This window comes from Levilactobacillus sp. (assembly GCF_022646225.1).
Lineage (GTDB): Bacteria > Bacillota > Bacilli > Lactobacillales > Lactobacillaceae > Levilactobacillus > Levilactobacillus suantsaiihabitans.
The window spans coordinates 172,316-229,986 of record NZ_JALCJA010000004.1; the positions used below are offsets into that span (position 1 = coordinate 172,316).

The window sequence follows — 57,671 nt, forward strand, 5'->3', positions numbered from 1 at the left end:
TCAGACACCAAGATGAAGAGCATCGTCACCACGATTCAAAAGGAACAAAACCAGATCATCAGAGATACCGCCTCGGACCTCCTGTTTGTCCAGGGGGCCGCGGGATCCGGGAAGACGGCGGCCATTTTACAACGGGTTGCATTCCTGTTGTACCGGTACCGTGGGCATTTGAACGCGGGGCAGGTCATGCTCTTTTCACCGAACCAATTATTTAACGACTACATCGACCAGGTGCTCCCGGAATTGGGCGAGCACAACATGGTCCAGATGACCTATTACCAATACGCCGGGCGCCGCTTGCCGAAGATTGAAGTGGAAACGTTGGCGCAGCGCTTTGGCGAGACCAACACCCCGGCCCAAAAGAAGATCAACCAAATGAAGGGGAGCCTGGCCTTTTTCGACGCGGTCACGGGTTACGCGGATCATTTGGAAAGCAACGACATGGTCTTTCGCAACATCAAGTTTCAGGGTGAGGTCTTCATTCCTAAAGAAAAAATTCAAGAGATCTATTACAGCTTCAACCGCAACTACCACCTGGGCAACCGCCTGCAGGCCACCAAAGAGGCGTTGATTCGCATTTTGAACCGCCGTATCAGCAGTGAAATGAAGACGCGTTGGGTGGAAGACGCCATTCAGGACCTGAGCAAAGAGGAGTTGGATTCACTCTACGGAGATGACCCGCGGGAATTCGACTCGTCCGAAAAGGAAACGCAATTTCTGGCGCGGAAAATCGTCATGAAGGCCTTTGAGCCGATTCGAAAAGCCATCGTGCGGGCCCGGTTCTTGAGCATCAACAACCAATACGTTCACATGCTGCGCGACATGCCTAACCGCATCGACCTCAACGACTACCACATCACGGTGGCCGACTGGAACGCCAGTGTGGAGGAGACCGTGGCCAAATTACGCGACCATCACATGCAACTGGTCGACACCACGCCGTACCTGTATTTGTACGATAAAATGACCGGCAAGTCCGGCGAACGCGACATGCGCTACGTCTTCATGGATGAAATCCAAGACTACAACGCCTTTCAATTGGCCTTCCTGAAGTTCAGCTTCCCGCGCGCCCGGTTCACGATGTTGGGAGACCTGAACCAGGCCATCTTCACCAAGGAAAATAGCCGCACGCTCTTGCAGGAATTGAGCACGATGTTTGACCCCGACAAGACGCGCGTCGTGCAGTTGACGCAGTCGTACCGTTCGACGCAACAGGTCACCGATTTCACCAAGCACATCTTGAAAAACGGTGAGGCGGTCACGGCCTTTGCGCGTGAGGGTGAACTGCCAACCATGGCGGTCGCGGAAAATGAAGAGGCGGCCTTACAAAAGGTTATCGCCCAGATCAAGCAAAATGAAGCAGAGGACGAAACGACGGCCATCATCGGCAAGGACCTGGCCGATTGTCGCGAGCTGACCGACCGGCTCAAGGCTGCCGGTGTGGCCGTGACGCTGATCCAATCCGAAAACCAACGACTGGCACCGGGAACCATCGTGGTGCCATCCTTCCTGGCCAAGGGATTGGAATTCGACGGCGTCATCGTCTGGCACGCCTCGGCCAGCCGCTATCACGCCGAAGACGAACGTCAGCTGCTTTACACCATCTGTTCCCGGGCCATGCATCGCCTGAGCGTGATCGGTGTGGGCGAGCTGTCGCCCCTGTTGCGCGACGTGCCAGCGGATGAGTATGAGATGGTTTAACTGGGTGGTGTAAACTGGGTGTCCGCAACGTAGCGGAGGCTGGCCGCCTTGCCGTTCGCTAAAGTTTGTCAGTGAGGCTGTTGTGATCAGTCGACTGAACGACTGTGCTTGGTCGTCATCTGGTGTGACGATTGCCGAAGTTACGGTGACGTTTGAAGTACTGACAGTCGTGCCGGAGGGGGTCAGGAGTGAAACTATTTTCAGATTGACCCTGGCAAGAGGTGGCTTTACCCTGATCCAGTCCGCTTAAAAATTAATCATTTCCAAGGAGTAGCTTGTGGTCACAATTACCAGTGACCGGGCTACTCCTTTTTGTGTCATTGACCATTGGTGCGCAAAGCTGATGCTTTTTTGGCTATCGAGGTTAGCTAGACTAGCTGTTTCAGGGGAGGGCAGTCATTGACTAAATAACGGGGGACTATCTCAGTATCACTTGCAGCGATAGGGCTAAGCCAATTAGTTTGCCAACCACCAGTCGTAGCCGAGAGTTCGTCAACTATGGGCTCAGCTGTGGGAGTTCCCTTAGCGGCACGGTCCATGGCGCTTAGGGAACTGGCGTCTTTGAGACGTGACTTTCGGCTCAAAGCGAGGGCGAGACCGTACTTTGGCTCGAACGGTCCGCCCACCGCGTTCCAGTCCCATAGTTGACGAACGGCAGGCGGCCAGTCCCCACAATCCCACGTCGTTGAAAACTTATTTGGCCATAGCCCTATCTGCGGTATAATAGGACTTAATTGTGTCAGAGGTTGTGGACCGCAAGTATTCCCGGAGCCGTGAGTTTGCCGGCGCGGGCGGGGGCCACAACGCTGCGTAGTTAGAAATCAAAGTAGAGGTGTCTCCATGAGTGATCCCATTAATTACAATGCATTCACGCGCGCGCAGTGGCGGGCATTTTCCGACGACGCCACGTTGCCGTTGACCCAGGAGAGTCTGCGGCAGATCAAGGCGTTCAACGACCGCATTTCCCTGCAAGACGTTCAGGATGTGTACATTCCGCTGGTGCATTTATTACACTTAGAATTCGACCACTATCGGCAGTTGCAGCGTGACAAGGCCAGCTTTTTGCAGCAACAGCCGCGGCGGGTGCCCTTCATCATCGGCATCGCTGGTAGTGTGGCGGTCGGCAAGAGTACCGTCGCTCGGCTATTAGAAGTCCTGTTGAACCACTATTTCGAGGGCAAACGCATCCAGCTGATCACGACTGATGGGTTCTTGTACAGCAATGAGGAGTTGAAAAAACGCAATCTCATGACGCGTAAGGGCTTCCCGGAGAGTTATGACATGTCGGCGTTGATTCAGTTTCTAAACGACGTCAAGGCCGGTCAGGAGCTGATTAAGGCCCCGGTATACTCCCACAAGGTCTACGACATCGTGCCCGACCAGTTCGAATACATCGTGCACCCGGACGTCTTGATCGTTGAGGGCATCAACACCCTGCAATTGCCGACCAATGAACAAATTTATGTCAGTGATTTCACGGACTTCTCGTTGTACGTCGATGCCGACCCAACGCTGATTGAAAGCTGGTTTTTGGAACGCTTCGAGCTGTTGTTAGAGACGGCTTTTCAAGACCCGACCAACTACTATTATCCGTATACCATCGTCAGTCACGCCGAGGCTATCGCCAAGGGCAAGCAGGTGTGGCGCGACATTGATCTGAAGAATCTGGAAGAGTACATTTTGCCGACGCGCAACCGGGCGGATATGATCTTACACAAGACGTTCCACCACCGGATCGACCGGCTACTGTTGCGGAAATACTAGGGGGGTGAGCCGGTGCTGCGAGATGCAACGCTCGTGGATGCGGACGCCGTGGCGCTGTTGGTGCTCCACGAATTGGAACGCCGCCAGCTCCGGCGACTGCGCCGCGTCAGTAAGGAGCAATTATCACAAATGTTATTCGTGGGGGTGCGCCAGCCTCAATTTCGCTACGGCTATCCCCAGGCGCGCGTTTACCAAAATCAGGGCGTAGCAGTCGGGGTGGCGTATGGCTATCCGGCCGCCGTCGAGCCCACGCTGGACAATCGCTGGACCAATCTGTTTGCCCGCCAACAACTCACGCCGCCCCAACAAGACGTGGTGACGCCGCGGGCTTTGCCGGACGAATGGTACCTCGACTTACTGACGGTGCGCAACCGCTCCAAGGGCAAGACCTACCAGCAGAAATGGTTCGATGAGTGGCTGCTGGGTGACGCGATTCACCGCGCCCGGTTAACCGGTGCCCCCGTCATCGCCATGGACGTCCGCCCGGGCAGCGCGCTGGCCAAGTTGGCGGCGGGATTTGGCTTCGTGGCCACGGCCCGGCGCCGCTTGGACCGGCAGACCTATTACCATTTGCGCCTAAAGCTCACGCCCCAAATTGACTAACCGGGTAAACTGATTCTGGTGCGATTTGGGCCAAATAACATTGACCCGCGTGGCAGAAATCTGTATGATATAACCAATGTTGAAAAGAAAAGAAAGGGTGAATGGCTTGGCAAACGTTGATATGTCCAAATTCGATAAAATCATCGTCTTGGACTTCGGAAGTCAATACAATCAATTGATTACGCGCCGGATTCGTGACATGGGCGTTTACTCTGAATTAAAGGCGCACACCATGAGTGCCGCCGAAATCAAGGCTTGGGGCCCCAAGGGGATCATCTTCTCTGGGGGACCAAACAGTGTGTACGATAGCTCGGCCTTTAACGTCGACCCTGAGATCTATCAGTTAGGGATTCCAATCTTGGGTATCTGTTATGGTATGCAACTGATGGCTCACGACCTGACTGGCGGGAAAGTTGAAGCCGCCAACAACCGCGAATACGGGCGAGCAGAAATCACCGTCTTAAGTGATGATGCCAAGCTCTTTGCGGGCACACCGAAGCAACAAACGGTGTGGATGAGCCACGGCGACTTGGTCACCCAAGTGCCGGACGGCTTTGAACGCGTGGCGACGAGCGAAAACTGTCCAATCTCCGCCATGCAAGACGTTGACCGGAACTTCTACGGCATCCAGTTACACGCGGAAGTCCGCAATACGGAATACGGCAACGACATTTTAAAGCACTTTGCCTTTGACGTCTGCCACGCGGCAGCCAACTGGTCAATGGACGACTTCATTGACCTGCAAATTGCCCACATCCGCGAAACGGTTGGGGACAAACGCGTGCTCCTCGGCTTGTCCGGTGGGGTTGACTCCTCCGTGGTGGGTGTGCTCTTGCACAAGGCCATCGGGACGCAACTGACCAGCATCTTCGTGGATCACGGTCTGTTACGTAAGGGTGAAGCCAAACAAGTTATGGACAGCCTGGAAGGCAAGTTCGGCTTGAACATCGTCAAGGTCGACGCCCAGGACCGCTTCTTAAGCAAGCTGGCCGGCGTCACCGAACCCGAAAAGAAACGGAAGATCATCGGTAACGAGTTCATCCAAGTCTTTAACGACGAGGCCCAAAAGCTTGACGGCATCGACTTCTTGGCCCAAGGGACCTTGTACACCGACGTCATCGAAAGCGGGACCGACACGGCTCAGACCATCAAGTCTCACCATAACGTGGGTGGTCTGCCCGAAGACATGCACTTCCAATTGATCGAACCATTACGCTCTTTGTTCAAGGATGAAGCCCGTGAATTGGGTGAAAAGCTGGGGATGCCAAGCGACTTGGTTTGGCGCCAACCGTTCCCAGGTCCTGGCTTAGGGATTCGGGTCTTAGGTGAAATCACCCCAGAAAAGTTACAAATCGTCCGCGATAGTGACTTGATCCTGCGCGAAGAAATCAAAAAGGCCGGCCTCGACCGCGATATTTGGCAATACTTCACGGTCTTACCAAACATCAAGAGTGTCGGTGTCATGGGGGATGGCCGGACCTACGACTACGCCGTGGGTATCCGCGCCGTGACCTCCATCGACGGCATGACCGCTGACTTCGCCCGCATTCCGTGGGATGTCTTACAGGAGATTTCCGTTCGGATCGTTAACGAAGTGGATCACGTAAACCGCATCCTCTATGATGTGACGAGTAAGCCGCCTTCGACGATTGAGTGGGAATAGGATTTATATCCCACATAGATAGAGAGTGTTGAGAATCAAGGACTCTATTGAGTGTTAATACACCGAAAAGATAGATAAAACGACATAGTTGTTTGCCAAAGACCAACCGATGTCGACGTAAAAATGCTTCGTATCGTTTATTTTGATACGAAGCATTTTTTATATTTACATTTTTTGATATGCCTTTCAGTATGTAGACAGGCGAAAATCAAAAGTAGAAATGAAACTAAATCTGGAATTAGCCGAATATTAACGAAAATGGGCAAAATAAAACCGCCAAGCCGAGAGGGCTGAGCGGTTTATTGAGGATGTTCATCACAAATCTTCGGTTTCATCGTTGGATGACGATTCTAGTGCTATTCGGCGGTCTTTACGCAATGAGGATCAGCAGACTAATCAACAGATTTAAGCGCTTCTAGCATATCCACGCTTTGAATCTTGCGGTTCATCATGAACATCACGACCAGAGAAAATACGATTGTTAAACCGACAGAAATGATAATGTTGATCCAAGTTAGGCCAGGCGCGACCATTGCTGTTGCGGGAGGGAGAAGTGCCATAATGTAGGCGTGAAAAGCGTATCCCACCCCAATGCCGACGATGATTCCCGCACCGGTTAAGATATTGGTTTCACGGTAGATATACATCAGCACCTCCTTAGGGTAGAAGCCGAGCACTTTGAGTGTGGACAATTCGCGCACCCGCTCTGACACATTGATATTGGTTAGCGTGTATAACACGACCAGCGAGAGCAGCGAAGCACTAAGCACCAGGACAAGGATCAGGTTGTTCAGATTACTTAAGATGTTAGTGATTGTCTTCTTGGTTTCCTTAGACTGGACGGTTTGAACGGCCGCGGCTGTTCGGTTGAATTTGGCAGCAAAAGCATTCACAGATTTAGCAGTGGCATGTTTCAGCGTCACTAGATAGGCATTAGCGGTGACGTTAGTGTCGTAAACCTGATTATAATAGGCTTTGCTCATGTAGATGGCGTGCCCAGCATACATCTTGGTAATGCCGGCGACCTTTATTTTGTGACTGGTTCCATCAGTGTCTTTGATTGTGAATGTGTCACCAACATTCACATTTTGAAGCTTGGCAAGTTTTTGTGATACGATTGCCCCATTCTTGCTGAGGGTCATCTTCTTATTGGTCTTGTAGTCTCGCAATTTGATATATTGATCAAGTTGTGAGGCTGAACTTGGGACAATTAAAGAGATGTTTTCACGCGAGTTAGAGTCGCTACTTGTTGCGTAAACATTGGCAAAGTAAGCCGAGCTGTACCGCTTGACGGTGTTGGCTTTGGTAATGCTCTCTTGAGCAGAGGTAACCTCACTTTTTTTAGCATTAGGATTGTACACGGCTACAAGATCGTACTGGCTAATTTGACTGAACTGGCGGTCAATAATTGTATTGAGCGAGTCGCGAATGCCAAAGCCGGTGATCATCAGCGCAGTGGCCCCTGCAACCCCAATGATGGTCATGAGCATGCGCCCCTTGTAGCGGAATAGGTTACGAGCAGTGACTTTGTGGGAAAAACTCATTCTCTTCCAGATTGGCGTGATGTGTTCCAACAAAATTCGTGAACCACTGACGGGGGGCTTGGGCAACATGAGCTCGGCGGTGATTGTTTTTAGAGAATTGTGTGCGGCCAGCCAAGAGGCCAGGACCGTCGAGAATAAGGCAAGGGCGAAACCGGCAGCAATGAATCCCGGATGCAATGCGAGCTGGAGACTCGAGAAATTAAAGTTGGCGGTGTACGCGCGGAAGATGATCTTTGGCAACACGAGTAGGCCGAGAATACTGCCAAATACCGTCCCCGTAACTGCCGTGGTGATACTGTAAACGAGGAATTCGCGCATGACTTCGCCTTTGGTGTACCCTAGCGCGCGCAAGGTCCCCATTTCAATGCGCTTTTCCTCAACCATTCGCCGCATCGTGGTGAAGCTGACTAGAATAGCAATCAGGAAAAAGAATGCAGGGAAAGATTTGCCTAGTGCGTCAATGCGCTCTGCGTCCTCGCCGTAGTTGTTGTAGCCATCGTTGTAGTCGTTACGACTGGCGATGGTTAGGGACACATCATTGAGTTGACGCTTGGTCGCCTTCGCGTCGGCTACTTTCGCCTTTGCGGCCTTGAGTGCTTGCTTTTGCTTCTTTAATGCCGCTTGCTGTTGATCCAGCGCTTTTTGTTTGGCCGTTAGGGTCGTAATGGCGCTTGAAGACTGAGCAGCCTTTGCTTGGGCCATTTGGGTGTTTAATTGCTTTTGGGCGGTAGCTAGCGTTGTGTCTGCGTTGGCGATTGTCGTTGTGTTCTTAGCAATGCGCGTCTTGGCATCGTTAATTTGTTGGGTGAGATCTTTGCGCAGACTGGCTACTCGCGCGCGATTGCGTTGATTAAGCTTTCGTTGCAGTTTTGCCACTTGCTGGGTGGCATAGTGTTCATAGGCATTGGAATAGGCGGCACCCTTGACATTCGTAAATGCTAAACGGGCAACGTTGGGCTTGCTGCTAGAAAAAGCCCCAGTGGTGGTATAGGCAAAACCGTATAAGGTACCGCTACCAAGACTTGTCGAACCGAGGTTGTCCTTTTTTAGATACTCTGTTGAGGTCGCAAAGCCAACGATGGTAAATGTTTTGTGTGTCAGCCCAGTACTCCCATTAGACTTACCGGCGGCGACAGTAATATGATCACCGAGCTGGTATTGACCGCGGAGCTTGTCACTTAACACAATTTGTTTAGCAGTGGTTGCCTGGTGTCCTTTAGTGAGGGTCATTTTAGATAACGTTTTAGGATTGCTTTGAACACGTAGCACGTGCTTGGTGTTTTTAATGACGATGTCCGTTGTATGGCCAAATTCGGTCTTTTTGATGCCCGCAAGGTTTTCGATCGCCGTTCGATCTTTTGCGTTCAAGCTCACGGTTGATGTGACCTTAGCATCTGCCAGCTGCTCGGCATTGTAGGCGGTTTGCGCGGTTTTGCGCATATTTGGTCCGGTGACGTTCAACCCAATTAAGACGAAGACGCCCAGCATCAAAAGCGCTGATACCGAGACATACCTTGCGAGAGACATTTTGAACTCGCGCGCAATATTTTTGTTTAGCATTTTCATCAGTCATCACCTACCATTCTAGTTCGGCAACCGGAGTTGGATTCTCGTTGCGGGTATCTGCTTTTACTTGACCGTCAGCTATTTCGATGACATGATCAGCCATTGGTCGAATCATTGAATTATGGGTAACAATAATCACATTCTTACCGGACTTGCGCGTGAAATCTTGAAATAATTGCAAAATCTTTTTGCCCGTGTGATAATCCAGCGCACCAGTTGGTTCATCAGCCAATAATAAATCAGGATTCTTCGCAATCGCGCGGGCAATCGCGACGCGTTGTTGTTCACCGCCTGAAAGTTGGGCGGGGAAGTTTTGGATACGCTTCTCTAGGCCGACAGCAGCCAAGGCTTCTTCGGCTGGCATGGCTTGATCTGCAATTTCGGCTGCTAATTCAACATTTTCAATCGTCGTTAAGTTTTGCACCAGGTTGTAGAACTGGAAGACAAAGCCGACCTGTTTGCGGCGATAAGTTGTTAAGCCACGTGAATCGAGTTCGCTAAGCTCAACGCCATTCACATTAACCGTGCCACTGGTCAGATGATCCATGCCACCTAGTACGTTGAGTAACGTTGACTTGCCGGCGCCAGACGCACCGAGAATGATCGTTAGCTCACCAGGGGCAATTTCAAAGCTGATATTTTTGTTTGCGGTAACAGCGTGATCGCCACTACCATAGGTTTTGGTTTCATTTTGTACTGAGATGAAAGATGTCATTGATTTTTTCCTCCAGTCGATTATAATGGACAACGTGTTAATCAAACTACACGATTATTAAAACACATAGATTGCTGAATTCTATGCCCATTTATTTGAAAAGTGTCAATTAAATAAAGGAGGTTGACATGCCAACCCATCAAGAACAAATTGCGCAGACTGATGCAGCTATCTTGAATGCATTGGTTACCGCGGGGAAAACGAAATCACTAAACCAAATTACGGTGAGTGATTTAACCCGTCTTAGTGGTATTAGTCGCGGAACCTTCTATTTACACTACCTGGATAAGGATGATTTGGTAACAACTGTTGAAAATAGTCTTTCTTCCAAGTTTCAGTTGATGTTAGATACTGGCATTGACGGGACGATGAACTATCAAGATTTGAGTGCCGGTCAACCGTACCCTGTGATAGAAGATATTGTTGCTTTTGCGGCTGAGAACAAAGCAATGCTTAGCTTTCTTTTTGGCCCCAATGGTGATCCGGCTTTCGCAAACGCAATTACAGCCTTGCTTCAGAAATCAATTTTAAGCGAACTAAAGCGCGTTAAAGGGACTGCAAAATTTAGAAATGACTTGCCGCAAAAATATGCGTTGTGTATCGTCACTAATGCCATCATGTCAGTCATTCTTACCTGGCTGTCCAATGAGGATTCATTGTCGCAAAGTGAACTTTCAAAAGTAATCATGCGAACCTTGTATCTGTCACCGTATGATGTGCTAGGCATCAAAGGGCAGTAACTGCCATCGTGAAATCGTTGCGGTGTGCCAGCAGCATTGCGATTGGGTACAGTTAGTTGGTTATTGAATAACCTTGTTCTCAACTTAATTTGCGACTAGTTTATGCCTTGAAGAAAATCAACTAACACCAAGCGTGTTATTATCCATGGTTTCACGAAGAAGACTCAGAAGACGCCGGTGGCTGAACTTAATCATGCCAAAGAACTCAGGACAGAATATGACGATAATTTGGGAGGTAAATAACGTGGCAAAGAACATTCTTTTTTGATGATTATCTTGCTGAACAACTTGAAGACCCTGAATTCAAGGCAGGTTTTGATGCCGAATCTGCCAAACTTGAGCGTGTGGTTGCCTGATGAACGCGCGTGAACGCGCTGGTTTGACCCAACGGGAACTAGCAGAGCGGACAGATGTGCCGCAGTCGACGATTGCACGGATCGAGCAGGGCCAGAATACTAGTTTTGGCACCATGAGTAAGATTGCCTTTGCGCTGGGGAAAAAGCTCAAAGTTGAATTCGTTTAAGATGTAAAGATGTCCCAATGTTTGTTAGCGTCAGCTATCGGAACTTTCGAGACTGGCGCTTTTCTTTATATGATTGATACGTGATACTTGAAACATAATACTGACGAATCGAGGCTGTTTCATGAAGGAAGTAGATCAAAAAAGAGCTGCTACGGCTTTTGCCAAGCGTTGGCAAAAGCGTGGTAATGAACGACAGGATAGCCAGACCTTCTGGTTGGACTTGCTGGAGACTGTCTATGATATTCCTAATCCTGGTGAGTACATCAGTTTTGAAGACCGAGTAATGCTGGATCACACCAGCTTTATTGACGGTTTCATTGACACAACCAAAGTGTTGATTGAACAGAAAGGCCGAAACAAAAGCTTGTTTGCCGGCATACGGCAATCTGACGGCAGTTTGCTGTCTCCATTTGAGCAAGCAAAACGATACTCCGCTAATCTACCGTACTCCAAGCGACCGCGCTGGATTATCACGAGTAACTTCACCCAGTTCTTTGTATACGACATGGAGCAACCTAATGGCGAGCCGGCGGTGATCCAGCTTAAGGACTTACCGACTGAGTATTACCGTTTGGACTTTATAGTCGATCAGTTGAATCCGCATCTTGATAAAGAGATGGAAGTTTCAATGCAAGCTGGTGAGTTGGTCGGTAAGATTTACGATGAACTGTTCACGCAGTATCGTGATCCTACTAATGCCAGTAGTCAGCGTAGTATTAACGAGTTGTCTGTGCGGCTAGTGTTTTGCTTGTACGCTGAAGATGCTGGTATTTTTGGCCGTCACGGGATGTTTCATGATTATCTTAATGAGTTTGAGACGCGGCATCTGCGCACGGCTTTGATAGACCTGTTTCGTGTATTGGACACACCGATCGATGAACGCGACCCGTACTTGGAAGAACAACTGGCAGAGTTCCCGTATGTCAATGGCGGTATGTTTGCCAATGAAGAGGTTGAAATTCCCCAATTTACTGATTCGCTGCGCGCTTTGATTCTAGATCAGTCTAGTAAGGAGTTTGATTGGTCAGAAATCAGCCCAACAATCTTTGGTGCGGTGTTTGAGAGTACTTTAAACCCCGATACGCGGCGTGAAGGTGGTATGCATTATACCTCGATTGCCAATATTCACAGGGTTATCGACCCAATGTTCCTAGATGGTCTCCGAGATGAGCTGACTGAGATCAAGCAGATTAAGCAACGCAAGACCATGATTCAACGCGCAACAGATTTTCAAAACCGGCTTGGTAAGTTGCATTTCTTTGATCCGGCGTGTGGTTCAGGTAACTTTCTGACTGAGACATACTTGTCATTACGGAAGCTAGAAAATCAGGCTATCAGCTTAATTTATGGGAACGAAAGCATGCTGGCAATCGATGATGATTTGATTAAGGTGTCCATTCAACAATTCTATGGTATTGAAATCAATGACTTTGCTGTGTCCGTCGGTAAGACGGCGCTTTGGATTGCTGAATCGCAGATGATGGAAGAAACAGCGGCGATTGTCTACGCGAATATGGACTTCTTACCATTGAAGACGTATACCAACATCACAGAAGGCAACGCCATCCGTCTTGATTGGGAAAAGGTAGTCGGCGGCGACAGAATTACGTATATTATTGGCAATCCACCATTTTACGGTCACGAGAAGCGGACACGAGCGCAAGCTGCGGATATGGATATTGCTTTCCATGATTTTACCAAGTATGGCAAGCTGGATTATGTGGCGGCGTGGTACAACAAAGCGGCAGATTTCATTCAAGGTAAAACGACTGAAGTCGCCTTTGTTTCGACTAACTCGATCACGCAAGGTGAACAAGCACCAACGCTTTGGCCAAAACTATTTGAGAAAGGCATTGAGATTCAATTTGCGTACCGGACATTTCGATGGAGTAGTGAGGCTAAGGAAAAGGCACAAGTCCATGTGGTTATCATTGGATTCACCAGTTACTCACGCAAGGAGAGAAAGCGCTTGTATGAAGGCGGTCAGATGAAGCTGGTCGACCACATCAATGCGTACCTTACCGCGGGAGCGAATGTTTACCCACAGCCTCGGCGAAAGATTAGCGTGTCTGGTTCTCAATTTCCAGTGATGTCGCAGGGGAGTAAACCAGTTGATGGGGGTAACTTGATTCTTTCTCCAGCGGAACGAGTGGCGTTAATTAAGCAGTATCCGCAAACAGAAAGTTATATCCGCCGTTATGTTGGCTCCAGAGACTTCATCAACAACTTGGAGCGGTATTGCTTATGGCTGAAGGATGTAGCACCAAACAAGTTCCGATCCGTTCCGCCAATTATGACCCGTTTGTCGGCCGTGGCGGATATGCGGCGGAAAAGTCCGACGAAATCAGTACAGGCATTGGCGGAGACTCCGGCACTGTTTACCCAAATTAGACAACCGGATTCTAATTATCTGGTTGTGCCTGAAGTTTCCAGTGAAAACCGACGTTACGTGCCGATTGACTGGATGACGCCGGATATTATTGCTAGTAACACAGTTTATCTAGTGCCAAACGCAGATTTATTTATGTTTGGCGTGATGACCTCAAATGTGCATATGGCATGGATGAGGACAGTTACTGGGCGTATGAAGAGTGATTACCGCTATACCCCGTCGACGTACGCCAATTTCCCGTGGCCAGAAGTTGATGATAAGCAAAAGTCGAAGATTGAACAAACAGCCCAAGGGATTCTGGATGCCCGTAAGCTTTACCCGGATAGTAGCTTAGCTGACCTCTATGATCCGTTGGCGACGGTTCCAGAACTACGCAAGGCCCACCAAGATAATGATCGCGCCGTTATGCGGGCATATGGGCTGACAATTAAAGGCACTACCGAGAGCGACACCGTCGCCATGTTGTTTGAGCGCTACCGACAATTGACCGAATAGACTTGCGAGAAAAAGGACTACCTGCTTAGATTGGGACTGCTGAAAAAAACTAAACTAAATTGTTGTTTGGAGAAGCACCATTCAAGTCTAAAAATAGCCAGCAAAGTGGATAGTTTTCCTCCACTTTGCTGGCTATTTGACTATGTTTTTGGAAATTCAAGTTTATAAATCTCAGATTTCTGACTTCTTCAGCAGCGACCTTAGATTGGGTTGCCAACTAACTATGTTTGGTTCTAAACCGGCATTTCACGCTGTCATGTTTCATGATTTTAGGCATTCGAGACTGGTCGCGGTGATTTGAGTGGATTTAGTGCGGTACTCATCTTCAGGAATAGTGAGGGAATACTTATAGCCGACAACTTCATCGGTGTTAAATTTGCGGGGTGTGTCATCATTGTCCATGGCTTTGTTATCAGGATCATCGATATGTTCTTCTGTTGCTGGCTTTGGGGTGACTTCATCTAGTTCAAATATGTTGCCAACCTTGGAGCAGTCAAAGTCGCGCATGATTAGCATTTTATCCATAGTGTAATTTTCTTTCGCAGTTGAGTATACTTGTCTTTGGATATCTGCCTAAGCCGTTCACTGTTCAAGAGTGAGTGGTTTTTGCGAGTGCAACTTACTTGTCACTCAGACGAGTTATTTAGCTTGTCGTTGAATAGCGGCCAGCTGACGGTACTGTCCCTGCATCCAGGTCAGGTAAGTTTTTCCTTGTGGTAGGGTCTCAGTCACGTTTAGAACGGGGACTTGTTCCTGCTTGGCGAGGTGGACCATTGCCTTAACGGTCTTATTGCTGGCCTGCTGATTGTTGACGAGAAAGGCGATGCGGTGGTGGCGGAGATCCGCCTGCAGGCGCTTAATGGCTGCGGGGGCAGGGTCGGTGCCGTTCTCAATGGCCAGAGCGAACTGCTGATTGTTGCGCCGGTAACCGAGTGCCGTGAGGGCGTAGTCGAAGACGGGTTCGCTGACGTCCACGCGTTGTTGGTGGCTGTGTTGCTTTAAGGATTTGATTTGCGCCTGCAGCGGTGCGAGGCGGCGGATATAGGCCGCGGCGTTGCGTTGATAAGTCGCTCGATAGCGGGGCGCACGTTTGCCAAATTGCCGCGCCAGATAAGTTGCCGTCCGCGCCATCGTTTCGGGGTCATACCAAATGTGTTCGTTGGCCCCTAGCTTTTTATCCATGACGTCTTCACCCACGCGAATCAGCTGTGCCTGATGGTGATGACTCTTGACGAGCTTAGAAAGCCACGCGTCATACCCCAGGCCGTTGCCGAGAACCACATTGGCGCGAGCGACTGCGGTGGCATCTTTGGGGGTGGGTTCAAAATCGTGGGGGTCAATGCCTGAACTCTTGATAATGGTGGTCACAGTCCCGTGGTCACCGAGAACAGTGCGGGCGACTTCGCCATAGAAATCCAGACTGGCTACCACGTGAATCGGTTTAGTTTTGCTGGTTGTTGGCTGCGACTTGGTAGGGCTACAGGCCGTGGCTCCTAGTAATAACAAGCCCAGGGCCAAGGGGGTTAACAGAAATCGTTTAAAATGGGACATCATCAATTCTCCTCTAATATCTAAATAGTAATGATTACTATTTAGATATTACAGAAGTTATTTTCATTTGGCAAGGATAATTTGCAATGATAATAGTCAGCTCCAATCGCATCTGCCTGAAAAGCCACTCCGGCCTTAGTCGTAAAAAAAGGACAGTGACTAGCGAATTTTTACGGCTAGTAGCTGTCCTTTTATCCAAACTTTTGGGGGACTTGACAGGCATGTTAAAATTAATTTATAAGCACCATTAATTAGATATCCAAAATTAATTTCATCCTGAATACAAGTCTTTTTTTAATTAAAAAACGGCGGTAAGCTAGCTTTAACCAATTTGGTTGGGGCTAGCTTATTTTTTTGGGAGTGATGAGCACATGGAAGAGTTGGATAATCCATTGTTGAGCCGCCTGCAACGCTTGCAGGATCTGAAATTTCTGATTGACCGGGGGACGGACCACCGGCTGGATTATCACCGATTTCGGATCTTTGAGATTCAGTTGCCAACCCAGACGATTGACTTGGTGGCCGAGTATCAGGCCTATGCGCAGGACCGGACACTCAGTGAAGTCGCTGAGCTGATTGTTCAGAAGTATCGGCTATAGCTTGAGAATCTTCAAGATACTTTCGGCGATGACCTCGCGTTGCGCCTCTGGTAGGGATTTGAGATAGGCGATGAGCTCCAAGGTGTGCGCACCAGTCAACGGGTCATCGGCAAAAAAGTCGCCGAGGGTGAGGTGCAAAGCGGTGGCAATCGCCTGCAGCTTGTTGACGCTGATATTGGCCAGTTCCCCACGTTCGATTCGTGAGATTAAACTGACGGAAACGCCGGCTCGTTCAGCTAGTTGTTCAATGGTTAAGTCCAAAGCTTGTCGTTTCTGATGGACCAGTTTACTAATAACATTTTGCATGGTTGGCTATCTCCTATTGTGGTCTTAAAGCTAACCATAATGGAGGAATCTTATCTTTGACAGAGATTAAAAGACGTCTTTTTGTCTATAATAAGGAAAATAATCATTGTTTGCGGTATACTTTAGATTAGCATCACTTATATTAACGTAAGTGAAAAATGATAAGGAGGATTTTTGATGATTCAAAAAATACTGGATATCTTTAAGCAGCTATACTTTGGCTTAAATGCCCGCTTCTGGGTGACCCGGTACGCCATTTCAATATTTGGGGCCGTGGCCTTTGCCTACCTGAGCAAGGAAATGTTTGTGGGCGGTCAAATGCCATTTTACTGGTACCTGATTATCATTCAAGCGGCCATCTTTTACCCCATGGCTAACGGTTTTTTGGTCATCCGCGAGTGGGAGCATGGGCGGCAGGCCAAGGGAATCTTCGACAACGTTGCGGAAATGCAGGCTGCTGATTTCCGCAAGGCCCAGTTCCGGGCAGTCCGCATGATTAACGCGAACATGAGAGAACAATCTTTTGGCGAAACCAAAAATGCCATCAAGAGTGACGCGGCTGGCATGAAGATTATGTTCAAAATTATGGGGCACGTATTTTTATGGGCCTTCGCCATTTGGTTTGTCATTCTGGGGGGTGTCCGGTACTTGATGATTCTGGGACCAGAGGGCTATACGTTTAATTATCGTGAGGATGGCACGTTTATTGCTGATTCAGATTCGCAAGATCAATCATTATAGGAGGAATTAAATTATGAAGAAAAAGTTTTTTGCAATTGTGATCGCTATCACCTTAGTCATGATGGGCGGCGGCTTTCTGAACGCACCAGTGACGGCTAATGCCGCAGTCAAGTGGCAAAAGAAGATGCCCAAGCAGATTAGAGGGACTTATCGCACCAAAAAGGTCAACAACCATTTGCATGAACTGGGGATTGCCCAAAATTACATGGCTGATGAATACTTTACATACCACGCGAACAAGAAAGTTACGAAGAAGCTGCCAATTCTACTGATGTGGCGGGTGCCAGCACGCAAACTAAGTGCGCACCTCTATGAAGTTAAGAGCATTACCCGTTCCGGCAAGCATGTGCACTATTATCTCAAGACATTCAGCCATCACCGGTTAAAGCTATCGAAGACCCAATCCTTCGCACACAAAGCCTATTACCACAGAATTAAGAAGTAACATAGACCATTTCAGTTTAGGAGGAAACAAGTATGTCATTTAACTGGATCAGCAAAGCTACGACCGTCCTACTGAGTAGCGTCTTACTCGGCGGGGTCGTCACCACGACCATGCCCGCGTTGACCACCACTGCCCAGGCCGAATATCTGGCGGACGCGCCGATTAGCTACCAAATGTTTAAGGCTGATGAAAAGGCCGCTAAGCAGGCAGTCAAGCAGGCCAGTCCGGCAGTCAAACTACAGATTAATGGGGCATTTTTCAAGCGGATGGCAGCAAAACCGGTGAACGCGTATGGCGGGACCATGTCAGCGTATTTCACCCAGATCATGCAGTCGCTGTCATCCCATGCTATCAGTGAACTGGGCCGTAAAGGACAGGCCACCGTGGCATTTAAGAAAGACTATCACGCGATGCTGATGCTTTATGATCAATTTAAAGGGCGCTTAGAGCCCATCTATCAAAGTGAGATTAGTGACTATCTTGATGACGCTGATCAGCAAATCAGTAAAAACAAGGTGGACTCTGGGGTTATTAGTAATTTTGGCGATTACTTTGAGCAATACTTTAGAGCCGACATCCGGCCAGATAAGGTGACGGGGGTCCCCCGAGCAAAGAGTAAAATCACGAAGCTGACCGCCAAGAAGACGGCCTCGAAGAAGTACGTGAAAGTGAAGGGGACAGTCAAGCTAAGCAAGAAGGCCAACTACGCCAAAATCAAGACCTACAAGGGGACGCGTTACGTCAAGCTGAAGGCCCACAAGTTCAGCAAGAAGATCTACGCGCCCAAGGCCAAGCGAGTGAGCGCCACCGTTGGTCACTATGCGCACGGGCATTTTTCCCGGGTGACGGCTACTAAGTCGGTGCATGTGAAGTAGTTTAGAAGGCCATGAACAACAATAAAAAACACGACCGCCATCAAGGTAGTCGTGTTTTTGGGCTGCAATGAATGAATCATCACTGTTCATGGGTAATCTCGTTAGCCCGTTCGATCAGTGAAACAAATTGCAGGATGCTTTCGACTTGTGAGTCGGTCAGTCCGCCCATCTTGAAGGGAAGATTGTCGGAGACCCCCAGTAAATAATCAGCAGAAGTGTCTAAGATTGCACAGATTTTAACGAATGTCTCCAACGAGGGGTAGGACAGTCCTTGTTCATAGGCGGAAACTGTGCCCTTACTTACTTCTAATCGTTGGGACAAGTCTAACTGTGTCAGGCGTTTTGATTTACGGACAGCTTTTAGCCGTTCGCCGAAGAAATCAATGCTCATATGTTCACCCTCGATACAGAATAGCAGAGAAGCGTGCCTAAAATACTGGTACTAAGTAAACGTTATATTGACACTTAAGAAAAACTTTACTAATATTATCAGTATAGAATACCAGTATTAATTGTACTTTAACGTCAAGGACAAGTGGGTGAATCTTTCTTCTTAAAAAAGGTTACAGCCGTCTTAATCACTGAGTGTGAATACTGGTTTTCAGTAACGAAAGCGAGGGTGAGCAGTCGTACATTTAAGCAATAGATTGGTGAAATATATAGTGACAGTGTAAATGGTCAGTTTAGTCGGTGACAGAACGAGTGGTGTGGTATCACGAAAGGCGTCATCGCTGGCCGCTTTTTTTAACTGACTAATGCGGCCAAATTTGAGGTGACCATAGCAAGTAATTAGGAGATGACAAATTGGATGGCTTAAAAGATAAGAATGGTAAGTTAAAGAAGAGCTGGTTGATTGGCGGTATCGTTGTTCTGGTGATTATTGTAGGATTGATTGTTTTGATGCCGCGACATTTAAGCGGCAAATACTCGCACACGACGAACCTCCTATTGTCTAAGTCGACCGATACCCTGGAATTCAAGGGAAGTAAGGTCACAGAATTTTCTGGCAATAAAAAGGTTAATGAAGGTACATATCAGTTAAAGGGTGATCAGCTCACCATGAAGATCAACGAAACCAATATGACCGCAACGTTGGCTAAGGACAAAAAGTCTTTTGTCGTTGACTCTGCGGATGGTCTGGCAGACTTGGCTAAGGGATTCAAGTACACGAAGAGCGCAGATTAATTGAAGGAATGGAGATTGGTTAAATGACAAAGGAAGAAATCATCAGTTACCTGACGGATAAGCAGCAGTTAACGGCTAAGGTTCAGGACTTGCGCCATGACATCTATGTTTTACAGACACAGTCAGATGGGGTATTTAACAAGTATAAGAAGCATCGGAACATTTTCGTGGTGGTCATGTTGTTTATCTTATTTATGGTGGATAACGTTGTGGCTGCGGGGATTATTTTGGCAATCTTGTTAGGTGGTTACATTTGGCTACGGATGCAGCGTTCGGCGGCTCAAGGAAAGCTCAATACGCAAATCGATCAAGTCAATCAACAAATCGCAAATGAACAAGCGCAGCCAGACTACCTGGCGGGATTGCAAGATTTTCCGCGGGAATTTTACAGTTACTGGACGATTGACCGCTTAATTCATTTAGTCCAAGAAAATCGAGCAACGACATTGCAGGAAGCCTTTAACGTCGCAGAAAATCAGAATTTCCAAAACGATCAATTGGCCTTGCAACAACAGAATCTGGCTGTTGCCGAATCAACGAATTCAGCTGCCAAAGTTTCTGCGGCTGCCAACGTCTTTACGGCAATGAATACGCGGAAATAGGAAAAGACTGAATCACTGAGGAGACAATCATGATGCGTAAATTAAGCAAGGGGTTACTACTCATGTTCGTCACGTTCGGCGCGTTGGTGCTGGCAACGGGCACCACGGCCGACGCTAGTACCTGGCATCAAGGGCTACCCAAGTTGGTGCGGCAACATAAGTTGTGGGCTGGCAAGAAGGGCGCCAAGTTTGGGTCCGCTAAGCAGCTCTACTCCCGGAATTACATTGAAATTGGGAAGCTCACCAAGGGCAAGTGGAAGAACAAATACTACTTCGCCGACGTTTTACGTTCATACTACAAGAACGGTAAGTATGAGGACACATTCGACGAGGTCTTGATCAACAACAGTCGTTACGAAAGCGACCCGGCGACAGCCTACAAGAAGATGGGCAAGCATACCTACCAAATCAAGTCGACCTTGAAGCGTTCGGGCTATCCCGACCAACGCTACAAGGTGAAGTTCTCCAAGAAGAACAAGCGGATGACCGTTTGGCAAAAGCGGTTGTGGAACCACATTGACCCGAATAAGGGCATGAACCGAAGTCAAAAACGCTGGCACAAGCTGGGGCAGTACCATGGAATTAAGACGGTATCTGATGATAGTTTGTGGAAGAGAGATCCGGTCCGGAAGTAAGTAGTTGAGCGGGTTTGTTTGGAGGATGATTTAAATGAAAACAAAGTTAGTCACAATAACGGTTGCGCTGGCGGCCGGATTGGTGTTGGGCGGATTGGCGTTGCCTAGTAGTACCGCGGAAGCCAAGATTCACCATACCACGATGCCCAAGGCACTCAGAGGGACTTGGGTCCACCGAGAAAAGGATAATATTGGCGGTGATATATACAAGTATCGTACAACGATTAAGGCTACGAAATATGTTTACAACTATAAGTATGTGGTGAATGGAAAGACTATCACTAAGATCAGGTGGTCTGGTAAAAAGAAGTCGCCTTTCTACAATCACAGTGATTTGAATGTGAAGAAGCTGAAGAAGGGTCGTTGGCGGATTAGCTGGTACAAGATGAACAGTGATATGGCAAGGACTTACAAGCGGGTTAAGCATAACGGTAAACCAGCAATAGTCATGCTTGATCACTATTTAGATGGGCGACCGATGAAAATTTACTACTACAAGCAATAGAAAAATGACAAAGGGGTATTAGCGATGAAGATGAAATGGTTGGTTTCAATGATGGCAGTTACCGCTGGATTGGCGCTGGGTGGAAGTGTCGCTCCGGAGACCACGGCGCAAGCACGGATTCACTACACGACGATGCCAAAGTCGTTGAGAGGAACGTGGATAAGTGCTGACAACGAGGATCCCCAAATGAAGAATACGTTAAAGATTACCAAGTACGTTTACCACTATAAGTTTAATAATCATGGTAAGAAAGGAACTTTGGTAAAGTGGTCTGGAAAAAAGAAATCGGATTACTATAATCATAGTGACCTTAGCGTCAAAAAAGGAAAGAAAAAGGGCACTTGGCGCGTTGGCTGGTATGGCATGAATAGTATCTTTAATGAGACCATCAAGCGAGTGAAGTATCATGGCAAAACCGCACTGGTCTTTCTTGATCATTTTGGAGATGGCACACCGCAAAGGACTTACTTCTATAAGAAGTAACCATATCGACGTTGAATGGTGGTTGCTAGACCGAAATAGCAGATTACCGTATGGCAGTGCCAAGGCCAAACATTAGCGGGTTGGACGTTAAGTGAAAGCATATGCTTCGGTTGCGCGCGGACAACACGCCAGACGCTGGCATGTGGTATCGCGCACTGATGCCCAAAACAGCGAAATGATTATTCTGCCGACACACAAGACGGAGGAGCCAGCGGTGGTTTTGGCAACCCCGAAGTAGATTGGTTTGAGCGAAAAAATCTCGTGGCCATCGCTTTGAAGAAAGCGGCCGCGGGATTTTTTTCGGTTAAAAAAGGCCGGCCCGAGGTAATGTGAGCCAGTTACGGGACGTCCTAACAGTCTAATATTCTTGTCACCGCTCTTAAAACGGTTGGCGTTGGTTGGTGCGCAAACGCCGTTGCCCTCACGCGTAGTAGCAGGACACCGGCAGTTGGGCCAGGTGAACACCAATAGGGTAAAACGCTAAAAAGTCAGCATATGACGTTTACCACCACCCAACCTGATTAATTGAAAGATGCGGGCCGCTCATCTGAGAACAATCGCCGGTACCGTGGTAATCTAAGGATGTATCAAATACATAATCCGAGGAGCGGTTCAGATGAAGTTGAAACAAATCGCAACGATTTTACTGACAGTAGTTACGTTAGGACCAGTCATGACAGTGCCGGCTAATGCCAGTACTAAAGTATTGCCCAAGAAAATGCGGGGTACGTGGGTCATCAAGCCACAATACAATAGCCCACACCACGTCAAAAAGAATATGTGGTGTCCCAAGTTGAAAATGCATGTTTACAAGAAGTCCGCGACGTGGCAGATGAAGGGATATTTACCCGATAAAATGTACGATCACAAAACGCATAAGGTTCATGTGGTTAGTTACAGTCATGGGTCAGCACTCTTAGGCGGAGACACGCTTTTTACCAAGCGGAACTTTTTCTCGATTCGTGGCAAGACATTGGACTTGGGTTGGGAACATGGTGGCGATATGTTTTTGCATCGCGCTAAGTAATTTTCAAGGGACTGTGAGCGCACAGTCCTTTTTCTTTACGACAACTGACTACGCTTTTACTATAAGAATCCCCCACCCAAGGTGTAAACTTGACCTAGAGAGAAAAATCCAAGCACAGGGGGATTTTATATGGCAAAACAACTGATTTTATACTTTTCGAATACCGGACACACGCAGGCGGTCGCGCAGAAGATTGCGGCCGTGACCGGGGCCCAGCTGGTGGCGCTGCAGGCCGAACAGCCGTATACGGCAGCTGACCTGGACTGGCATGACGCGACGAGTCGGACGTCGCTGGAGACCAACGACAGCACGTCGCGTCCCGGCATCGTGGTGCCAGACAAGCGCTTGATTGCCCAGGCGGACACCATTTTTCTGGGCTCGCCGCTTTGGTGGGGCCAGGTGCCGCGCGTGATCAACACTCTGTTGGAGACCGGACTGTTTCGCTGCAAGGACGTTCGGCAGTTCTGCACCTCGGGGTCGACGCCCATCGCCAAATCCACGGCGACGCTGAAGACGGCTTATCCGGCCATCAATTGGGGGCCCAGCCGCCGCTTTACGACCGCGATTACCGGCCAAGAGGTGGAGGCCTGGCTCAAAGCCGGGAATCAGTAATTTCCCGCGTCATTCGTGGCGTTGCAGAATTAATTGTCGTATAATGGGTTTATTCTAAGAATTTAAGGAGAAAACTATGGCAGAATCCACACATTTTTATGAATTATTCCAACCATCACATTACAACGTGTTTCTCGATATCAATCGGGCAACCAAGCAAATTTCGGGGACGTCGACCATCACCGGTGACGCTAAGGAAACGGGGATTGCCATTCACCAAAAATACATGACGATCAGTGCCGTCACCGCTGACGGGCAGGCCGTGCCATTTACCTTTGACGACGAGACCGAAGCCATTCACATCGAACTGACCAAGACCGGTGAGACCACGCTGGCCATTGACTTCAGCGCACCGTTGACCGATAGCATGATGGGCATTTACCCGTCTTACTACGAACTGAACGGCGAAAAGAAGCAGTTAATCGGGACCCAATTTGAAACGACCGCCGCGCGGCAAGCCTTCCCGTGTGTCGATGAACCTGAGGCCAAGGCCACGTTTGACCTGGCCATCAAATTCGACGAACAGCCGGGCGAGACCATCATTAGCAACATGCCCGAGGTGAAGACGGAAAATGGCGTCCACTACTTCGATACCACGGTGCGGATGTCCTCTTACCTGATTGCCTTTGCCTTTGGCGACCTGCAAAGCAAGCTGACCACGACCAAGAGTGGCGTGCAGGTCGGCGTGTTTGCCACCAAGGCTCACCAGGCCAAGGAACTCGACTTTGCCTTAGACATTGCCAAGCGTTCGATTGAATTTTATGAAGACTTTTATCAAACGCCATACCCGCTGCCACATTCTTGGCAACTGGCCTTACCGGACTTTTCTGCCGGGGCCATGGAAAACTGGGGGCTGGTCACTTACCGGGAAGCCTACTTACTGTTAGATCCCGACAACACCGCCTTTGAAACCAAGCAACGTGTGGCCACGGTCATTGCCCACGAACTGGCTCACCAATGGTTCGGTGACCTGGTCACCATGAAGTGGTGGGACGACCTCTGGTTGAACGAAAGCTTCGCCAACATGATGGAATACGTGGCCATCGACGCCATCGAACCGGATTGGCACATCTGGGAAGCCTTCCAGACGGGCGAAGCTCCCATGGCGCTCCAACGGGATGCCACGGATGGCGTGCAATCCGTCCACGTGCAAGTGGAAGACCCGGCTGAAATTGATGCGCTCTTTGACAGTGCCATCGTCTACGCCAAGGGTGCCCGGATGTTAGTCATGGTCCGGGCCTTGATCGGCGACGACGCCTTACGGGCGGGGCTGAAGAACTATTTCGCCACCCACCACTATGGCAACGCCACCGGGGCCGACCTGTGGGCCGCCCTCGGTGCCGCTTCTGGCATGGACGTCGGGGCCATCATGACGTCTTGGCTGGAACAACCGGGCTACCCCGTGGTTTCGGCTCAAGTCGTGGACGGCAAATTGACCATTCACCAACAACAATTCTTTATTGGGGATGGCAAGGATGCCGGCCGGCAATGGCAAGTGCCGTTGAACAGTAACTACGACGCCGCACCGGCCATTTTCGCGGATACTGACGCCACGTTAGGCGACTACGCTGAGCTGCGCCAGGCTAGCGGCGAACCGTTCCGTCTGAACGTCGGCAACAACTCGCATTTCATCGTGAAATACGACGATACCCTGCTGCAAGACATCTTGGCGCACTTAGATGACCTCGACGCCATCGCCCAATTACAGTTGCTCCAAGACCTGCGGCTGTTAGCGGAAGGCCAACAAATTTCCTACGCGGACATCGTGCCGTTGTTACCACGGTTTGCGGCCAGCCATTCGGCCATCGTCAACGACGTGCTTTACGGCGTCGCGGCCAACCTGAAGAAATTCGTCAAGGAAGGCTCCGCCGAAGAACAACAATTGCGCGCCTTGTTTGGCCAATTAAGTGGCGACCAAATCGCCCGGTTGGGCTGGTTACCGCGGGCTGGGGAAAGCAACGACGACCAGTTGACCCGGCCAACGATCTTAAGCGCCGCCCTGTATGCCAAGGATGACGCGACTTTGCAAGCGGCACACGACATCTTCACGGCCAACCAGGACAACTTAGCTGGTTTACCGGCGGCGGTGCGGGTCTACATTTTGGCCAACGAAGTCGAAAACTTCGGGTCCGCTGCGCTGTTTGACCAATTGCTAAATGACTACCGCAAGTCCAGCGATGCCAGCTACAAGGCTGACATTGCCGCGGCATTGCCAACCACGCCAGATAGTGACCTGGTGGCCAAGCTGATTGGAGTCTTCGAGGATGCTGATACCATCAAGCCCCAAGACTTACGGGCTTGGTACCGCGGTGTGCTGGCACACAAGGGGCAACAAGCCGCTTGGGACTGGATCCGCAACGACTGGCAATGGCTCGAGGACACGGTCGGTGGCGATATGGAATTCACCACGTACATCACCGTGACGACCGGAGTCTTCCACACGCCAGAACGGTTGGCTGAGTTCAAGGCCTTCTTTGAACCGAAGATCAACACGCCGGGCTTAACCCGGGAAATCAACATGGACACCAAGGTCATTGCGACCCGCGTGGCCCTGGTCGAAGCCGAAAAGGACGCTGTCAACGCGGCAGTGGCCCAAACGGTGAAGGACTAAATCACTTCGCATAAGTCTATTGAGAGCTTGGAATAATTTCTGAGCTCTCTTTTTGTACTGTAAAATCGTTGCAATGGTAGACTAGTAGCGGCTTAAAACGATTTTGCTATACAACGATGGGGTGAAGCGGGTATACTGACTAGACCAGAGGCGATAGTTCATACTAGCGAAAAATGGCCCATCAGGAGAGATCCTCCCAATGGGCCATTGACTAAGCAAACGATTAGTCGTTTAAGTTGTAGCGTAACTTCATGTGTTCGGAACCAAAGGTCACCATGTCGCCCAGTAACTTGGTTTGACGCGTGAAGGATTCGTTGGATAATTTTTCGTTGGCATCCTTCAAGATCTTCACGTCGGCACCGTTTTCGATTGCGGCATCGGTGTCGTTTTGAATCTTGCGGTAAGCGCCCATGGCTTCCAGAGCGAAGGTGTTGCGGAAGTCGACGTACAGGTCGTAGTCCGTGTCACCCAGCAGTGCCGTGGTGCAGCTCAACCAGTACATGTGGTTCAAGTTGAAGGTACCGTCCGCATCCTTGTAAGCGGCTGGCGTGTCGTCCACGTTGGCGTAGAATGGTACGACCGTGTTGAAGGTGTTGGCGCCAAAGGCTAACCAGTGAATGCCGGCGATGCTGTCAGGAACGTTGTTACGGATTTGCAAGATGTGCACATCGTGGTTCCGGTTGATACCGATTGGCCGGAACTTGGTCTTGTCAGCTTCGGAGCCGTCACCGTAAACGTCGTACTTGGTGTTCTCAAAGTGTGAGCTCAAGACGTATTTCACGTCTTCGATGGTAATCTTGCGGTTAGCATGGCAAATGAATGGCAGGTCTTGATCTTGAGGGTCGTGTTCTACGTCTGGAGTGAAGTACTTTTGACCGAACCAAGCCCGGGGGTTGTTGTAGACCGTGTCCTTATCGGTGGCACTCCCGAAGATGTGGCGCAGGTTGACGCCTTCAAAGTCGGGGTTCAGGTTGTATTTGGCAATCAGGTCCTCGAGGTCGTCTGAAGCCAGCGTGTCATCGGCGTTGAAATCAAAGTCGTCGATGTTCATCCGGTTGGGCGCGACAACGTAGGCGTCGTCGGGGATCCGCTTGGCTGCCCAGTGGTGACCGCCGATGGTTTCTAACCACCAAATTTCGTTGTTGTCAGAAAAGGCGATCCCGTTAGGTTCGTAAGTCCCGTATTGGGCGAGCAAACTGCCTAGGCGTTGGACCCCTTCCTTGGCGCTGTGGATGTAAGGCAGCACCAAGGTAACTAGGTCTTCTTCACCCAAGCCGCCAGCCACGTAGGGGTCAATGCCCATGACGCGCGAATTGGTCGTGATGGTTTCGGTCGCAGACATGGCGACGTTGTCACTGTTGATCCCCGCAGCCGGCCAGATCCCGTTGGTTAAGATTGAATTGGGGATGGACGTGTAGCGTAGGGGATTGTCCGGCAACTCGACCTTGACGCCACTGATGACGGATTGATAATGCCGTGGTTGGTCAGCCGGATTGATGACGACAAACTTTTCAGGGTCGAGGGCTTCGTGACCATCGTCGTTCCGCGAAATAATCGTGGAGCCATCGATGGAGGCCTTTTTCCCCACTAAAATAGTGGTACATGAACCTTTAATGCGTTTTTCCATAAGTACAGCAACTCCTTTTAACCCGTATTATATCATTGCCGGCTAGGAGAAGAGAAGTAGTTCAGCAAGAAGTGGTGATTTCGGGCAAAACGCCGGCACGTTTCGGCTATGTGGCGGATATAGACGTGCTCCTCGGCTCAAAGCGAGGCGGCGAGACCGTCCCTTGGCTCGGCCCGTTCGCCCCAGCGTTTCAACCCATGTTGGGCGAATGGTAGGCGGCCGGTTCGCATTGTGAGGCTGAAAACGACTATTTTTGACGCCATTAGTTACTTATTTTTGACCTGATCTTGGAGCGTTTCCACTAGCTGGCGGAGTTCTTGATTTTGCTGCTCGATGTTTTCCAGATGTTGTTCTAGCCGGTGGTAGTCGGTGGCGGATTCGCGATTGGCGAAGTAGGTGGTGATGGTACTGGTCAGTGCGCCGATGAAGCCGATGCCGACCAGCATCAACACCGTGGCCGCCACCTTGCCGACGACCGTGTGCGGGGCCACGTCGCCGTAACCCACGGTCGTGGTCGTCGCAATCGCCCACCACAGCGCCTCGCCCCAGGAGACGTGTTCGGCGTAGGCGTAGAGGGTGGCCGCCAGAATCAAGATGGCCATGCACGCCCAGAGCAAATAGATGAAGCCGTTGGTCTTAAGAAATCGCTTGAGCACGTGCCGCAATTTGCCCAGAAAGCCCACTAGCCGCACGAATCGAAAGAGCTGCGTCAGGCGGAAAAGTTGGGTGAGCCGGGCCAGCCGAAAGAAGTTGAAGAGGCTGCTGAGGGGGATGATGGCCAGCAAGTCGAAGATATTTTGCCGAAAAAAGCGGCGTTTGTCAGGCGCGCGTCCCAGTCGAATCAGGTAGTCGAGAGTGAAGAAAAGCAGGATGCCTTGGTCGTAAAAGAGCCATGGCCGGTGGGTCAGGTCGATCAGCCGCGAAAAGTCCAAAATCGTCAGGACAATGGAAGTCAGGGCCAGCCCCACGACGCTGATAGTATAAAATTTGTGTAGGCGAGACATCGTTGCACCCCCAGTCAATCACCAGTCTTTAACACTAGTATGCCAGGTTGCGGCGGTAAGTGAGTGGCAAAGGCGTCGGTATTGGCGGTGGCTGAATTAACGGCGGATACATAGATGGCTGACGATGCTGATCGTACTGGTCGCCTTACCGTTCGCTAGGGATGCGTTGGAACGCTGAGGACGCCGGTCCAAGCCAAAGAGCGGTCTTGGACCTCAACTTTGAGCCGGTAGCCCACGTCTCAAAGTTGCCAGTTTCCTAAGCGCCATGAACCGCGCCGCTAAGGGAACTCCCACAGCTGAACGCATCTCTAGCGAACTCTCGGCTACGGTGGTGATTGTCAACCACTCTTGCTTAGACGAATACTAGCGATAACGTCTTCTGTGGTGTTAGTTAGGCAGTGCACAGCTGCCTGAACTGGTCAATCTTGTCGGAGGCAGGTAGGGGTGGAGCCAGCTGTGTCGACGGTGTTGGCTGAGGTTTTGTCTCAGCCTACAGCGTGGGGCGACTTTGAAGACTTGCGGGGTTGGCAAGGCTTCAAAGCGAACTGGAAGCCCGCTCCTCAGGCTGGAGGTGTCCCCCATAGCAAGCGGAACCCCTGGCTGACGTAGGCAGCTGGTTTAGCCAAGAACGGTAAGGCGACCAGCACCAACCGTGTGGTCAGACCAACGAAAAAAGGCCCGGACCAGCGTCCAAGCCTTGAAGTGAATTTTGATTTAGTCAGCAGGCGTATCGGCCGCTTGCGGTGCCAGCATGGCGGGTAATAGTGCGTCGATGATGCCTTGCGTGGGGGTGGGAAAGGCCATGATCAGTCGACTCAGTGCCGTGCCGGTCAGCTGTTGGTCGATGATCAGTGTCAAGACGTTGATCAGGTCAGGCGCATCCAAGCCATAAATGGCCGCACCCACCAATTGGTTATGGGTATTGAGCACAGCCGTCAGTTCGGCCGTCGTTTCGTTTTGGTATTCGAACGCGAGCAATTGGCCGAACGGAATGGTTTGGGTGTGGTAGTCGCTGGGGTGAGCGGCCGCCTGGTCCGTGGTTACGCCGACCTGGGCTAAGCGGGGCAGGGCGAACAGCACGCTCGGGATGGCCGGGTAGCTGATGGGCGCTGTGTCACCGAGGATTTGGCCAGCGATGTAGTTGGATTCAAAGGTGGCCGTCGGGGTCAATTTAGGTTGGAGCTTGGCCACCACGTCGCCACTGGCGTAGATGTTAGCGCCGTTGGCTCGTAAATGGTCGTCGACCACGATACCGAAGTGGTTGGTGTGGATGCCGGCATTTTCCAGGCCCAGGTGGGTCACGTTGGCTTCGCGACCGGTGGCGTCGACCACGTAATTGGTGTCAACGCAAAGGCCGCTGGTCGTGGTGACCTGGTAGCCGTCCGTGGTCACATCCACGGCCAGGGCGGTCTCGCCGAAGTAGAAGGTGGCGCCGTCGTTTTCCATTTGGGTGATCAATTTACCGACATGTTGGGCGTCAAAGCCGCGCGCGGCCCGGTCGCCGTGTTCCAGAATCGTGACCTGGCTGCCCAGTGCCATGACTAATGAAGCAAACTCCAGCGTGATGATGCCGGCGCCGATGAAGGTGATGTGCTGCGGCAGTTCGGGCAGGTCCAAGAACTCACGGCTGTCGTGGAGAAATTCCTTGCCGACGATACCTAAGCGTTTGGACCGTTGGCCGGTGCCTAAGACAATGTTAGTCGCTTGAATGACCTGCTTGCCCACCTGAATCAAATGGTCGCCCATCAAAATGGCGCTACCTTGAATGACGTCGATGCCCAGTTGGTCGAACATGCCGGCCATTTGGGTCGGTAACGGATCGATGACCTGGTGCTTGTAGGCCATGAATTGTTGCCAATCCACGTGGGCCGTGGTGTCGACGCCGACCGTGCTGTAACGGCGTAAGCGGGCCAGCAGTTCGGCCGGGCCGTCCAACAGGATCTTGGCGTCACAGCCGTAGTTGGTGCAGGTGCCACCGAGCAGGTCCTTTTCGATGATAACGACGGACTTGCCGGCTTGTTTCAAAGTGACAGCGGCGTGCCAGTTGGCGTGACCACTCCCGATAAAAGCAACATCATATTCTTGAGTCATATAAGTTAGAGAACCTCTTTCTAAAATTAAGTCGTGAACGATTGGTTTAACGAACGCAAAATGACTAGGGTAACAAACGTTGGAGTTGGGTGATGAGCTGTTGGTTGAGCTGCAGGGCCGTTTGATAGTCGTGCCGATTGAACGGTTGGCGCGCCACGTAGGCTTTCACGGCCGTAAAAATCTCAGGCTTTTGTTGCAGGGCCCGGGGGGCCAGGCAAATGATCAACTGCCGCCGGTCACTCAGGAGCGCTTCACGCGTCAACCACCCGTTGAGTTCCATGCGTTTCAGCAAAGGCGTCAGGGTGTTGCTCCCAAAGTCCAACCGATCACCCAACTCATGCAGGGGCAATCGATCATTTTCCCACAGAACTAGCAAAACGAGGTACTGGGGATACGTGAGCGAAAACGGCTGAAGTGCTTGCTGATACAGTTTGATCAACAAGCGGCTGGCGTGGTAAGTTGAGAAGCAAAGTTGATTTGCCAAGGTTAAGTCGTCTTCTGTCAAAATGTCATGCCTCCAATTGAATTGTGTACGATGGAATTTACTATAGTCGAATTTATCCCACCTGTCAACTATATTCGGGCGAGATTGTGAAAATTAATTATCACGTTGTTCGGTTGTAACCGAACCCGAATGCCAGTAGAATAGACTTATTGAGATTTTTAAATTGGCTCAAAAAATGATTAAAAAATTTTTTCGAGTGGGGGAGTAATCCCCGAAATAACTCGGATTTTTGCCACTTCGGGGTGGCGGTGACACGTGCTTACCGGCGTGGTAAATGGCAAGCAAGTGTGGCGGTATGCTGACCAAGGTCGGCACACGAACAACCCGAAAAAAGTTAGTGAAAAAATGACTAAGGAGCGACTCGATGGATCTGACGGCAGCGCAACACGTTTTAAAACAGGTCTTTGGCTATGATGCATTTCGACCAGGGCAACAGGCAGTAATCGAACACGTCTTGGCCGGGGAGAACAGTCTGGCCATCATGCCCACGGGTGGCGGTAAGTCCCTGTGTTACCAAATCCCCGCGATGCTCTTTGACGGCATTACGGTGGTCGTGTCGCCTCTGATTTCCTTAATGAAGGATCAGGTCGACGCGTTAAACGATAGTGGGATTCCCGCGACCTTCATCAATAGTTCGCTGGAATGGCCGGACATTCAAGAACGGCTGGCCGCCCTGCACAACGGTGAATATAAATTACTCTATATTGCGCCTGAGCGGTTGGATTCGGCTGCCTTTATCCAGTCCTTGGCAAGCCTGCCCATCGACTTGCTGGCGGTCGACGAGGCCCACTGTATTTCGCAATGGGGCCACGACTTTCGGCCCAGCTACCTGGCGTTGAGTACCGCCATTGAGCAGTTGCCGACGCACCCCCAGGTGTTGGCGTTGACGGCGACGGCCACTGAACAGGTGGCGACCGATATTCGCCAACAGCTGCGAATCGACGCGGCCAACGAGGTCAATACCGGCTTTGCGCGCGACAATTTGAACTTAACGGTGGTCAAGGATCAGGATACTGACCGCTACATTTTGGATTACCTCAAGGTCAATGCGGGTGAGGCGGGCATCATTTACGCCAGTACCCGCAAGGAAGTCGACCGGGTCACCAAATTGCTGCAGCGCCACCACATCGACGTGGCGCCGTACCACGCGGGATTGGCGGAAGAGGTGCGGCGGCAAAATCAAGAAGATTTCTTATATGATCGGGTCCAGGTCATGGTGGCGACCAACGCGTTTGGGATGGGCATCGACAAGAGCAACGTGCGCTTCGTGATCCACGCCCAAGTGCCCGGTACACTGGAAGCATACTACCAAGAAGCCGGTCGGGCGGGGCGGGACGGCCTACCTAGTGAGGCCATTTTGCTTTACCGCGCGTCTGACTTGCAAATTCAGCGGTTCTTTATCGACCAATCGGAAATGGATGAGGAACACCGCCAGCGCGCCTACCGGAAATTGCAGGTCATGAACCGCTACGCCAATACGCAGGGGTGCCTGCAGCAATTTATCCTCCATTACTTTGGGGAGGAGTCGGCGCCGTGTGGCCGTTGTAGCAACTGCCTGGATGACCGTGAAGCTCAAGACGTGACCACCGATGCGCAGAAAATTTTGTCTTGCGTGATTCGCTTGCGGTCGCGGTACGGCAAGGCCGTGGTCGCCCAAGTGCTGACGGGCGCGCACAACCAACGTGTCTTGGAACAACATCTCGACGACGTGGCGACCTACGGCATCATGCGTGGCCAGCGCCAAAAGGCCGTGGGTGAGCTGATCGATTTCTTGACGGCGGCTGGTTACCTGGCGAGCGTGGGCGGCCAATACCCCACGCTCAAGGTCACGGCGGCTGGCGGGTCAGTCCTGAAGGGCGAGACCCAGGTCTTCCGCAAGATGGCCCGCCAAGTGAAACGCCTGGCCCCCGAAGACGACGAACTCTTCGAACAGCTGCGCGCATTGCGGCGTAGCCTGGCCGAAGCTATCGGCAAGCCGCCGTTCGTTATTTTCTCGGACAGAACCCTGCACGCCATTTGTGAGGCCCTCCCCGTTGATGATCAAGCTTTCCTTGACGTGAAGGGCGTCGGCCAGAGCAAATTGGACAAGTACGGCGAAGACTTCATGGCCATTATTCGGGAGTTTGTGGCGAATAAGGGGCAGGATGCGGACGAGTCGGCGAGTTAATAGCTATAAAACAAAAGGGCTTCAACGCCTAACCGCTCAGTGCGGTAGGACGTTGAAGCCCTTTTATTCAGAATTGCTTACTTAACCTTGATCCGGAACATATTCCAGGACAAGGGTTGTAACGTGGTCTTGAGAACATTGTCGTCCAATGTGACCTGTTTGTTGGGTTGAATTGCCATTTGTTGATCTTCGTTGGTCTGCTTGATGTCGTAGCCATAGAATTGTGTGGCTTCGATGATGCTATCAGCCTGTAAATCGCGTAGATCAGTGGTGAAGTCCATGGCATCTTCGCCTTTGTTTTCGGCAAAGACCACGACTTCAGAGGCATCTTGGTTGTAAACGGCCAGGCTGTCGAGGTAAGGTACATCCTTGAAGTCCTTGCTGTCGTAAGTGTCAGCCGTCTGCTTTGGTGTCAGCGCAATGCCCCGACCGTACTTGGAGACCTGCATGAACGGGAAGAAGATGGATTGTAGCCAGATACCTTGATCATCGGTCATGATTGGCGCGATGACGTTGACCAATTGTGCCAAGCAGGCAATCTTAACACGGTCGGCGTGCTTGAGCAGGGTGATCAGCATGGTCCCAACCATCAAGGCGTCTTCAAAGTTGTAGTGGTCTTCCAGCAAGTGGGGGGCGTTTTGCCATGGGGCGGTTTCGTCGTCTTGCTGATTAGAGTGGTACCAGACATTCCATTCGTCTAGCGCAAGATTGATGGTCTTTTCACTGTGTTTACGTGCTTTAACAGCGTCACAGACCGCAACAATACCACTAATAAATTCATCAAAATCAATGGACTTTGCTAAGAAATTGTGAAGGTCATTTTCCTTATTATCGTAGTAACGGTGAAGAGAGAGATAATCGACATCATCATAAGTATGGTCGAGAACGGTTTCTTCCCAGCTACCGAATGTTGCCATTTCACGGGTTGAGCTACCACTAACAACTAAATCGATATCGGGATCGACTAGACGCATGACTTTAGCAGTTTCATGGGCTAAACGACCATACTCTTCAGCAGTTTTGTGACCAATTTGCCAGTCGCCGTCCATTTCGTTGCCCAGGCACCAGGTTTTGATATTGAATGGCTTTTCGGCGCCGTTCTTTTTCCGCAGGTCACTCCAGTAAGTGCCGCCGGGAAAGTTGCAGTATTCAATTAAGTTGCGAGCGGCATCAATGCCTCGGCTACCTAAATTGACTGCCATATCGGGACGAGTACCCGTCTGATCAGCCCATTTCATAAATTCATGCAGGCCAAATTGGTTGGTCTCAATGCTGCGCCAAGCCAAGTCTAGACGAGTTGGACGGTCTTCCTTTGGGCCGACGCTATCTTCCCAGTTGAAGCCGGAAACGAAATTACCACCAGGGTAGCGAATCAAATCAATATTTAAGTCCTTGACGGCTTTGACAACATCCTGACGGAAGCCATTTTTATCTGACTTAGGATTACCAGGATTGTAAAGGCCGTCATAGACAGCACGGCCTAAATGTTCAATTAGAGCACTATAAACACGGTCATCAATTTTAGAAATTTGATTATCGAGATCAACAGTTAAGTTTCCTTGCATGAAATAACCTCCTGATTGTATGTAAGTTGCTAACACTAATATTATTCGTAATTATATGGCACTGGCTTGCCGAAGTTTGGCGTTCCGTCATCATTCCAAGTGAATGGTTGAACCATGGTGTGACGGTTTGGATCGTACAATGGGTCACCCTTGATGTCGGTGTAGTTCCGGCAGTGGTAAACTAATATATCGGTCTTGTCATCTTCGGCGACGGTGAATGAGTTGTGACCGGGACCGTATTGGTGAATTGGCATGTTGCTTTGGAAGACAGGGGTCTTGGACTTGGACCAGTTAGAAGCATCCAAGAGATCGGCGTCTTCTGGTACGGTCAACATTCCCATGGCGTAGTTTTCGTCGGTAGCGCTTGCAGAATAGGTCAAGAAGAAACGACCGTTGCGGTGAAGCACTGCGGGACCTTCGTTGACCCAGAAGATCTTGGTTTCCCAATCGTATTCCGGCTTCGTTAACATCACTGGCTTGGTCTTCAACGTCCATGGATTTTCCATTTCAGCGATGTAGATGTTGGAATTACCCTTGATGGCAGGATCTTTTTGGGCCCAGACGTAGTACAACTTGTTTTGGGCTTCGAAGACCGTAGCATCTAAGGCGAAGGTATCCAGTGGTGTTTCGATTTGACCATGTTCGATCCAGTCGGCTTCGTCGCGCATTGGGTCTGGGTTGTCACATTCGATGCAGTACATCCGGTGTTGGAACATGCCGTTGTGATCGAATTCCTTGGTGTGAGAAGCAGCGAAGTAGATGAACCATTTGCCGTCGATGTAGTGTAATTCAGGAGCCCAAATCAATTGGCTCATGGCACCGCTACCATCTGGGTGTTTACGCCAGATAGTCCGGGGTGCGGCGTTGGCTAAACCGTTCAAAGTTTTGGCCCGGCGAATTTCGATTAAGTTGTAAGCTGGAACAGAAGCAGTGAAGTAGTAGTAACCATCCGTGTGCTTGTAAATGTATGGGTCGGCCCGTTGGACAATCAATGGGTTGACGTAATCTTGTGCTTGTACCATAGGATCGATATGCTCCTTTTTAATATTTGTAAGTACCTTAAGAAAATACATTTCAAATAAGTGCTAATAAATACGTACAATTGAAATATACAACCGTATGAAAACGCTGTCAACCCTTTTGAGGGTCCCTAGTATATTTCTAGAAGTGATGTAAAAAGTTTGTCTGATCAAAAGCCATTCGAGTAGAATCCTAGATAGACCGGCAAGTTAGAAATCCGGCACGATACATCCTAATAAATTTTAAAAATATTGAATTTATCAATGTTTTTGTGCAGGTTTGACAAAGTTCATATCAGTTTTTGGTCACTATTTGCTTTAAATGAATGCGCTTTCACAATATACTAAATACAGATAAACTTGAAAGGAATGTTATACATAATGGCAGAAGTTAACCTAGAGCATATCTACAAGCAATATGATGGGGCAGAAAATTATTCTGTTACTGATTTTAATTTGGATGTTAAAGATAAAGAATTTATGGTTTTCGTTGGACCATCTGGTTGTGGGAAGTCGACGACCTTGCGAATGATTGCCGGTTTGGAAGATATTACTAAGGGTAAGCTGGTCATCAATGGTAAAGTTGCTAATAATCTGGCACCAAAAGACCGGGATATTGCTATGGTCTTCCAAAACTACGCTTTGTATCCTCATATGACCGTGTACGGAAACATGGCCTTCGGGTTAAAGATTCAAAAGAAAGCAAAGGAAGATATTGATAAGCGCGTTAAACATGCTGCGGATATCTTAGGCTTGACGGAATACTTGGACCGTAAGCCAGCTGCGCTTTCTGGTGGTCAACGTCAACGTGTTGCGTTAGGTCGAGCTATTGTCCGTGATGCACCCGTATTTTTGATGGATGAACCTTTGTCAAACTTGGATGCTAAGTTACGGATTTCAATGCGGGCACAAATCGCTAAGCTGCATCAGGATCTTGGGACGACTACGATTTATGTCACTCATGATCAAACGGAAGCAATGACTATGGCAGATCGGATTGTTGTTATGCGTGATGGGAAAGTTCAACAAGTTGGTACACCATCCGAAGTATACGACAAGCCTGTAAATGCGTTTGTTGCTGGATTCATTGGTGCTCCAGCCATGAACTTCTTTAACGTCACGTTGCATGATGGTATCGTGACTGATGAAAAGGATGAATTACATCTTCGTGTTCCAGAAGGTCGTCTGAAGAATTTGGTTAAGCATGGTTACAATGGGAAAAAGTTAATTTTAGGTGTTCGTCCCGAAGATATCCATACAGAAAATGCGTTCTTGGAGGCATTCCCTGAAAATGAGGTTGATGCTGAAATTATCGTTTCTGAATTATTAGGAGCTGACTCACAACTTTACAGTAAGGTTGGGAATACTGAATTTGTTTCTAAAGTAAATGCACGTGACTTTGAAAAGCCAGGTGCTAGCGTCAAGATGGGCTTTGATTTGAACAAGGCACATTACTTCGATCCTGAGACTGAAGTTTCTGTAGATTACATGGAATAGATAATAAGGTTAACTAAAAATAGGACTCCTTAGCGGGAGTCCTATTTTTAGTCATTGAAAGGTCAACAAGTAACAAAAGAGTAAGTCGTCCATATTTCTTAGATTAAACCCAGTTGTCTCTTGAAATTTCTTAATGCGGTATTGGAGTGTATTTCGGTGTAGAAACATTTTTTTAGCTGTGATACTGATATTTCCACCATTTTGATAAAGGATGGTGACCGTCTTTTTAGCATCAGGCATGTTGAAAAGTTCCGAATGACTCTTTAGAATAAGTGGATCCTGGCTCAGTTGCTTCTCGAAGTAATACTTTAAGATGCTATTTGAGATGGAGAAGATGCGTTCACTGGTGTTTTGCTGTAACTGGAACTTGAATAGTTTCCGTTCATGAGAAAATAGTTGCTCAATGGTGTCATCGTTTTGCCAGTACTGACCAATATATAACTTGGATGTGCAGTAGAAATCACTGTCTAGAGCCTGGCTAACACCCAAAAAATTTTCGTTATCATACATTTTGTCCTTTAAGGCTTCAATAACAATGGCCTCGTGGTTGTTAACCAGAAAGGTATCGACGAAAGGTTGCTTAAACATAGTCCTAAATGCACGTAACCAGTTATTAACAGGCATTGTGCTGTCATGACTAATTAAATTGATTTGGATAATTCGGACTCTTGATTCTGTTGCTTGTTTTTGAGAGCATTTCTCGCCTAAAAATAGCCGTCTGAACCAAGTATGATCATTTGCAGAATTCACGTTCTGCAGAGGCGTTTCATCAATTATGAGATTTAAAAGGGCTCTTTCTCGAGAAGAAAGGCTTTTCCGAGGGAGAGTTAACCATTTTGAGTCAATGGGAAAACTTAAGGAATTTTCGTCAGATGTAGGTGTATCTTTAAGCTCGGCATTCGGGAAAATACTGAGCAACTTATTAATTTCCATGCTATGCTTATTCCCCTTAGTATGATGATCCATTTATTTTAAGTACAATTAAATATTAACGCAAAGGGTTCTTGCAAAACTAGTCGGAATGACAAATTTTGCAAGAACCCATTTGGTGTCTTACGGTGTGGTAGATCACTTATTCGTGTTTACCTGTAGAGTAACAACGCTCATTGGTGGAATTTGAGCCTTCAACTGGTGGGGTTGGAAACTCGTCGTGGAGAATTCTTCTGATTTGACTTCGTCTGGATGCTCGAAGTCATTGTGATCATCCATTCGTAATCCACGAAGCACGGTACCACTCACAGATTTAATCGCTGTATCTACGTCTACGGTGATGTCGTCGGGAGCACTTAATCCAAAATTACACAGTGAAATGAAATAGCCATCAGCGTTTTTGGAGACTGAAGCACTGGTTGTATCTGAAAGGTTATCAAAAGTGTCCATGGCGATTGCCTCTTGGTGTTTGGTAAACATTTTGAACACATAGTAGGTTGGCGTTTTAACCAACTTAGTACCATTCGTGAGTAACATAGCTTGTAGAACATTTACCATTTGGGCAATATTTGCCATTTGTACGCGGTCAACATGTTTTTGGAAAATGTGTAACGTGATTGCCGCAATCATTGCATCACGAATCGTATTTTGTTGATATAGAAAGGCAGGATTCGTATCTTTTTCGGCACGTAACCAAGAACCCCACTCGTCGACGATTAAGCCAATCCGTTTTTGAGGATCATACTTATCCATGATGGTACTGTGCTTGGTAATAAGTTCATCCATCTTTTGAGCACTCTTAATTAATGAGAACCATTCACTTTCAGGGAAGTCCAGCGCAGGGCGCTTATCCTCCCAAGCAGAGGCTAGTGCATAATGGTGAAGGCTAATACCGTCCATATATGGTGCAGCATTCTTCATCAGGACATCCATCCAGTGATAGTCATCCACGTTAGGACCAGAAGCAATCTTATAGATAGGCGTATCAGCGTCGTAGGAGTTAATGAAGGTCTGATACTGGCGGTAGAGATCAGCGTAGTATTCGGGGCGCATATTACCGCCACCTCCCCAGCTTTCATTACCTACACCAAAGAATTTAACTTGCCAAGGATCCTTGTGCCCATTAGCAGTACGTAAGTCAGCCATTGGAGACGTGCCATTAAAAGTCATGTATTCAACCCACTCCGACATCTCCTGAACAGTTCCACTGCCAAGATTACCGTTGATATAGGCATCCGCACCAAGTTGCTTTAGGAGTTCAAAGTATTCGTGAGTTCCAAAATGATTATTTTCAACGACACTTCCCCAACTAGTGTTTACGATTCTTTTTCGCGTACTGGCAGGTCCAATGCCATCTGTCCAGTGATAGGTATCAGCAAAACATCCACCAGGCCAACGAAGGACAGGGACGTTAATTGCACGTAAAGCACTGACCACATCGTTGCGAATGCCATTTGTATTGGGAATATCAGAGTCTGGACCCACCCAAAGGCCATCGTAAATCCCGTGACCGAGGTGTTCAGAAAATTGACCGTAAATGTATTTGCTGATTTTGCCGCGTTCTCTTTGCGAATCGATTGAAATATAAGACAAACTATTACCTCCATGAAAAAATATAGAAGAAACATGAATGTGTCTCGGCGAAATGTTTTTTGTTCGGATAACATTATTTACTTGAACAATACATCTGAACAAATATTACCCTATAAAACGCTTTCAATCAAGCGGCAATGTTATCTGAAATATTTAAGTCTAGGTAGTACGATTGAGCGTGCCTAAGAGGTGGGGGATCGGCTAAGCCTAGCTGGTGACGCAGTTGGGATTAATAATGCATGCGGAGCAATTGCTAATGATTGTATCAAAAAAGCATTAAACAAGAATAGAGCCAGTTGATTTTTTTAAGATTGAGAATTTTATAGTACAATGTGAGTCGCTTTTAGTCATAATGAAGAATATGTCTTCTTTCTTACGAAAGAAAAGAGATGATATTCAGATGATAAATTAAAGAAAAAAAGGGAAAAAATCAAAATTGTTCCGTATAACTATTGTAATCGCTTACAATTTATGCTAAATTTGTACGTGGATAAGGCAAGGGAGTTAGATAGAGAATTAGGAATATGAAAGTATTGCTAGTTGTTCTAAACCCAGGAGTTGCTGGGGCTAACTTATTGCTGAATCGTTTGTTCATTGAACAGACTAGTGAGGATAATTGCAGTTAATCTATTGAACGTTAATGCGCAGGCGATCACTGGATTAGGTGTGATGACTATCATACCTTGTGATTTTATTCTCAATGAGTTGACTAGTGTTCAATGGCTGTATAGATGAAAGGGGGTCCTTCAATCGAGTATAGCAGTTCAAAAGTTCTAATATGGTAGTGGCATTGCGTAAAGTACGGTCATTATTCTAAGTACATAATAAAGAGTTGGAGTATCTCATATCATTTAGGGGTTAGTAGATACTTGGATTCGAGAGCGAAACCACTATCATTAAGTACGGTATTGGAATTAACTACTAATCATAGAGGTGTAAATCATGAAACATGGCTTAATTAAAAAGCTTGGTGTTGTCGCTGCGATTGCTGCAGCCGGACTTAGTTTAGCTGCATGTGGGAGTAACAGTAAGTCGAGTAGTAGTTCTTCAGGGAAGACAACGACTATTACTTTCTGGAATGGGTTCACATCAACCGATGGTGACGTCCTAAAGCAGATTGTTAAAGATTATAACAAGACAAATAAGGATCACGTTAAGGTTAAGATGGACATCATGACTTGGGATAACTTCAATCAGAAGTTACCAACGGCCATCACAGCTAAAAAGGCACCTGACTTTGTCGCTATGAATTATGGTGACATGGCTTCCTACGTTTCTAACGGAACAATGAAGGAAATGGGTGACTTCTACAACCAAAGTGGCGTTGACAAGTCAAACTTCCAGTCAACTGCACGGAACTTAGGGGTTATCAATGGTAAGACTTACTTCATTCCTATGCAAGTGCAAGGTATGTATCTCTACTGGAACAAGAAACTCTTCAAGAAGGCCGGTTTGAATCCTAACAACCCACCTAAGACTTGGGCAGAATTAGCAACTGATGCTAAGAAGATTTCTAAGTTAGGGAACAACACCCAAGGGTTTGCAATGCCTAAGGATGGTAGCGCTATCATGTACAACTTGTTACAGGATAACGGTGCTAAGTTAATGAACAGTAGCGAAAAGAAGTCTGCTTTGAATTCTGCAGCTACTAAGAAGAGTTTTGATTACCTGCAACAATTAATCAACAAAGATGGCGTTGGTCCTAAGAACATTTCTGGTGCCGAAGCTGATAACTTAATGCTTGCCGGTTCTCTTGGGATTTACATCAACGGTCCTTGGTTAAACTCTGGTTTGAAGAAGAACAAGATTGATTATGGTATCAATACCTTGGTTCAAGCTAAGCAAGGAGACCAGAAGGCTATCTTGGATGGTGTTGGGTTTGGTATTCCAACCAGCACTAGCGATGACAAGACTAAAGCTATTTACTCATTCGTCAAGTACTGGAACACGACTAAGATTGGTAAGAAGTGGAGCCTTGAAAACAAGTGTGCACCATACCTGAAGTCTGTCGCAGCTAACAAGGATATCAAGGCTGATAAACTTGTCTCTACGATGTACAAGCAAATTGGGTATGCTAAGCCATACTACCCAGGTAACAAGAACATGAGTAACATCACGACTAACGTGATTAACCCATCTATTGAAAAAGTTTTAGCTGGGAACAATACTACGAGTGTGATGAAGTCTGCATCTAAGCAAATTGATAGTACATTAAGTGGTAATTAGTTTGTAAGCTAGTTAATGTGAATCATAAAAAAACAGATGTTAATTTCAATCTCGGTTGGAATTAGCATCTGTTTTATAAAGGAGTCGAGTTAAATGGAAGAGATCGATACATCAGTTAACAAAAAACGTTCGTTCTTCCGATTCTGGAATCAACCGAAGCATGCTGCCTACTTATTTATGGCACCATCTATTATCATCCTGCTATTCTTCATGGTGATTCCTTTGGTCGGGACCCTGGGTCTCAGTTTCTTTGACATTAATATTTTCTTCACGGGAACAAAGTTTGTTGGTTTGGATAATTTTATTCAATTCTTCCATGATCAACGGGCGATTAACTCTATGTGGCATACGGTATACTTCACGCTTCTGGAAACACCTACACAGGTTATTGTGGGGACTATTGCTGCCGCTGCACTGTCACGGACAACCTTATTCAATCGCTTTTCTCGGTCCGTATTTTATGTGCCAGTTATCTGCTCTTTGACAACTAGTGGGATCATCTTCTCAATGTTGCTCGATCCTAACATTGGTTGGATTCCTTATGTGTTACACCAATTTGGCATGAGCACACCTCAATTCTTCCGTGACGCCTCGTTGGCAATGCCTTCAATCGCTGTCATGACGGTTTGGAAGAACTTCGGTGTTACGATGACGATCATGTTGACAGCCATCCAAGCAATTTCGCCTAGTCTGTATGAATCAGCTGAAATGGATGGGGCCAATAAGAAGCAACAATTCTTCCATGTTACGATTCCACAAATCATTCCTTCATTAGGTTTTTGTGTGATGACTAACTTGATTGGGTCAATGCAAGTCTTTGACCAAATCTATGTAACTACTGCTGGTGGACCAGAGTTTAAGACTGAATCAGCTGTTCAGTACATTTATAGTCGAGGATTTTCTGCGCCATATCAATTGGGTTATGCGTCATCTGTTGCAACTATTTTATTTGTGATTATCGCGGTTCTTTCTATTTCCGCTAACTTGTACATGAGTCATAAGGAAAAGCAAATGCGGTAAACCCCAATTTGACTAAAAAGTCCTTTATGGTAGGCGACTTTAAATTTATTTGGTCCGTAGAGGACGCGAAAGGAATGAATCTGTATGGAAGCACGAACAGCTAGTACGACTGAGCTGGTTGACTCTGGTAAGAAGAGTAACTACCATCGGAGTCGGTTAATCAAGTCAATCATTTTCAAAATTGTTATGTCATTGTTGATTTTAATTGTTGTCTTTCCGTTCTTATGGTTACTGTTATCCTCATTCAAATATGAAAAGGATATTATTACCTATCCACCGCACATCTTTGCTGGAAAGTATACGTTCCAAAACTACATCAAAGTTTGGGATACTATCCCTCTGTTAGGGTATGTCAAGAACACCGTTGTCTTTGCTGGGGCAACTATGATTATTTCCCTGGTCTTAGACTCAATGACGGGGTATGCATTAGCACGAATGGAATTCAAAGGTAAGACGATGTTTTACTACTTCGTCATGGTTACTATGATGATTCCATTCATGGTTTACATGATTCCTCTGTTTATCGAAATGAACAAGATGAACTTGTTGGATACCTATACTGGGTTGATTATTCCGCGGGCAACGACCGCATTTGGGATTTTCATGATGCGTTCTAATTTCGTTGGGTTACCACGAGATCTAGACGAGGCTGCTCGACTTGATGGATTGAATGAGTGGCGGATCTTCACCAAGATTATGCTACCATTGTCCAAGCCAACTTTGATGGCACTAGCGGTCTTCACTTTGACTAACAACTGGAACGACTTGCTGTATCCATTGATTTTGACGACGACTTCCAGCATGCGGACGTTACCAGCCGGGTTAGCACTCTTTACGGGTCAACATATTTCATTCTATGGTCCTGTTATGGCTGGTGCCGTTATTTCTATGTTGCCATTATTCATCATTTACATCTTCGCTCAAAAGTACTTTGTTCAAGGTTCAGCAATGTCTGGTATGAAGGAATAGTTTCAATATAGATAAGGAGGAAAGCTACGCATGTCACGGATTTTTAACAGCCGGCTATATTTGGGCTTGATACCGCTGACAAATTATCTGATTCTTGGGGTATTTGCAACGATGGGGTTTGCGACGGTTTTCTTTGCCTATCCAATCATTAGTGCATGTATTACCACTGCAATTCGGATCTATGGTCAGGGTAATGAAACGATTTTGAGAAAGTTTTTTGAAGAATTGAAACGTCACTTTTGGACAAAATTGGGAATTGGGTTGGTCACTTCAACAATGGCCATTCTATTCTATTATGTCTACATGAAGGCGTTTACGCGGGTAATTGTGCCAATTCGTGTAAGTCTGGTCATCTCATTATTTCTGTTTGTTTCAGCGTTGTTTTACATGGTACTTGAGGAATATTCGATGAGAGATGAATTTCATTTTAGTCGATTCTTTCAGAATGCGATGATTGATATCGTAATTGAATTACCGATGACCTTAGCATTTGCGGCAATCATGTTCATTATGATTTTATGTGCGATGGTTTTCCCAGTCACTATTTTCTTCAGCTTAACTTTTTTGAACTTTATCTTCGCCTCTTTCTATCATAAGAGGTTAAATACAAAACTTTCGAGGTTTTAGTCTATATGGCAAAATTAAATTTGTACAATGAACAACGATTTGATGTTCGTCCGCGTATGTTTGGCTCTTTCCTAGAGCATATGGGAACAGTCATCTATACTGGAATTTATGAACCGGGACATCCTTCAGCAACTCCTGAGGGATTTCGCGGGGATGTACTGCAATTAGTGCGTGACCTTGGCGTGAAAACCTTACGTTATCCCGGCGGAAACTACACGTCCAGCTATCACTGGGAAGATACAATTGGTGATAAGACGACGCGGCCTAAGCGAATGAATATCGCTTGGCAATCGTTAGAAACGAATCAGTTTGGTTTGGATGAATTCTTCCAATGGATTCAACAAGCGAAGGTGGATAACCCGATTTTAACGGTCAATTTAGGTACTCGCGGTATTGATGATGCTCTTCACGAATTAGAATACGTGAATGGCAAATATGATACCGATTGGGCTAACTTGAGACGGCAGAATGGACATGCAGCTCCCTACGGTGTTAAGTATTGGTGCCTAGGTAATGAATTGGACGGTCCTTGGCAGGTGGCAAGCAAGACGCCAGAAGAATATGGCCTACTTGCAAACGAGACTGCCAAGGCGATGAAACTGATGGACCCAGATATTGAAACCATTCTGGTTGGAAGTTCAACGCCCCGGCTTGATACGTATCCTTCATGGGATTTCAAAGTTTTGATGGCTGCGTATGACAATGTTGATTACATCGCGATGCATGATTATATCGATCGTGATCAATCTGAAAACTTAGACCAAGAGTCTTTGCGTGCGTCTGACGACCTACCAACGTATTTGGCGCGGTCGCTTGAGTTCGACAAGCAGATTGAAGAGGTTGAAACAATTGCTGATGCGGTGAAGGCACTGAAACATAGTGATAAGACTATGAAGATTTCGTTTGACGAATGGAATGTTCATCATTTCTCGCAAAAGAAATCACAGCCTTGGAGTGAGCACAACCCTGTGGATTGGTGCTACTTCAATTTGGCCGATACGTTACTGTTTGGTTCAATGGCGTTGGCAATTCTTAGACACGGTGATCGGGTCAAACTTTCGTGTCAAGCCTTATTGGTTAATACGATTCCATTGATTTTGACCGATGAAGGTGGTAACGCCTGGGCTAATCCGACTTATTATGTTTTGCAATCGATCTTGCGTAACTTATCAGGGACGTCGAGTGTCGTGAAAACAGCAATGGTGGATGGCAAGCGTTATTCAACAGAGCGGTATCAAAATGTTTCAAGCGTGGATCAAGTTGTGATGGATACGGGTTCTGCGTTTGTTGTATTTGCGGTAAATCGAGAAAACGAGAGTCAAACTTTCTCAATTGATTTTCCAAACGTAATAAAAGATGGTCATATGGAACACATCGTAGGTAAATTAGAGGATATGAACACACGTGAGCATCCCGAGACACTAACGCTTCAATCGTGTGAGACTACTATCAATAGTGGCAGTAGCTCACAAAATGTTACATTATCGGGATATTCATGGAATGTCGTAACCTTTAATTACTAGACGGTACCTGGTGATTCCACCTGATGATCTGATGTTCACTAAAGCGGCAGTGAGAGTTGAAATTGAAGGCAAATTTAAGCAGTATGTGAGCGTTTAATGTACTGATTGTATTTTGAATCATCTGTCACTTAAGGAATGAGAAGAGATAGTGTCCTCAAGACTTGAGGGAACTATCTCTTTTTGGATAGAAGATTATGGACACCACTTTTTGGGTTAACGATCAGGTTAAAGCGTGAGACAAAAGAGTTGTCTAATAAATATATTTATTTCATAATTTATTTGTAAACAAGATCGAAAACCGGTAAAATGGGACCATTGATGAGGTGCTAACATGGAGAACAAATATCAAAAAGTCAAAGATGGCTTAAAAGAAGATATCATCTCGGGAAAATATCAGGTGGATGAGAAGTTGCCTACTGAGTCCGAGTTAATGAAACAGTATGCGGTCAGTCGCTATACGGTTCGTCGTGCAGTGGGGGACCTAGAAAGTGATCATTTTATTTATCGCATTCAAGGTGGTGGGATGTTTGTACAGGATTGGCATAAGGACTGGTCTACGCCAACCGATACCAAGCTGATTGGTGTTATTACTACCCACATTGCGGATTATATTTTTCCTAATATTATCTCGGGAATTGATCAAGTATTATCTAAAGCGGGCTACTCTATCCTTATCAGTAACACGCACAATACGCATGATAAGGAACGTAAAAGCCTAATTAATATGTTGGATAGTAAGGTTGCGGGATTGATTATCGAGCCAACTCAAAGTGCCTTACCCAACCCCAATGAAGACTTGTATCAGGAAATTAAAGACGACGAATTGCCGACGTTATTTATTAACGCGCATTATCCGCGGTTAGACTTCCCGTATGTAGATACAGATGATTTGGGTGCAGAGCAACGCATGATGCAGTATTTATTCGATTTAGGACATCGGAGTATCTTAGGGATCTTTCAAGTTGATGATATTCAGGGTGTCTACCGGATGAATGGATTTGTTCGTGCCTATCAGGAGCATCCAGAATATTCTTATTTGAGTAATATCATCATGTATCAATCAAAGGAATCAGCTGATAAAATTTATGAACGAATCAACGGTTACTTACAACAATCAGAGGCGCCAACCGCGATTGTTTGTTACAATGATCAGCTAGCGATTCGCGTGATTGATTATTTGAAGTCGAAGGGTATTCGAGTGCCTGAAGATATTTCAGTTACCGGATTCGACAATTATCAGCTTGGTGAGTACTTTACGCCGTCGCTGACAACCATGAATCATGAGAAAGAACGTATGGGAGCCGACGCCGCTAAGGCAATTATCAAGCTGTTAAATCGTGAGGCAGTTGAAAACGTTACTTATCAACCTGATATTGTCAAGCGACATTCGGCTATCGAGTTAAAGAACCAATGAAGGGAGGGCCTGGTGTATTCCAGGCCTTTTTTGTGTTGGAGGTGACATTATTACAAACGAAATTTGACCGGATTTTGTATCTGGGATCCATAAAATGTAAAAAATTCTTAATGACCTGATGTGAAAACTAATGGATGAATTCGGAAGGCTTACGAGAGTGTTCGACAATAGCACTCAGCTTACGAATGGTTTTTAAGCACAAGCCTGTAAATGAGCATTTTAAGGGTGAATTTAAGAGAGGTCCTACTGCAAAGACTATTTATCCGGATAACATTAAAAGAGGGTTGTTCCACGGAAAAAATAATGGTTGCGGTTACATCGCTGTGGTGACAACAAATATGGTCTTATGAAGGCTGAAAAATAAAAACCAATTATTAACCGAAAAAATTGGAATATAATACGGACAAATGTGTAAAAGCTCTTGATTTGTACGAACAAAAATTGTACAATTCTTATGTTGAGTCATAAGTTATAGAGATTAATTGAGCTATGGAGGTTTATCGCATGAGTGCGGATAAGATTATTCAGGATGTTGAAAGCGGTAACATCTCGCTGGGGATTGAATTAGGGTCCACGCGGATCAAAGCCGTCTTAGTAACGCCCGACTTTAAAACGATTGCTTCCGGCAGTTACGTTTGGGAAAACGAATTGAAGAATGGCATTTGGACGTACAGTTTAGATAACGTCTGGGCCGGGATTCAAGCCAGTTACCAAGCCATGGCCGCGGAAGTCAAAGATAAATATGGCGTGGCCCTCACCAAGATTGGTTCCATTGGGGTCAGTGCGATGATGCACGGTTACATGGCCTTTGATGCCAACGACCAACTGCTGGTACCTTTCCGGACTTGGCGGAATAACATCACGGCAGAGGCCGCCGATGCGTTGACGGATTTGTTTGATTTCAACATTCCCCAACGTTGGAGCATCGCCCACCTGTACCAGGCCATCCTTAACCAAGAAGACCACGTCAAGGACGTCACATTCTTCACGACGCTGGCCGGTTACGTTCACTGGCAATTGTCCGGCGAACGGGTCATCGGTATCGGCGATGCGTCCGGGATGTTCCCGATTGATAGCGACACCAAGGACTACAACGAAAACTTATTAGACAAGTTCCGTAACGTGAAGTCCGTGCGCCAATATCATTGGGACATCAAAGACATCTTGCCCAAGGTCCTCTTGGCTGGGCAACCAGCTGGTAAGTTGACGACCGACGGGGCCAAATTACTGGATCCCGCGGGCAACTTGACTGCTGGTAGCGTCATGGCGCCGCCAGAAGGGGATGCCGGGACCGGGATGGTCGGCACCAACGCCGTGCGTGAACGGACCGGGAACATTTCCGCTGGGACGTCAGCCTTCTCCATGGTGGTCTTGGACCAACCGATGAAGGCCGTTCACCGCGACATTGATCTGGTCACGACGCCTACCGGGTTACCTGTGGCCATGGTTCACACCAACAACTGTTCTTCCGACATCAACGCCTGGGTCAACCTGTTCAAGGAATTTGCCCAAACCATCGGCGTTGATCTGAAACCCGACGAATTGTACGGGGCACTCTTCAATAAGTCGACCGAAGGGGATGCCAATGCCGGGGGCCTGTTGAACTACAGCTACCTGTCCGGTGAAAACATCACCAAGATGACGGCTGGCCGGCCCCTGTTTGTGCGGACGCCAAACAGTAACTTCACCTTGGCCAACTTCGTGAAGACGCAGCTCTATGCCGCATTTGCCCCACTGAAGATTGGGATGGACATCCTGGCCAACGAAGAACACATCCATTTGGACTCCTTGATCGCCCAGGGTGGGTTGTTCCGGACGCCAAAAGTGGGCCAACAAGTCTTGGCCGATTCCTTGAACACGCCAATCACCGTCACCAACAATGCCGGCGAGGGTGGTCCTTGGGGGATGGCCGTCTTGGGCTTCTACGTCACCGATAAAGATGACCACGAAACCTTGGAAGACTTCTTGGATCACAAGGTCTTCGCCAATCCTGAAAGCACCACGCTCGCACCAGATCCCGCTGGCGTACAGGGCTCAAATGAATTTATCGCCAACTACAAGGCCGCCTTACCGGTTGAAGGCAAGGCCGTCGATGTCTTGGCTGACTAACACTGATTAAAAGGAGAAATAGCATGCTTGAAGATTTAAAACAAGAAGTTTACGAAGCGAACATGCGGTTACCAGAACTTGGCCTGGTTTCATTTACCTGGGGCAACGTTTCTGGGGTTGACCGGGAAAAGGGTCTGTACGTCATCAAGCCTTCTGGGGTTCCTTACGATGAGCTCAAGGCCAGCGACATGGTCGTCGTGAACTTGGCTGATGGTAAGGTCGTTGAAGGGGATTTGAACCCATCCAGCGATACGCCAACGCACACGTATTTGTACAATCATTTTCCAAAGATCGGTGGTATTGTCCACACCCACTCACCTTGGGCTGTGTCCTTCGCCGCAGCCAAGATGGATATCCCAGCCATGAACACCACCCACGCCGACACCTTCTACGGCGACGTGCCGGCTGCGGATGCCTTGACTAAAGAAGAAATCGAAGCCGACTACGAAGGCAACACGGGTAAGACCATCGTTAAGACCTTCAACGAACGCGGCATCGATTACGAAGCCGTTCCCGCTGCGTTGGTCAGCCAACACGGGCCATTTTCTTGGGGTCCGACTCCCGACAAGGCCGTTTACAACGCCAAGGTGCTCGAAGTGGTTGCCGAAGAAGACTACCACACCTTGCAACTGACGCGGGCCAACCGGGAATTGCCACAATACCTGTTGGACAAGCATTACTTACGGAAGCACGGCGCCAACGCCTACTATGGTCAAAACAACGCCAAGTCCAAGGAGCACGCTGCGCGCGAGTAGTCATTTAACCCTGTTAAAAAATTAATTTAAAATCTCTTAAAGGAGTGTCACTTATGTTATCAGTACCAGATTATGAATTTTGGTTCGTTACCGGTTCCCAACACCTGTATGGTGAAGAACAATTGAAGTCCGTTGCCAAGGATGCCCAAGACATCGCCGACAAATTAAATGCCAGCGGCAAATTGCCTTACAAGGTGGTCTTCAAGGACGTCATGACGACCGCTGAAAGCATCACCAACTTCATGAAGGAAGTCAACTACAACGATAAGGTTGCCGGGGTTATTACCTGGATGCACACCTTCTCCCCAGCCAAAAACTGGATCCGCGGGACGGAATTATTGCAAAAGCCATTGTTGCACTTGGCAACCCAATACTTGAACAACATTCCTTACGCCGACATCGACTTTGATTACATGAACTTGAACCAAAGTGCGCACGGTGACCGCGAATATGCTTACATCAATGCCCGGTTACACAAGAACAACAAGATCGTTTACGGCTACTGGGGCGACGCTGACGTGCAAGAACAAATTGCCCGTTGGGAAGACGTTGCGGTTGCTTACAACGAAAGCTTCAAGGTCAAGGTTGCCCGCTTTGGCGATACCATGCGTAACGTGGCCGTCACTGAAGGTGACAAGGTTGAAGCCCAAATCAAGATGGGCTGGACCGTTGACTACTACGGTATCGGTGACCTGGTTCAAGAAATCAACAAGGTCGCAGACGCCGACATCGACAAGGAATACGCTGATTTGGAATCTCGCTACGAAATGGTTCAAGGCGACAACGATGCTGACAAATACAAGCACTCTGTTCGCGTACAATTGAAGCAATACCTCGGGATCAAGCGTTTCTTGGAAAAGGGTGGTTACAGTGCCTTTACCACCAACTTCGAAGACCTTTGGGGCATGGAACAATTACCTGGCTTAGCCGCACAACTCTTGATTCGTGACGGCTATGGCTTCGGTGCTGAAGGTGACTGGAAGACCGCTGCCTTGGGTCGGGTCATGAAGATCATGTCTCACAACGACCGGACGGCCTTCATGGAAGACTACACGTTGGATCTGCGGAAGGGCCACGAAGCCATTCTCGGGTCTCACATGCTGGAAGTTGACCCATCGATCGCTTCCGACAAGCCACGGGTTGAAGTGCACCCATTGGATATCGGTGGCAAGGCTGACCCAGCACGGTTGGTCTTCACCGGTTCCGAAGGCGATGCTATCGACGTGACCGTTGCGGACTTCCGTGATGGCTTCAAGATGATCAGCTACGCCGTTGATGCCAACAAGCCAGAAGCCGAAACGCCTAAGTTGCCAGTTGCTAAGCAACTCTGGACGCCAAAGGTTGGCTTGAAGACCGGTGCCTTGGAATGGATGAAGGCCGGTGGTGGTCACCACACCATGCTGTCCTTCTCCCTGACCGAAGAACAAATGGAAGACTACGCTACCATGGTTGGTATGACCAAGGCTTTCATCAAGTAAGCTAGTCAGTAATGAAGTGGCCACTCGCCAGTATTCGGCGGGCGGCCGCTTTTCGTTTTAAGAAAGTATTGCGTTGGCTGGCCGCCTTGCCGTTCGCCAAATAGGGGATGGTGTTTAATGATGACGTGGCCTCACCCTTTAACCAAAACGGAGGAGTACTGTGCGTCGTTGTGTGAACTGGTGGCTGTGCGGGTTGCGCACCCTGACTGAGTGTTTGCTTGCGTAATAACCAGCTAGTCAGCTGCTGAGTGCCATGAGAATTTAACAGTGATAGATCTGCATTGGAAAGAGGAGAAAACCTATGCCAAAGACTGAAAAAGAAAAAATGATTACCGGTGAACTGTTTAACGTTTATGATCCCGAATTGGTCGCCGAACGCGGTGTTGCGCGTGACCAGGTGGAGGCGCTGAATGCCCTGGGGGAAAGTGATCCTGAGGAGAGCACCCGTCGTGTTAAGGCGCTGTTTGGCGCCACTGGGGATGCCGTGGAAGTGCACGCGACCTTTCGCTGCGACTACGGCTACAACATTTCCGTGGGGGAGGACTTCTTTGCCAACTATGACTGCACGATCTTGGACGTTGCGCCAGTGACGATTGGCAAGCACTGCCTGCTCGGGCCCAAGGTGCAGATCTATTCGGTCAACCATCCCGCTGACCCCAAGCTGCGCCGTAACGGGGCCATGGGCATTGGCAAGCCGGTCACGCTGGGCGACGACGTCTGGGTTGGTGGCGGGGCCATCATTTGTCCCGGCGTGTCTCTGGGCAACAACGTTATCGTGGCCGGGGGCGCGGTCGTGACCAAGTCCTTTGGCGATAACGTGGTCCTGGGCGGTAATCCAGCGCGGGTGATTAAGGAATTGAAATAGGATTGATTAGTGTGGCTGCCTGAGAGGGTGGGTGCGAAAACCCCAATCAAAAAGTTGTTCAAATAAAAAACGGACCCAGCCCAATCAGCCGAGTCCGTTTTACGTTCAAATTTGTGTGTCACGAATCTACCAGCAACCCATGCCCATAGCGGTGCTCCAGCTCCCCAAGCTGAGATAGCCGCCTAAGACGATGAGTCCTAATGCGACTACCGTGAATACCCCCAACAATGCGACGGTATCCTTATCATGGTTAGTTCGCGGAATTAACCGTGCTAGTAGGAAAATAATTAGGACAACACCGGTCAATAAGATTAAACTACCGGTCAACCAACTGCCTGGCATCATGTGAATCTCCCCCTTTTTGTTTTCCATTATACAGAGTTTTGGCGGGAATGGGGGAAATAGCTCCCGAGAATTTGTGGGCTATGTTAAAATGAGACTTAATTACAGGTGTCGTTGGGGATGAGAGGTTCTAAACTTGACGATACCAACTTTATGGCTGAAACGGGTGTCAAAGACAATGGGTTTCGCTGAACCCTTTTTTGGCCCACGCTAGCCGCAAAAAAATTGCAAGGGGTGACGACAATGATTGATCGAATTGAAGCAAGTGCAGACGCGCTGTGGGTAACGCCCAATGAAGACGGACTGATGCGGTTAGGGTTTGCGGATGATGGTCGTGAACTGGTGGGGCCCGTGACCCACATTTCGTGGTTACTCACCAGCGGTCAAGTGAAGCTAGGGACCCCATTTATGATCGTTCATGGCGAACACGAAGACCTGACGTTGCGGTCACCTTTTGCCGGGCGCATCCAAGCGGTCAACGACGCGTTGGCGGACCATCCGGAGCGGCTGAACAACCGCAACGATGACTTGGATTGGATGATTGATTTAGTTGATGAGTAGAGGAGCGAACACAGCATGGAGTTAAGTTGGCAGGTAACCCGTCCCGTCACCAGTTTGAAACGATTCTTGAACCAGCAGGGCGTCAGTCACCGCGTCTTCAGCGACCTGAAGCGCGATGGCAGCATTCGCGTCAACGGCCAGACCGTGACGCCGGCCGTGGATCTGCAGGTGGGGGATGCCGTGACGGTCGTCTTACCGGCCGAAGCCGCCGATCCCGCCGTGGCGACCAGTCGCGAACCCATCACCGTGTTATTTGAGAATCGCGACTGGTTGGTCGTGGACAAGCCAGCGGGGCTAAACGTGGTGCCGGGCCCCGCTAACCGGACGGACACGTTGGTCAACCGCATCAAGGGCCATTGGCTGGCAGAACAAGCCGAAAACCAGGTGCCACACATTTTGACGCGGCTGGACCGCTTCACCAGTGGGGTGGTCTGGGTGGCGCGCCATCGTTTGGCCAACAGTCTGGCGAGTCAGCTCCAGGCGGCCCATCAGGTGGACAAGCGTTACTTAGCCGTCGTCAGCGGACAAGTCGCCGACGACCACGGCATCATTGATGCGCCACTAGCTAGCGACCCAGCCGGCTACAATCAAATGGTCTCACCCGCCGGCAAACCGGCTAAAACCGAATACTGGGTGGTCCAACGGTGGGCCAACGCCACGTTGGTACGGGTGAAATTGCACACGGGACGGACCCACCAGATTCGCGCGCATTTTGCGTCACTGGATCATCCCCTGATTGGTGACGCACTGTATGGCGGCCCGGCACTCGGCGGAATGACCCGCCAGGCCTTACACGCCCAAACGCTGGCCTTCACCGACCCATTTACTGGTGAAGCCCGTCAGCTTAGTAGCGAGCCGCCCGCAGATTGGCAACAATTATTACGAAATTTATCCAAGGAGTCCTGAGAGCATGCCAGAGCACACACAGATTACCTGTTTGGTCGATGGCGCGCCCCTGTCGTTAGAAACGAGTCTCCAGCTATCCGAGCTAGAGGTGGGGTTGCGCAACCGCATTAAGCGGGATTACCCGCAAAGTCAGCCGAGTGACTACATTTGCGGCCATCACCTCTTGAAGTATCGGCTGGATCACGTGGACGCGATGATCAATGCCGATTTGAAACAGACGAAAAAGATCAATCACAAATTAACCAAGGCCTTACAGAGCGATGATTACGATATTATTGATGTGAACGACAGCTTGAAGGAAAGCCTGACGTTTGGCCAAAAGGTCTCCGACGATGTAGCTCGGTTTGGCGGTTCTTGGGGCTTTATCTTCGTCTTCCTGTTCGTTTTAATTGGTTGGATGATTGTCAACGGGCTACACGTCTTTGGCGTGGACTTTGACAACTACCCGTTCATTCTGTTAAATTTAGTATTAAGCTGTGTCGCAGCGATTCAGGCGCCCATCATCATGATGAGTCAGAACCGCTCCGCAGACCGGGACCGGATGATGGCCGAAAACGACTATCACGTTAACCTCAAATCCGAACACGAATTGCGGTTACTTCACGCTAAGGTCGATCACTTGGCGCAGAACCAGGTCCCCCATACCATGGAGATCGAACGATTTCAGTTAGAAATTTTAGGTGAAATTCGTCAAGAACTCGCTGAACTGCGGGAAGCCAAGGCAACCGCTGATTCAGCAGAACGAAGGGAGTCTCACCATGAGTAAATGGATCACCGCTAGTCTCTTATTTGCCGTCGGGTTGGTCTTTGGCCAACGCGTCGCTGAGCGTACGGCCCATTAATGTCGACCCAAGCGTCACCGGCCATCAAGGCCACCCACAGGTTCCGTTGCCAGTCACTGGCAGCGGGGCCTGTTTTGTTTTGGCTACTTGGTGATTGCTGACCGCCTACCGTTGCGCGAAAATGGGCTGGAACGCGGCGGGCGGACCGGTCGAGCCACAGTGCGGTCTCGCCCTCGCTTTGAGCCGAAAACCACGTCTCAAAGACGCCAGTTCCCTAAGCGGGTAAAGACCACCCACTAAGGGAACTCCCACGGCTGAGCCCATTTTCGCTCCACTCTCGGCTCCGGTGGTGATTGGTCAACGCAACTGGTTTGTCCCCGCTTGCCAATAACTGGGGACAGGGGCTGGCTCCAGTTGTGATGCGGGGTCCCATTTCACCTGAGGCTATCGGGAAAATTACCGTCTATCTGTTCGCCAAGTATGGGCTGGAACGTGATGAGGGAATTTTCGGCTGCACTGATGGCAGATGACAGTCAGATTGGTTACTACCTACAAATCTGATTGGCCGCGATTGGTCTGAGCGATTGCCGTTGATGAGTGACTACCTTGCCGGAGGAGGCCAGGGGTGAAGCCAGCTGTGTCGACGGTGTTAGCTGGCGTTTTGTGCCAGGTTACAGCGTGGGGCGACTTGGGAGCCTGGCGGGTTTTGCCAGGCTTTCAAGCGAGCCGGAAGCCCGTTCCTCAGGCTGGAGGCGTCCCCCATAGCAGGCGGAACCTCTGGCAGCCGCAGGCACTGGTTTCTGTTAGTTATAGTTAAGGCACCCGACATGGTCAAACAGCAAATGCTTTGACAAAGGCGCGCGGCTCCGGTAGGCTTAAGGAAGAACTAGAAATGGAGGATTTTTTGTGATAATTCGTGAAGCTCGACCAGCGGACGCACCGCAGATAGCGCCGCTGATGAACTTGATCTACGACGAAATGGAATTGACCGACCTGGAAGACGTTCCAGGCCCCGACTTACTGAAGGTCATCACGGCGGCGTACCGCACGCGGACATACTTGTCCGGAGCGGCAACCACGGTGGTGGCCGAGGCCAATGGCCAAGTAGTGGGGGTGGCGTTTGGCTACCCTGGTGAAAATGAAGACGTTGTAGATGACGTGATGACTCGCCTAGCAGCTCAAAGTGCCGCTTTCGACGAACCATTTGATTTAGATTCAGAGACCGCAGCCGGTGAATGGTATTTAGACTCATTGGCTGTCTCGCCGGACCATCAAGGGCAAGGGATTGGCCGCCAGTTATTGCGGGCGTTACCAATTTATGCCCAACGGGATCGGCAAGCAGTGATCGGCCTCAACGTTGACTTCGAGAACCCCGGCGCCATGCGTTTGTATGAGCGGATGGGCTATGAAGTCACCGGTAAGCAGATGATTGGGGACCACGAGTATTACCACATGCAACTCGAGATTGGGAAGCCAATTCGAGTGACCAACTAAGTTGACTTTTAATGTGGGGACCACCTGACTGGCGTTGGGTGGTCTTTTTTTGACGAAAATTTTTATTGCAAATACAATATAATGACGTTACACTAGATGTTGCCATCAGGAGGTGAGTGACGTGACAGAGATTTTACGACCCATCGGCAATATTTCCCGGGCGCTGGACGCCATTGCCAATCGGGAATTTCAACAGGTGCAGCTGACCAAGGGCCAGTACCTGTACTTGGTCCGGGTGGCCGAGCATCCCGGCATCATCTTGGAACGCTTGACCGAGCTACTTAAGGTAGACCGGACGACGGCTTCCCGGGCGGTCCAGAAGCTGACGACCGCGGGGCTATTGGAGAAGCGGCCGGATGCCGTGAATCACAAGATTAAAAAATTATTCGTGACGGCGCGCGGCGCTGAGATTTATCCGTTGGTGCAACGGGAGAATCAGTATTCCAATCAAGTAGCGCTACAGGGATTTAGTTCGGCCGAGGCCCAGGCACTGGCGGGGTATCTACAACGGGTGGAACAAAACGTGGCCGCCGACTGGCAGGCCGTTAAGCAGGGACACTCACGCGATTATTAAGGAGATGCAACATGACGGGAATCATCAAGCCTTGTACAGAGGCAGAAATTTTACAACTACAAGCCGTTTGTCGTCAGACGTTCACAGACACGTTTGGGGCGGCCAATACACCGGCGGATTTAGCGGCATATTTGGACACGGCCTA

At 48.6% G+C, this 57,671-nt stretch carries 51 protein-coding genes and 2 pseudogenes (2 of these 53 running past the window's edge); 38 read left to right on the forward strand and 15 right to left on the reverse strand.

Annotated elements, in window-relative coordinates; translation table 11 throughout:
- The 4 genes from helD to guaA all read left to right on the forward strand — a co-directional run.
- A protein-coding gene (gene helD, locus LKH74_RS07695) for an RNA polymerase recycling motor HelD (protein ID WP_287708154.1) crosses the window boundary here: on the forward strand, positions 1 to 1,701 show its 3' portion. Its footprint begins 594 nt before the window's first position; 1,701 of the gene's 2,295 nt are visible here — the last part of the coding sequence; the start codon falls outside the window, past its left edge; the stop codon is at positions 1,699 to 1,701.
- Between the two features lie 840 nt (positions 1,702 to 2,541).
- On the forward strand, positions 2,542 to 3,465 hold the full coding sequence (coaA, locus tag LKH74_RS07700) for a type I pantothenate kinase (RefSeq protein ID WP_135367614.1): 924 nt from the start codon (positions 2,542 to 2,544) through the stop codon (positions 3,463 to 3,465).
- A gap of 12 nt (positions 3,466 to 3,477) precedes the next feature.
- Positions 3,478 to 4,068, forward strand: a complete 591-nt coding sequence (locus LKH74_RS07705; protein WP_287708155.1) for a hypothetical protein — start codon at positions 3,478 to 3,480, stop codon at positions 4,066 to 4,068.
- Between the two features lie 121 nt (positions 4,069 to 4,189).
- Positions 4,190 to 5,731 carry a glutamine-hydrolyzing GMP synthase gene (guaA, locus tag LKH74_RS07710; RefSeq protein WP_434737634.1) on the forward strand — a complete coding sequence of 514 codons (1,542 nt, stop codon included), beginning with the start codon at positions 4,190 to 4,192 and terminating at the stop codon, positions 5,729 to 5,731.
- A gap of 392 nt (positions 5,732 to 6,123) precedes the next feature.
- Here the strand turns inward: guaA and LKH74_RS07715 are convergent, their stop codons facing one another.
- Positions 6,124 to 8,841, reverse strand: coding sequence for an ABC transporter permease (locus LKH74_RS07715; protein ID WP_287708157.1), 2,718 nt, complete (start codon positions 8,839 to 8,841; stop codon positions 6,124 to 6,126).
- Between the two features lie 10 nt (positions 8,842 to 8,851).
- Positions 8,852 to 9,556: an ABC transporter ATP-binding protein gene (locus tag LKH74_RS07720; RefSeq protein ID WP_287708158.1), complete on the reverse strand. Its 705-nt coding sequence runs from the start codon at positions 9,554 to 9,556 to the stop codon at positions 8,852 to 8,854.
- A gap of 128 nt (positions 9,557 to 9,684) precedes the next feature.
- Between LKH74_RS07720 and LKH74_RS07725 the strand changes: the two genes are divergently transcribed.
- The 4 genes and pseudogenes from LKH74_RS07725 (at position 9,685) to LKH74_RS07740 (ending at position 13,706) form a co-directional block, all read left to right on the forward strand.
- Entirely contained in the window at positions 9,685 to 10,296 is a 612-nt protein-coding gene (locus tag LKH74_RS07725; RefSeq protein WP_135367600.1) for a TetR/AcrR family transcriptional regulator, read from the forward strand.
- A 135-nt stretch (positions 10,297 to 10,431) separates the two neighbouring features.
- Positions 10,432 to 10,539 (forward strand): annotated as a pseudogene (locus LKH74_RS07730) (type II toxin-antitoxin system RelE/ParE family toxin); the annotation flags it as partial.
- Positions 10,536 to 10,819 (forward strand): annotated as a pseudogene (locus LKH74_RS07735) (helix-turn-helix domain-containing protein). The pseudogenes LKH74_RS07730 and LKH74_RS07735, both read left to right, overlap by 4 nt.
- A gap of 121 nt (positions 10,820 to 10,940) precedes the next feature.
- Positions 10,941 to 13,706 carry a DNA methyltransferase gene (locus LKH74_RS07740; RefSeq protein WP_287708159.1) on the forward strand — a complete coding sequence of 922 codons (2,766 nt, stop codon included), beginning with the start codon at positions 10,941 to 10,943 and terminating at the stop codon, positions 13,704 to 13,706.
- A gap of 261 nt (positions 13,707 to 13,967) precedes the next feature.
- Here LKH74_RS07740 and LKH74_RS07745 read toward each other — a convergent pair whose 3' ends face one another.
- A complete protein-coding gene (locus tag LKH74_RS07745; protein WP_287708160.1) occupies positions 13,968 to 14,231 on the reverse strand; it encodes a hypothetical protein in 264 nt (87 codons plus the stop codon).
- 114 nt (positions 14,232 to 14,345) lie between these two features.
- Positions 14,346 to 15,257 (reverse strand): metal ABC transporter solute-binding protein, encoded by a 912-nt coding sequence (locus LKH74_RS07750; protein ID WP_287708161.1) that lies wholly within the window; start codon positions 15,255 to 15,257, stop codon positions 14,346 to 14,348.
- Positions 15,258 to 15,628: 371 nt separating this feature from the next.
- On the opposite strand from LKH74_RS07750, the gene LKH74_RS07755 reads away from it, so the two are divergent.
- Positions 15,629 to 15,856, forward strand: coding sequence for a hypothetical protein (locus tag LKH74_RS07755; protein WP_135367597.1), 228 nt, complete (start codon positions 15,629 to 15,631; stop codon positions 15,854 to 15,856).
- On the opposite strand, the gene LKH74_RS07760 is transcribed toward LKH74_RS07755, so the two are convergent.
- Positions 15,851 to 16,162 carry a helix-turn-helix domain-containing protein gene (locus LKH74_RS07760; RefSeq protein ID WP_135367596.1) on the reverse strand — a complete coding sequence of 104 codons (312 nt, stop codon included), beginning with the start codon at positions 16,160 to 16,162 and terminating at the stop codon, positions 15,851 to 15,853. The genes LKH74_RS07755 and LKH74_RS07760 overlap by 6 nt on opposite strands.
- A gap of 177 nt (positions 16,163 to 16,339) precedes the next feature.
- Here LKH74_RS07760 and LKH74_RS07765 point away from each other — a divergent pair, with 177 nt between their 5' ends.
- From LKH74_RS07765 to LKH74_RS07775, 3 genes are read left to right on the forward strand one after another with little or no spacing between them, the layout of a single operon-like run.
- Positions 16,340 to 16,903: a hypothetical protein gene (locus LKH74_RS07765; protein ID WP_287708162.1), complete on the forward strand. Its 564-nt coding sequence runs from the start codon at positions 16,340 to 16,342 to the stop codon at positions 16,901 to 16,903.
- Positions 16,904 to 16,916: 13 nt separating this feature from the next.
- Complete coding sequence (locus LKH74_RS07770; protein ID WP_287708163.1) at positions 16,917 to 17,348, forward strand: hypothetical protein; 432 nt, start codon at positions 16,917 to 16,919, stop codon at positions 17,346 to 17,348.
- Positions 17,349 to 17,380: 32 nt separating this feature from the next.
- On the forward strand, positions 17,381 to 18,223 hold the full coding sequence (locus LKH74_RS07775) for a hypothetical protein (RefSeq protein WP_287708164.1): 843 nt from the start codon (positions 17,381 to 17,383) through the stop codon (positions 18,221 to 18,223).
- A gap of 79 nt (positions 18,224 to 18,302) precedes the next feature.
- Here LKH74_RS07775 and LKH74_RS07780 read toward each other — a convergent pair whose 3' ends face one another.
- Entirely contained in the window at positions 18,303 to 18,614 is a 312-nt protein-coding gene (locus tag LKH74_RS07780; RefSeq protein WP_125576650.1) for a helix-turn-helix domain-containing protein, read from the reverse strand.
- 413 nt (positions 18,615 to 19,027) lie between these two features.
- Between LKH74_RS07780 and LKH74_RS07785 the strand changes: the two genes are divergently transcribed.
- From LKH74_RS07785 to LKH74_RS07820, 8 genes are all read left to right on the forward strand, one after another.
- Entirely contained in the window at positions 19,028 to 19,408 is a 381-nt protein-coding gene (locus LKH74_RS07785; RefSeq protein WP_287708165.1) for a hypothetical protein, read from the forward strand.
- 23 nt (positions 19,409 to 19,431) lie between these two features.
- Complete coding sequence (locus LKH74_RS07790; RefSeq protein WP_135367591.1) at positions 19,432 to 20,010, forward strand: hypothetical protein; 579 nt, start codon at positions 19,432 to 19,434, stop codon at positions 20,008 to 20,010.
- Positions 20,011 to 20,039: 29 nt separating this feature from the next.
- Positions 20,040 to 20,645, forward strand: a complete 606-nt coding sequence (locus LKH74_RS07795) for a hypothetical protein (protein WP_287708166.1) — start codon at positions 20,040 to 20,042, stop codon at positions 20,643 to 20,645.
- Positions 20,646 to 20,679: 34 nt separating this feature from the next.
- Positions 20,680 to 21,150 carry a hypothetical protein gene (locus tag LKH74_RS07800; protein ID WP_287708167.1) on the forward strand — a complete coding sequence of 157 codons (471 nt, stop codon included), beginning with the start codon at positions 20,680 to 20,682 and terminating at the stop codon, positions 21,148 to 21,150.
- Between the two features lie 24 nt (positions 21,151 to 21,174).
- On the forward strand, positions 21,175 to 21,633 hold the full coding sequence (locus tag LKH74_RS07805; protein WP_287708168.1) for a hypothetical protein: 459 nt from the start codon (positions 21,175 to 21,177) through the stop codon (positions 21,631 to 21,633).
- A gap of 616 nt (positions 21,634 to 22,249) precedes the next feature.
- On the forward strand, positions 22,250 to 22,660 hold the full coding sequence (locus LKH74_RS07810; protein ID WP_287708169.1) for a hypothetical protein: 411 nt from the start codon (positions 22,250 to 22,252) through the stop codon (positions 22,658 to 22,660).
- A 129-nt stretch (positions 22,661 to 22,789) separates the two neighbouring features.
- Positions 22,790 to 23,272 (forward strand): flavodoxin, encoded by a 483-nt coding sequence (locus tag LKH74_RS07815; protein ID WP_287708170.1) that lies wholly within the window; start codon positions 22,790 to 22,792, stop codon positions 23,270 to 23,272.
- A 76-nt stretch (positions 23,273 to 23,348) separates the two neighbouring features.
- Positions 23,349 to 25,883: a M1 family metallopeptidase gene (locus tag LKH74_RS07820; RefSeq protein WP_287708172.1), complete on the forward strand. Its 2,535-nt coding sequence runs from the start codon at positions 23,349 to 23,351 to the stop codon at positions 25,881 to 25,883.
- 223 nt (positions 25,884 to 26,106) lie between these two features.
- On the opposite strand, the gene LKH74_RS07825 is transcribed toward LKH74_RS07820, so the two are convergent.
- The 4 genes from LKH74_RS07825 to LKH74_RS07840 all read right to left on the reverse strand — a co-directional run bounded on the left by LKH74_RS07825 (position 26,107) and on the right by LKH74_RS07840 (position 31,110).
- Positions 26,107 to 27,510, reverse strand: a complete 1,404-nt coding sequence (locus LKH74_RS07825) for a C69 family dipeptidase (RefSeq protein ID WP_135367584.1) — start codon at positions 27,508 to 27,510, stop codon at positions 26,107 to 26,109.
- Between the two features lie 266 nt (positions 27,511 to 27,776).
- Positions 27,777 to 28,514, reverse strand: coding sequence for an ion channel (locus tag LKH74_RS07830; RefSeq protein ID WP_287708173.1), 738 nt, complete (start codon positions 28,512 to 28,514; stop codon positions 27,777 to 27,779).
- 714 nt (positions 28,515 to 29,228) lie between these two features.
- Positions 29,229 to 30,605 carry a dihydrolipoyl dehydrogenase family protein gene (locus LKH74_RS07835; protein WP_287708174.1) on the reverse strand — a complete coding sequence of 459 codons (1,377 nt, stop codon included), beginning with the start codon at positions 30,603 to 30,605 and terminating at the stop codon, positions 29,229 to 29,231.
- Positions 30,606 to 30,669: 64 nt separating this feature from the next.
- Positions 30,670 to 31,110, reverse strand: coding sequence for a MarR family winged helix-turn-helix transcriptional regulator (locus tag LKH74_RS07840; protein ID WP_287708175.1), 441 nt, complete (start codon positions 31,108 to 31,110; stop codon positions 30,670 to 30,672).
- Between the two features lie 364 nt (positions 31,111 to 31,474).
- Between LKH74_RS07840 and recQ the strand changes: the two genes are divergently transcribed.
- Positions 31,475 to 33,277: a DNA helicase RecQ gene (gene recQ / locus LKH74_RS07845; protein WP_287708177.1), complete on the forward strand. Its 1,803-nt coding sequence runs from the start codon at positions 31,475 to 31,477 to the stop codon at positions 33,275 to 33,277.
- A 77-nt stretch (positions 33,278 to 33,354) separates the two neighbouring features.
- On the opposite strand, the gene arfA is transcribed toward recQ, so the two are convergent.
- Positions 33,355 to 34,842 carry an arabinosylfuranosidase ArfA gene (gene arfA, locus LKH74_RS07850; RefSeq protein ID WP_135367579.1) on the reverse strand — a complete coding sequence of 496 codons (1,488 nt, stop codon included), beginning with the start codon at positions 34,840 to 34,842 and terminating at the stop codon, positions 33,355 to 33,357.
- Positions 34,843 to 34,883: 41 nt separating this feature from the next.
- Positions 34,884 to 35,864 carry a glycoside hydrolase family 43 protein gene (locus LKH74_RS07855; protein ID WP_287708178.1) on the reverse strand — a complete coding sequence of 327 codons (981 nt, stop codon included), beginning with the start codon at positions 35,862 to 35,864 and terminating at the stop codon, positions 34,884 to 34,886.
- Positions 35,865 to 36,242: 378 nt separating this feature from the next.
- Between LKH74_RS07855 and LKH74_RS07860 the strand changes: the two genes are divergently transcribed.
- Positions 36,243 to 37,358 (forward strand): ABC transporter ATP-binding protein, encoded by a 1,116-nt coding sequence (locus LKH74_RS07860; protein WP_135367577.1) that lies wholly within the window; start codon positions 36,243 to 36,245, stop codon positions 37,356 to 37,358.
- A 51-nt stretch (positions 37,359 to 37,409) separates the two neighbouring features.
- Here LKH74_RS07860 and LKH74_RS07865 read toward each other — a convergent pair whose 3' ends face one another.
- Together LKH74_RS07865 and LKH74_RS07870 are read right to left on the reverse strand one after the other, a co-directional pair.
- Entirely contained in the window at positions 37,410 to 38,291 is an 882-nt protein-coding gene (locus tag LKH74_RS07865; protein WP_167850140.1) for a PucR family transcriptional regulator, read from the reverse strand.
- 135 nt (positions 38,292 to 38,426) lie between these two features.
- Positions 38,427 to 39,881: an alpha-N-arabinofuranosidase gene (locus LKH74_RS07870; protein WP_287708179.1), complete on the reverse strand. Its 1,455-nt coding sequence runs from the start codon at positions 39,879 to 39,881 to the stop codon at positions 38,427 to 38,429.
- A 942-nt stretch (positions 39,882 to 40,823) separates the two neighbouring features.
- Here LKH74_RS07870 and LKH74_RS07875 point away from each other — a divergent pair.
- The 10 genes from LKH74_RS07875 to LKH74_RS07920 all read left to right on the forward strand — a co-directional run bounded on the left by LKH74_RS07875 (position 40,824) and on the right by LKH74_RS07920 (position 52,867).
- Positions 40,824 to 42,107, forward strand: coding sequence for an ABC transporter substrate-binding protein (locus LKH74_RS07875; protein ID WP_135367574.1), 1,284 nt, complete (start codon positions 40,824 to 40,826; stop codon positions 42,105 to 42,107).
- Between the two features lie 93 nt (positions 42,108 to 42,200).
- Positions 42,201 to 43,127 carry a carbohydrate ABC transporter permease gene (locus tag LKH74_RS07880; protein ID WP_135367573.1) on the forward strand — a complete coding sequence of 309 codons (927 nt, stop codon included), beginning with the start codon at positions 42,201 to 42,203 and terminating at the stop codon, positions 43,125 to 43,127.
- Positions 43,128 to 43,211: 84 nt separating this feature from the next.
- Positions 43,212 to 44,096, forward strand: coding sequence for a carbohydrate ABC transporter permease (locus LKH74_RS07885; protein ID WP_135367572.1), 885 nt, complete (start codon positions 43,212 to 43,214; stop codon positions 44,094 to 44,096).
- Between the two features lie 30 nt (positions 44,097 to 44,126).
- The gene (locus tag LKH74_RS07890; RefSeq protein WP_287708181.1) at positions 44,127 to 44,723 is read left to right on the forward strand and encodes a hypothetical protein; all 597 of its coding nucleotides are present in this window, start codon (positions 44,127 to 44,129) and stop codon (positions 44,721 to 44,723) included.
- Between the two features lie 5 nt (positions 44,724 to 44,728).
- The gene (locus tag LKH74_RS07895; protein ID WP_135367570.1) at positions 44,729 to 46,246 is read left to right on the forward strand and encodes an alpha-L-arabinofuranosidase C-terminal domain-containing protein; all 1,518 of its coding nucleotides are present in this window, start codon (positions 44,729 to 44,731) and stop codon (positions 46,244 to 46,246) included.
- 331 nt (positions 46,247 to 46,577) lie between these two features.
- Positions 46,578 to 47,660 carry a GntR family transcriptional regulator gene (locus LKH74_RS07900; protein ID WP_135367569.1) on the forward strand — a complete coding sequence of 361 codons (1,083 nt, stop codon included), beginning with the start codon at positions 46,578 to 46,580 and terminating at the stop codon, positions 47,658 to 47,660.
- A gap of 504 nt (positions 47,661 to 48,164) precedes the next feature.
- Entirely contained in the window at positions 48,165 to 49,769 is a 1,605-nt protein-coding gene (locus LKH74_RS07905; RefSeq protein ID WP_287708182.1) for a xylulokinase, read from the forward strand.
- A gap of 23 nt (positions 49,770 to 49,792) precedes the next feature.
- On the forward strand, positions 49,793 to 50,524 hold the full coding sequence (locus LKH74_RS07910; RefSeq protein WP_135367567.1) for an L-ribulose-5-phosphate 4-epimerase: 732 nt from the start codon (positions 49,793 to 49,795) through the stop codon (positions 50,522 to 50,524).
- Positions 50,525 to 50,577: 53 nt separating this feature from the next.
- Positions 50,578 to 52,002, forward strand: coding sequence for an L-arabinose isomerase (araA, locus tag LKH74_RS07915; RefSeq protein ID WP_287708183.1), 1,425 nt, complete (start codon positions 50,578 to 50,580; stop codon positions 52,000 to 52,002).
- Positions 52,003 to 52,303: 301 nt separating this feature from the next.
- Positions 52,304 to 52,867 carry a sugar O-acetyltransferase gene (locus tag LKH74_RS07920; RefSeq protein ID WP_135367565.1) on the forward strand — a complete coding sequence of 188 codons (564 nt, stop codon included), beginning with the start codon at positions 52,304 to 52,306 and terminating at the stop codon, positions 52,865 to 52,867.
- A gap of 126 nt (positions 52,868 to 52,993) precedes the next feature.
- Here the strand turns inward: LKH74_RS07920 and LKH74_RS07925 are convergent, their stop codons facing one another.
- Positions 52,994 to 53,212 (reverse strand): hypothetical protein, encoded by a 219-nt coding sequence (locus LKH74_RS07925; protein ID WP_135367564.1) that lies wholly within the window; start codon positions 53,210 to 53,212, stop codon positions 52,994 to 52,996.
- Between the two features lie 240 nt (positions 53,213 to 53,452).
- Between LKH74_RS07925 and LKH74_RS07930 the strand changes: the two genes are divergently transcribed.
- From LKH74_RS07930 to LKH74_RS07955, 6 genes are all read left to right on the forward strand, one after another.
- Positions 53,453 to 53,770, forward strand: coding sequence for a glycine cleavage system H protein (lipoate-binding) (locus LKH74_RS07930; RefSeq protein ID WP_135367563.1), 318 nt, complete (start codon positions 53,453 to 53,455; stop codon positions 53,768 to 53,770).
- Between the two features lie 15 nt (positions 53,771 to 53,785).
- The gene (locus LKH74_RS07935; protein ID WP_287708184.1) at positions 53,786 to 54,676 is read left to right on the forward strand and encodes an RluA family pseudouridine synthase; all 891 of its coding nucleotides are present in this window, start codon (positions 53,786 to 53,788) and stop codon (positions 54,674 to 54,676) included.
- Between the two features lie 4 nt (positions 54,677 to 54,680).
- Complete coding sequence (locus LKH74_RS07940) at positions 54,681 to 55,442, forward strand: DUF1003 domain-containing protein (protein WP_135367561.1); 762 nt, start codon at positions 54,681 to 54,683, stop codon at positions 55,440 to 55,442.
- A gap of 922 nt (positions 55,443 to 56,364) precedes the next feature.
- Positions 56,365 to 56,952, forward strand: coding sequence for a GNAT family N-acetyltransferase (locus LKH74_RS07945; RefSeq protein WP_287708185.1), 588 nt, complete (start codon positions 56,365 to 56,367; stop codon positions 56,950 to 56,952).
- A gap of 121 nt (positions 56,953 to 57,073) precedes the next feature.
- Positions 57,074 to 57,526, forward strand: a complete 453-nt coding sequence (locus LKH74_RS07950) for a MarR family winged helix-turn-helix transcriptional regulator (protein WP_287708187.1) — start codon at positions 57,074 to 57,076, stop codon at positions 57,524 to 57,526.
- Between the two features lie 11 nt (positions 57,527 to 57,537).
- Positions 57,538 to 57,671, forward strand: partial view of a GNAT family N-acetyltransferase gene (locus tag LKH74_RS07955; protein WP_287708188.1) — the start only. Its footprint extends 385 nt past the window's final position; only the first 134 of its 519 coding nucleotides appear in the window; the start codon lies at positions 57,538 to 57,540; the stop codon falls past the right edge of the window.

Bases quoted from the DNA above. Each gene is read 5' to 3' on its own strand.
- LKH74_RS07770 (WP_287708163.1), top strand. From the start codon at position 16,917: ATGAAGAAAAAGTTTTTTGCAATTGTGATCGCTATCACCTTAGTCATG.
- LKH74_RS07720 (WP_287708158.1), bottom strand. From the start codon at position 9,556: ATGACATCTTTCATCTCAGTACAAAATGAAACCAAAACCTATGGTAGT.
- LKH74_RS07790 (WP_135367591.1), top strand. From the start codon at position 19,432: ATGACAAAGGAAGAAATCATCAGTTACCTGACGGATAAGCAGCAGTTA.
- LKH74_RS07940 (WP_135367561.1), top strand. From the start codon at position 54,681: ATGCCAGAGCACACACAGATTACCTGTTTGGTCGATGGCGCGCCCCTG.
- LKH74_RS07800 (WP_287708167.1), top strand. From the start codon at position 20,680: ATGAAAACAAAGTTAGTCACAATAACGGTTGCGCTGGCGGCCGGATTG.
- coaA (WP_135367614.1), top strand. From the start codon at position 2,542: ATGAGTGATCCCATTAATTACAATGCATTCACGCGCGCGCAGTGGCGG.
- LKH74_RS07875 (WP_135367574.1), top strand. From the start codon at position 40,824: ATGAAACATGGCTTAATTAAAAAGCTTGGTGTTGTCGCTGCGATTGCT.
- LKH74_RS07930 (WP_135367563.1), top strand. From the start codon at position 53,453: ATGATTGATCGAATTGAAGCAAGTGCAGACGCGCTGTGGGTAACGCCC.
- LKH74_RS07865 (WP_167850140.1), bottom strand. From the start codon at position 38,291: ATGGAAATTAATAAGTTGCTCAGTATTTTCCCGAATGCCGAGCTTAAA.
- LKH74_RS07750 (WP_287708161.1), bottom strand. From the start codon at position 15,257: ATGTCCCATTTTAAACGATTTCTGTTAACCCCCTTGGCCCTGGGCTTG.
- LKH74_RS07885 (WP_135367572.1), top strand. From the start codon at position 43,212: ATGGAAGCACGAACAGCTAGTACGACTGAGCTGGTTGACTCTGGTAAG.
- LKH74_RS07895 (WP_135367570.1), top strand. From the start codon at position 44,729: ATGGCAAAATTAAATTTGTACAATGAACAACGATTTGATGTTCGTCCG.
- LKH74_RS07860 (WP_135367577.1), top strand. From the start codon at position 36,243: ATGGCAGAAGTTAACCTAGAGCATATCTACAAGCAATATGATGGGGCA.
- LKH74_RS07920 (WP_135367565.1), top strand. From the start codon at position 52,304: ATGCCAAAGACTGAAAAAGAAAAAATGATTACCGGTGAACTGTTTAAC.
- LKH74_RS07795 (WP_287708166.1), top strand. From the start codon at position 20,040: ATGATGCGTAAATTAAGCAAGGGGTTACTACTCATGTTCGTCACGTTC.
- arfA (WP_135367579.1), bottom strand. From the start codon at position 34,842: ATGCAAGGAAACTTAACTGTTGATCTCGATAATCAAATTTCTAAAATT.
- LKH74_RS07935 (WP_287708184.1), top strand. From the start codon at position 53,786: ATGGAGTTAAGTTGGCAGGTAACCCGTCCCGTCACCAGTTTGAAACGA.
- LKH74_RS07890 (WP_287708181.1), top strand. From the start codon at position 44,127: ATGTCACGGATTTTTAACAGCCGGCTATATTTGGGCTTGATACCGCTG.
- LKH74_RS07815 (WP_287708170.1), top strand. From the start codon at position 22,790: ATGGCAAAACAACTGATTTTATACTTTTCGAATACCGGACACACGCAG.
- LKH74_RS07805 (WP_287708168.1), top strand. From the start codon at position 21,175: ATGAAGATGAAATGGTTGGTTTCAATGATGGCAGTTACCGCTGGATTG.
- LKH74_RS07780 (WP_125576650.1), bottom strand. From the start codon at position 18,614: ATGAGCATTGATTTCTTCGGCGAACGGCTAAAAGCTGTCCGTAAATCA.
- LKH74_RS07830 (WP_287708173.1), bottom strand. From the start codon at position 28,514: ATGTCTCGCCTACACAAATTTTATACTATCAGCGTCGTGGGGCTGGCC.
- LKH74_RS07810 (WP_287708169.1), top strand. From the start codon at position 22,250: ATGAAGTTGAAACAAATCGCAACGATTTTACTGACAGTAGTTACGTTA.
- LKH74_RS07910 (WP_135367567.1), top strand. From the start codon at position 49,793: ATGCTTGAAGATTTAAAACAAGAAGTTTACGAAGCGAACATGCGGTTA.
- araA (WP_287708183.1), top strand. From the start codon at position 50,578: ATGTTATCAGTACCAGATTATGAATTTTGGTTCGTTACCGGTTCCCAA.
- LKH74_RS07925 (WP_135367564.1), bottom strand. From the start codon at position 53,212: ATGATGCCAGGCAGTTGGTTGACCGGTAGTTTAATCTTATTGACCGGT.
- LKH74_RS07835 (WP_287708174.1), bottom strand. From the start codon at position 30,605: ATGACTCAAGAATATGATGTTGCTTTTATCGGGAGTGGTCACGCCAAC.
- LKH74_RS07905 (WP_287708182.1), top strand. From the start codon at position 48,165: ATGAGTGCGGATAAGATTATTCAGGATGTTGAAAGCGGTAACATCTCG.
- LKH74_RS07765 (WP_287708162.1), top strand. From the start codon at position 16,340: ATGATTCAAAAAATACTGGATATCTTTAAGCAGCTATACTTTGGCTTA.
- recQ (WP_287708177.1), top strand. From the start codon at position 31,475: ATGGATCTGACGGCAGCGCAACACGTTTTAAAACAGGTCTTTGGCTAT.
- LKH74_RS07820 (WP_287708172.1), top strand. From the start codon at position 23,349: ATGGCAGAATCCACACATTTTTATGAATTATTCCAACCATCACATTAC.
- LKH74_RS07855 (WP_287708178.1), bottom strand. From the start codon at position 35,864: ATGGTACAAGCACAAGATTACGTCAACCCATTGATTGTCCAACGGGCC.
- LKH74_RS07760 (WP_135367596.1), bottom strand. From the start codon at position 16,162: ATGCAAAATGTTATTAGTAAACTGGTCCATCAGAAACGACAAGCTTTG.
- LKH74_RS07775 (WP_287708164.1), top strand. From the start codon at position 17,381: ATGTCATTTAACTGGATCAGCAAAGCTACGACCGTCCTACTGAGTAGC.
- LKH74_RS07725 (WP_135367600.1), top strand. From the start codon at position 9,685: ATGCCAACCCATCAAGAACAAATTGCGCAGACTGATGCAGCTATCTTG.
- LKH74_RS07740 (WP_287708159.1), top strand. From the start codon at position 10,941: ATGAAGGAAGTAGATCAAAAAAGAGCTGCTACGGCTTTTGCCAAGCGT.
- guaA (WP_434737634.1), top strand. From the start codon at position 4,190: ATGTCCAAATTCGATAAAATCATCGTCTTGGACTTCGGAAGTCAATAC.
- LKH74_RS07755 (WP_135367597.1), top strand. From the start codon at position 15,629: ATGGAAGAGTTGGATAATCCATTGTTGAGCCGCCTGCAACGCTTGCAG.
- LKH74_RS07825 (WP_135367584.1), bottom strand. From the start codon at position 27,510: ATGGAAAAACGCATTAAAGGTTCATGTACCACTATTTTAGTGGGGAAA.
- LKH74_RS07715 (WP_287708157.1), bottom strand. From the start codon at position 8,841: ATGAAAATGCTAAACAAAAATATTGCGCGCGAGTTCAAAATGTCTCTC.
- LKH74_RS07880 (WP_135367573.1), top strand. From the start codon at position 42,201: ATGGAAGAGATCGATACATCAGTTAACAAAAAACGTTCGTTCTTCCGA.
- LKH74_RS07745 (WP_287708160.1), bottom strand. From the start codon at position 14,231: ATGGATAAAATGCTAATCATGCGCGACTTTGACTGCTCCAAGGTTGGC.
- LKH74_RS07900 (WP_135367569.1), top strand. From the start codon at position 46,578: ATGGAGAACAAATATCAAAAAGTCAAAGATGGCTTAAAAGAAGATATC.